Origin of the sequence: Micromonospora sp. NPDC005194, assembly GCF_040608335.1 — a bacterium.
Lineage (GTDB): Bacteria > Actinomycetota > Actinomycetes > Mycobacteriales > Micromonosporaceae > Micromonospora.
The window spans coordinates 1-51,356 of the sequence record NZ_JBEXIA010000042.1; the positions used below are offsets into that span (position 1 = coordinate 1).

The window sequence follows — 51,356 nt, forward strand, 5'->3', positions numbered from 1 at the left end:
ACCGGATTCCGGTCGAGCGCCCGCTGGCATGTCGTGCAGGCGGGTGGGCGTCAGGCGGCCGAGGCGGTCGCCGTCGACAGCGACCCGGTCGCACGGGTCTGCCGCGGAGCCGAAGCCCGCTCCGGGGACCGGCCGGTCGACGTGGCGGCGTCGGGTCGCTGCGGGGCGGCTGTGGGCGGTGTGTCGTCCGCCCGACGGGCCAGCCGGAGCGACTGTTCAGCGCTGCTGCGCGCCGCACACGGCCAGGGTTGGCCGGCGCAGAGCAGGTTGCGGCACGCGCCCTCTCCGTCCGACTCGTGTGCGGCCAGCACGTCGAGCGCGAGCTGCCAGAGCAGCGGATCGGTCACGTCGCGCGGACGCTCGGCACGCCGGCTCGCACGGTTGCTCATGTCGTCGGACATGGTGGTCCCCCCTGTCAGGCTGATTCCGCGAAACGTCTCCACTCGCACCGCCGGCAAAACCCCCACCTGCTGTGATCTGCGTGGCAGCGCCGATGCGACCGGCGGGCGAGGCCGCCCCGCCGCGCGACCCCGGCCGCATCGGATATGTCGGCCGTCATCTGAGCAACACCGCGACCTCGCGGTCCTGACGACATCCGGGCGGGCAGTGCGTCGTCCCGTCAGTCCGGCAACAGCGGCATCTCGACGCCCGGGTCCCGGCCCAGCAGCACCGCCCGGGTGAGCGCCGAGGAGCCGAACCGGTCGCGGACCGCGTCCACCGCGGCGTCCAGGTCGGCCCCGGTGTCGGCCTGGAACGGCAGTTCCGGCTGCACCGGGTTGTCGTCGAGGTTGCCCACTGAGACGCCGACCAGGGTGACGCCCCGCCTGCCGATCTCCGGTAGCGCGGCTCGCAGCAACGCCCGCGCGGCGGCGAGCAGCGGCACGGTGTCCGCGGTCGCCTTGCGGACGGTGTGCGAGCGGGTGGCCCGGGTGTAGTCGCCGAAGCGCAGCCGCAGCACCACCGTGCGCCCGGACCGCCCGGCCGCCCGCATCCGCCGGGTGACCCGGTCGACCAGGCCCGCCAGGATGGCGTCCAGCTCCGCCGGGGCATGCGGGGTACGTCCCAACGCGTGCTGCGCGCCCATCGAGCCCCGGCGGCGGCCGACCTGCACCGACCGGGGGTCGCGGTTGTGGGCCAGGGCGTGCAGGTGCCGGCCGGCGCCCGCTCCGAGCAGGGACACCAGCGCGGCCTCGCCGAGCCGGGCCACCTCCCCGACGGTACGGATCCGGCGCTCCCGCAGCTTGGCCGCGGTGACCGGGCCGACGCCCCACAGCCGCTCCACCGGCAGCGGGTGCAGGAACTCCACCTCGGCGTCGGGGGCGACGACCAGCAGCCCGTCCGGCTTCGCCACCCCGCTGGCCACCTTGGCCAGGAACTTCGTCCGGGCCACGCCCACCGTGATCGGCAGGCGGACCCGGTCGCGGACCTCCCGGCGCAGCCGCTCGGCGATGTCGGCCGGTGCGCCGACCAGCCGCCGCAGGCCGCCCACGTCGAGGAACGCCTCGTCGATGGAGAGCCCCTCGACCAGCGGCGTGGTCTGCCGGAAGATCTCGAACACGGCCCGGCTGGCCTGCGTGTACGCCGCCATCCGGGGCGGCACCACGATGGCGTCCGGGCACAGCCTGCGCGCCTGTTGGCCACCCATCGCGCTGCGGACGCCCCGCGCCTTCGCCTCGTAGCTGGCGGCGAGCACCACACCACCGCCGACGATCACCGGCCGCCCCCGCAGGCGCGGGTCGTCGCGCTGCTCGACGGACGCGTAGAAGGCGTCCAGGTCGGCGTGCAGGATGTGGGCGCCGGTCGACACGTACACATGTTCGCACGACGCCCGACCATCGCGGCAGTGAGCTGGGCGAACGCCCGATCAGTCGAGGCAGAACTCGTTGCCCTCGGGGTCGGCGAGCACGAGGTGACCGGCGCCGAGCGGGGGAGCGGGCTCGTGCCGTGCGAGGCGGGTGGCGCCGCGGGCGACGAGCCGTTCGGCCTCCGCCTCCAGGACCGCCATCCGGTCGTCACCCGTGAGCCCGGGGGCGGCCCGCACGTCGATGTGCACGCGATTCTTGGCCTGCTTGCCCTCCGGCACGCGCTGGAAGAACAGGCGCGGCCCCGCACCCTTGGGGTCGACCACCGCGGACGCGTCGTTGCGGCGCTCCGGCGGCACACCCATCGCGTCCAGTGCGGCGTCCCACGAGTCGAAGTCCCCGGGCGGCCCCTGCAACTCGTAGTCGAGGGCCTCGGCCCAGAACGCCGCCAGGCTGGCCGGGTCGGCGGCGTCGAACGTTATCTGCACCTCGCGGGCCATGACAGCTCCCTCTTTCCTGGTCTGGCTGGTCATGCCGCCACCCTCTCGTGCCTGGCGGACAGGATCGTTCCGCTATTCGTGCAACGATCGGCGGGTGACGGTGGAGGCGACGACGGAGCGGGTGCTGCGGATGCTGGCCCTGTTGCAGCGGCGGTCGTCGTGGACGGCCGCCGAACTCGCCGCCGAGCTGGGTGTCACCGACCGCTGTGTCCGCCGTGACGTGCAACGGCTGCGCGCACTCGGATATCCCGTCCAGGCGTCGGTTGGCGTTGGCGGCGGCTACCGACTCGGCGCGGGCACCCGGCTGCCGCCGCTGCTTCTCGACGACGAGGAGGCGATCGCCACGGCGGTTTCCCTGCGACTGGCGTCGGGAGGCACGGTCGCCGGGGCAGCCGAGGCGGCCCTGCGGGCACTCACGAAACTCGACCAGGTGATGCCGGCGCGGCTGCGCGCCGAGGTGCGAGCGGTGCACGGCTGGACGGAGACGCTCATCGGCCCGGTGGTCGAGATCGACGCGGAGCTGCTGGTGACACTCGCCCGTGCCTGTCGTGACGCGGTGCGGGTGCGGTTCCACTACGCCGGCCGCGACAGCGGTGAGCGGGAGCGGACGGTCGAGCCGGTCCGGATGGTCACCACCGGCCGTCGCTGGTATCTGATGGCCTGGGACGTCGATCGCGACGACTGGCGTACGTTCCGCCTGGACCGGATGCGGGCCACGGTGGCGACGACCTGGCGCTTCCCGGCGCGTGACCATCCGGATCCGATCGCCTTCGTGCAGCGGTCGGTGACCGACGCGCCCTACCGGTATCTCGCCCGGGTGCGGGTGCACGCCCCGCCCGAGCGCGTGCGCGAGGCGGTCCCACCACAGGTGGGACGCGTCGAGGCCGGTCGCGACGGCTGGTGCGTGCTCGTCGTCGGCGGCGACAGCCTGGACGGGCTCGCCGCGCACATCGCCCGCCTGCGCTACGAGGTGGAGGTGGTGGAGCCCGCGGAGCTGCGCGAGGCCGCCGCCCTGCTCGCCCGCCGGCTCGTGGCGATGGCCGGGTCGGCGTCGGAGCGCACGGTGTAACGCCGCAGCGACACCGGGCTGCCGTCCGGGGCGGTCCACGATGCCGTGCTGCTGCCCGTGTACCGCCATCCGGTGCGCTCGTACAGGGCGACGGCCGCGGCGCCGTCGGCGACCACCTCGAGCACCAGACGCACCCCGCGCGCGTCCGCCCAGTGCCGTGCCCGGGCCAGCAGAGTGCTGCCCAGCGCCAGCCCGCGGGCGGCCGGCGCCACGAAGAGCCGAGCCACCTCGGCCGTCGGATCGGCGCGCGGCTCGTCCGCCGGGTCGGGCAGGCGGTGCACCGCGACGTGTCCGACGATCGTTCCAGCGGGGTCGACGGCGACCCAGGCGCGCGCCGGGTGCGGCTCGCGCAGCCAGCGGTGCGGGTCGGCCGGCCAGTTCAGCGGATAGCGGTCCACCCGGTGGACGTCGGCGAGCGCCGCGATGCAGCCGTCGAGGTCGGCGGCACGCCGGCGGCGGACGCGCGGTGGGTTCACAGGTCGTCGAAGGGGCGCGCGTAGCGGAACTCGCCCCGGATCGACTCGCGCCATGCGTTCAGCGGCCGGGCCATGAAGTACCGCGGACCCCACGGCTGCGGCGGGGTGACGCCCAACTCGACGGCGGGCCGAAACCCGAAGCGCGGGTAGTACCCGGGATGCCCGAGCAACACCACGAGGGGTTCGTCGCGGGCGTCGGCCGCGCCGAGCACCGCGTGCATCATCGCCGTGCCGACACCGCGACGCTGCCACGCGGGAAGCACGCCGAGCGGCCCCAGGCCCAACGCCACCGGCTCACCGCCCACCCGGCCGCGGGTGGCCACCACGTGCCCCACCACCTGGCCGTCCGAATCGGTCGCCACCAGGGAGTACGCGGGCAGCCAGCCCTCGTCGGCCCGCAGCGCGTCGACAAGCGTCGCCTCGACCGGCGTCGCCTCGACTTGCGGTGTGTCCACTTGCGGTGCGTCGACTGGCGTCGCCTCGACTTGCGGTGTGTCGACCGGCGTCGCCTCGACCGGCGCGGCGTCGTCCGTGGTCTTGGCGAAGGCGGCGGCGTGCACCGCGCGGATGGCGTCGACGTCGGCGGGGGTCTCGCGTCTGATCAGCACCGCGCCACGATACGGGTGTCGCCGGCAGCAGCTCCACGCGTTTACCGGTCGGCGATCGCCGATGACGAATGCCCCGGCCCGTCGATCCGGATGCTGCCCAACGCGACCTTCGTGCCGGGCGAAGCGACATCGACCCCGTTCCGCCGCGCTCCGGAGGCGTCGCGCGTGACCTGCGCGGCCCCGCTCCGCCGCGCTCCGGAGGCGCCGCGCGTGACCTACGCGGCCCCGCTCCGCCGCGCTCCGGAGGCGCCGCGCGCGATCTGCGCGACCCCGCTCCGCCGCGCTCCGGAGGCGCCGCGCGCGACCCGCGCGGTCCAGCAGCGCGACCGGTGGGCATGATGCGGCAGAGCCATATACCTGTGAGTCATAAATATGACCCATAGGTATACCGCTCGTCGGAGTCATGGCCGCCCCGAGCGGTGGGCCGCGTCTGATTCCGCCGCCCTCAGCCGCCGCCCTCAGCCGCCGCCCTCAGCCGCCGCCCTCAGCCGCGGCCCTCAGCCGACGGCGGTCGCCGACGGAGGGGCGCTGCCACCCCGGGGCGACTCCGGGGCCATCAGCCGGATGATCTCCTTCTGGTCGGCCGGCGAGGGCAGGCCCCAGTGCGGTCGGTAGCCGTACACCTCGTGCAGTGGGGTGGAGCCGGTGCGGCCGTCCAGGATCTCCACGGCGTCCGTGCCGATCAGGCCGGGGTGTTCGACGCCGCACGCCTCGGCGACCTTGGTCAGGTCCCGGCGCAGCGTCCGCAGGTAGTTGGCCGCCCGGACGGACTTGAGCGTCGGGTCGAGGCCCCGGGCCAGCCAGGCGTTCTGCGTCGCCACCCCGGTGGGGCAGGTGTCGGTGTGGCACTTCTGCGCCTGGATGCAGCCGATCGACAGCATCGCCTCCCGACCGACGTTGACCATGTCGCAGCCGAGCGCGAACGCCACGACGGCGTTGTCCGGCAGGCCGAGCTTGCCGCTGCCGACGAACACCACTTGCTCGTGCAGGTCGTGTTCGGCGAAGACCTTGTAGACCCGGGAGAAGCCCTGCTGGAACGGGAGCGACACCGAGTCGGTGAAGATCAGCGGCGCGGCGCCGGTGCCGCCCTCGCCGCCGTCGACCGTGATGAAGTCGACGCCCCGGCCCGTGTCCCGCATCAGGCTGGCCAGCTCCTGCCAGAAGCTGAGGTCGCCGACCGCCGACTTGATGCCGACCGGCAGGCCCGTCTCGGCGGCCAGCAGCTCCACCCAGTCGAGCAGGCTGTCACAGTCGGAGAACTCGGCGTGCCGCGACGGGCTCACACAGTCCTGCCCGGCCGGGATGCCCCGGGTGGCGGCGATCTCGGCGGACACCTTCGCCCCGGGCAGCAGCCCGCCGAGGCTCGGTTTGGCGCCCTGGCTCAGCTTGATCTCCAAGGCCCGGACGGGGGCGCCGGCGACCAGGTCCTTCAGCCGGTCGAGACTGAACCGGCCGTGCTCGTCGCGGCAGCCGAAGTACGCAGTGCCGAGCTGGAAGACCAGCTCACCACCGTTGCGGTGGTACGGCGACAGGCCACCCTCGCCGGTGTTCTGCAGGCACCCGGCGAGCGCGGCCCCCTTGTTCAGGGCGGTGATGGCGTTGCCGGAGAGCGAGCCGAAGCTCATCCCGGAGATGTTGACCACCGACTCCGGTCGGAACGCGCGTGCCCGATCCCGCGCCGCGCCCAGCACCTTCGCGCACGGCAGCCGTACGTCGTGCCCGGCCGTCGGGGACGACGGCGGCACGGCCCGGCCGAACGTGCGGTGCTTGATGATCGGGTAGCCGGGCGTGTGCTCGATGTCGTTGTCCGTGCCGAAGCCGAAGTAGTTGTTCTCCTGCTTCGCCGACGCGTACACCCAGCGACGCTGGTCGCGGGTGAACGGGCGTTCCTCGTCGTTGCCGGCCACGATGTACTGCCGAAGCTCCGGCCCGATGGCCTCCAGCAGGTACCGGGCGCGGCCGAGCACCGGGAAGTTGCGCAGCAGCGCGTGGTCGCGCTGGATCAGATCCCGCGCGGCGAGTGCCGCGACGGCGGCGGCGACGGCGGGTACGGCTCGACGGGCCCATGTCATGCTCGGCAACCTTTCCGCCCGCGCCGTCGGCCAAACCGACGCGCCGGCGACATTGCGCTGCTCAGGCCCCGGGTGCGTACTGCTGACCAGCGTCCGCCCGCGGCGGAGGCGGCACGGGATCACCCCCGCGCCGCCTCCGGCGGAGGGTCAGTGGTGCGTGAACGACTGGCGGACCGTGCCGCCGACGATCGCGCACCACGTGCTCGTGCTGAGCTTGCCGTTGCGGGGCAGCCCGTGCAGCGCCTGCAGGTCCTGCACGGCCCCGCGGGTGGCGTGGTCGTACGCGCCGGTGACGGTGACCGCGTACCCCTTGGTCGCGAGGATCTCCTGGACGGCCGTGACCGGCGCGCCGGCGGCGTGCTGGTCGAGCTCGGGCGCCAGGGTCTCCCAGGTCGGCGTGGTGAGCGTGGCGTCCACGTCCACGGCGATGCCGTTGCGGGCCTGCCAGTCCTGCACGGCGGCCACGGTCGCGGCGTCGAACGTGCCGCTGACCGTCACGGCGTAGCCCCGGTAGGCCAGCAGGTGCTGCACCACCCGGACCGACGGCGAGTTGACGAACCGCCACAGATCCGGCCAGCGGCGGGCCGGCACGTCACCCAGCTTGGTGCCGAGGGCCGCGTGGACCCGCCGCCGCAGCTGCGGGAACTGCCGGTAGAACGCCGCGCCCGGGCAGTCGGTGGTGCGGAAGTCCCAGTGGCCGAAGATGTCGAAAGCGTGCAGCCCGTACTGCCGGCAGATGGCCACGCAGAGCTTGACCAGCGAGTCGGTCAGCGCCTCCGGCGGGGTCTCGGTGACGTACGTGCCCTCGTTCTCGATGCCGATGGCCCGGCCGTTCTCGCCCGGGCAGTGCGCCGAGATCATCTGGCGGTCGCCCGCTTCGAGGCGTTCCAGGCTGCCCCGGCGGCCCTCCAGCACGTAGCCGCCGCGGCTCACCGTGAAGTGCTGGCCGGTGTCCGACCAGCCGTTGCCGTCGATGTGCAGGTCCTGGCAGTCGTGGGCCAGCTTGACCGCCTGCTCGCGGGAGTAGTCGGTGACGTTCGGGAACGCCATGTGATGCACGATGATCTTGTTGGTGGGGATGGCGCTGACCGACAGCGGGTCCTTCGGCGGGCGGGCGGCCCACTCGTCGCAGCTGATGATCCAGTCCAGGTCGGTGCCGGGAGCGGCCTGCGCCGCGCCCGAGAAGGTGAGTTCGCTTCCGACGACGGCGACCGTGGCCGCGCCGAGACCGGCCCGCAGCAGCGTTCGGCGGTCCACTTCGGAATGGTCGACGTGCATGACATCTCCTCCTGCGGCCGACGGCGGGGGGATGAAAAGTAGCTCCAGTGGCCGCACGTACTCCGGAGAATATTGCCAAGACTCGTCCGCGCGCTAGACCCTCCGAGCGGGAGCGGCGTTTCCCCGTCCGCTGGTGGGGGTAGGTCGGTGGCCTACCATCCCGGCTGCTCCGCATGGAGGAACGACCCTATGAGTGACAACGTCAGCGACGCGGTGGGCGACGCCCTTCGCTCGGTGATGCTCTTCCTGCCCAAGGCCGTCGCCTTCCTGGCGATCCTGGTGGCCGGTTGGCTGATCGCCAAGGCCGTACTGAAGATCGTGGAGAAGGTCCTCGAACGCGTGGGCTTCGACCGCGCCGTCGAGCGCGGCGGCATCCGCCGGGCCCTGAACCGCTCCCGGTACGACGCCAGCGACATCGTCGCGAAGCTCGTCTACTACGCGGTGCTGCTGCTCACCCTGCAACTCGCCTTCGGCATCTGGGGGCCCAACCCGATCTCCGACCTGATCACGGCCGTGGTCGCGTGGTTGCCCCGCGCCTTCGTCGCGATCGTCATCGTCGTGGTCGCCGCCGCCATCGCCAACGCCGTGAAGGACATCATCAGCGGCGCGCTCGGCGGGCTGTCGTACGGTCGGGTGCTGGCCGGTATCGCCTCGGTGTTCATCCTCGGCCTGGGCGTCATCGCGGCGCTGAACCAGATCGGCGTGGCCACCGCGGTCACCACCCCGGTGCTGATCGCGGTGCTGGCCACTGTGGGCGGCATCCTCGTCGTCGGGGTCGGTGGCGGCCTCATCCGTCCGATGCAGAGTCGCTGGGAGGCGTGGCTGACCCGCGCCGAGCAGGAGTCGCAGCTGATCGCCACGCACGCCCGCGCCTACCGGGCCGGTCGCCGCGACGCCGAAGCCGAACTGGCCCGCTCGACGGCCGCCCGCGCCGACGCGGACGCCACCCCGGTGACGACCCGGCCGTCCGACCCGGAGGCCACGCAGGTGGTGACCCGTCCCGCCGAGGCGGACGCGACGCAGGTGACGACCCGGCCGTCCGACCCGGAGGCCACCCAGGTGGTGACCCGTCCCGCCGACAGCGTCGACGACACCACGCAGGTGGTGGCCCGTTCGACCGACCCGGACACCACGCAGGTGGTGGATCCCCACCGTGACGCCGACACGACCCAGGTGATCAGCGGCGGGGTTCCGGGCCAGCGCAGCAGCAGCGACGACAGCGAGACCACGACGGTCATCCCGCCGGTGGATCCCCACCGGCGTTGAACCTCGGCGCGACGGCGGGGCGGGATCCACGCGGATCCCGCCCCGCTCCCGTCGGGCCGGCACGCCGAAAGCGCTGGCCGGCACCCTGACGCCGGTCTACCATCGCCGACATGACCTGGCGACATTGATCCAACGCCGTAGGCCGCACCCGTGGACCGCCACGGGCACCGCACGTCCGGTGTCCGTCTCCACTCCCACGGGAAGGCCCCATGACCCACCTCGCCTCGCGCGTGCCCGACCCGGCGGTCCGCCGGCTGTCGGTGACCCTCTACGGGTACGCGTTCCTCAGTGACCTCGTCCTGCTCTACCCGCTGTACGTGGTGCTCTTCGCCGACACCGGCCTGTCGGTGGGGCAGATCTCATCGCTGTTCGTCATCTGGTCGGCCGCCGGCATCCTGTTCGAGGTGCCGTCCGGCGCGTGGGCCGACGCGGTGTCGCGCCGGCTGCTGCTGCGCCTCGCCCCGCTGGTGACCGCCGCCGGCTACGCGCTGTGGGTGCTGATCCCGTCGTACCCGGCCTTCGCGGTCGGGTTCCTGTTGTGGGGCGCCGGCGGGGCGCTGGTGTCCGGCGCTCTGGAGGCGCTGGTCTGGACCGAACTGGACCGGCTCGGCGCCGCCGGCCGGTACGCCCGGGTGCTCGGTCGGGCACGGACGGCGGGTGTGCTGGGCGTGGTGGTCACCGGGGTGCTCGCCGGCCCGGTGCTCGCCATCGGCGGGTACCCGGCGGTCGGCGCGGCCAGCGTGCTCGCCTGCCTGCTCGCCGCCGCCGTCGCGGCCCGGTTCCCCGAGCACCGCCCGCCGCCCGGCGCGTCACCGTCACCGCCCGCGCACGACCCGCCGCCACCGGCGTACGACCCGGCGGTTGCCGTGCCGCCCGTCGCCGCGTTGCGCGGCGATCACCCGCCCGAGTCGGCGACACCGGACGACGACGGCGACCTGACCTGGTGGGACACGCTGCGGGCCGGTGTGACGCAGGTCCGCTCCCGGCCCCCTGTGCGGGCGGCCGTCCTGCTGGTCGCTGTGGTGGCCGCCGACTGGGGCGCGCTGGACGAGTACACGCCGCTGCTGGCCGTGGACACCGGCGTCGGCGCGCAGGCCGTGCCGCTGCTGCTCCTGCTGCTGTGGGCCGGCGTCACCGTTGGTGGGCTGCTCGCCCCGGCGGGGGAGCGGCTGGGCCACCGGGGGTACGCCGTGCTGCTCGGCCTGGTCGCCGTCGCGCTGGCCGGGGGCGCTCTGGTCCGGCACCCGGCGGGTTTCGTGCTGCTCGCGGTGGCGTTCGGCGCCGCGCAACTGGCCACCGTGCTGGCCGACGCGCGGTTGCAGGCCCGGATCACCGGCACCAGTCGGGCCACCGTCACCTCGCTGGCCGGGATGGCCACCGACCTGCTGATCATCGGGACGTACGCCGGTTACGGTCTCGTCGCCACGGCGGCCGGCAACGCGGTGGCGTTCGCGGCGGCGGCCGGGGCGTACCTCGTGGTGGCGCTGGCGCTGCTGGCCCGCCGGCAACACTCCGGACCGACACCGTGACGGCTGGGTCCCCGCGATGACCTCCCGGCTCAGGAGTCAGGGCTGGTCGCCGTCGAGGTAGACCCAGTGGCCGGCCTCGCGGACGAACCGGCTGTGCTCGGTCAGCGTGCCCGGCCGACCCGCCTCGCGGTAGTGGGCGTGGAACGTCACCGTGCCGGTGGCGTCGAGCAGACCGCCGCGCCCGGTCTCGACGATCTCCAGCCGGGTCCACCGCTGCCCCGGGGTCAGCTCCAGTCGAGCGGGTCGGGTCGACGAGTGCCAACTGCGCAGCAGGTAGTCGGCGTCGCCGAGGGCGAAGGCGCTGAACCGGGAGCGCATCAGCGCCTCGGCCGTCGGCGCCTGCGCGGTACCGCCGTGGACCGGGGAGCAGCAGTCGGCGTACGCCTGGCCGGAGCCGCACGGGCAGACCCGTCCGGTCGTCGCGTTCGCCCGCCGGCCACCCGTACCCCTGCCCATCCCGCCATCCTGCCGCACCGCCGGGCGCCCCGAGCGGCCGGCCGTCAGCCGTCCAGCGCCACCGGCAGGGGGACCGGCCGTTTCGCGACCCGGTCGTCCCCGGACGACCGGCCGCGCAGGTGCCGAGCCACCCAGGGCAGCAGGTGCCGGCGGGCCCAGGCCAGCTCGGCGCCGAGCACCTCGGCGCGGCGTCGCAGCGGCGCCGGCGGCAGCGGCGCCGTCCAGGAGTCGTCGAACCCGGGCAGACCGGCGGTGTACGCCAGCGCGGCGGCGATCCGCGCGTGCCCGGCGCTGTTGGCGTGCAGCCGGTCGTCGCTCCACAGCCGTGGATCGGAGGAGACCGGATGCGCTCCCAGGTCGAGCAGCGTGGCCCCGGTCTGCGCGGTGGCCGCGCGCAGGGCCTCGTTGAGTGCCAGCATCCGGCCCCGCAGCGGCCGGGCCAGCGGCATCACCGGCGCCGGGTCCGGCATGGTGAAGGTCAGGACGGTGGCGCCCTGCCCGACGAGCGCCCGCTGCATCGCCGCGACGTCCTCGGCGACCTGGTCCGCGTCGAAGGAGGGGCGCAGCACGTCGTTCATGCCGGCGACCACGGTGGCCAGGTCGGGGGCGAGATCGAGGGCCGGCTGGAGCTGCTCGGCGCGGATTCGCGCGGTGGTCCGGCCACGGATGGCCAGGTTCGCGTACTCCAGGCCGCCCTGGGCGCGCGCCACCGCCAGGGCGAACCGGTCGGCCCAGCCCCGGTAGCCGCCGGCGCCGTCCGGATCGTCGAGCCCTTCGGTGGTGCTGTCGCCGATCGCCACGTACCGCTGCCACATCACCCGGGCGAGGTTAGTCCCCGCCCGGACGGTGGCGGGCCGGTGGTCGACGGGCAGTGATGGTTGACGATTCTCCCTAGACTCGCGCCATGACGCGTTCCCCCGCGATATCGCTCGCCCCGAACGTCTGGCGCATCCCCACCGTGGGGCGTTCGGCCGTCAACTCGTACGCCTTCGTCGACGACGACGGCAGTGTCACGCTCGTCGACTGCGGGCTGGCCAAAGCGCCGGCCCGGATCGTGCGCGGGTTGGCCGCGATGGGCAAGGTGCCGGCCGACGTCACCCGGATCGTGCTGACGCACGCGCACCCGGACCACGCGGGTGGCGCGGCCGAACTGGCCCGCCGCACCGGCGCCCCGGTGGCCGCGCACGCCGACGACATCCCGTACGCCGAGGCCGGCCACAACCCGCCCGCAGACCCGGCGGTGACCGGCGGCCGGTTCTTCACCCGGGTGGCCGGCGGCCGGTTTCCCGCCGTGCGGGTGGCGCAGCCGCTCGCCGACGGCGACGTGCTCGACGTCGGCGGCGGCCTGCGGGTGGTGCACACCCCCGGGCACTCGCCCGGTCACGTGTCGCTGCTGCACGAACCGACCCGACTGCTGATCACCGGGGACGCGCTGTTCAACGTGCTCGGCGTCCGCTGGTCACCGAAGTTGCTGTGCAGCGATTTCCGGATGACCCGGCAGACCTCCCACGTGCTCGGGGAGCTGGAGTACGACATCGCCGCGTTCACCCACGGCCCGGAGCTGACCGACCGCCCGCGGGAGCGGATCCGCGCCTTCCTGAGCCGCCCGCGCTGACCCGCCCGCGCTGACCGCTCGCGGCCGCGATGCCCACCATCGCGCCGCGGCTCAGAGCCAGCCGGAGCGGCGGAACAGGCGGTACAGGGCGAGGGCCGCCGCCGCCATCAGGGCCAGGGCCCCGGCGTAGCCGTAGCGCCACGCCAGCTCGGGCATGTGGTCGAAGTTCATGCCGTAGACGCCGGCGATGCCGGTCTGGGTGGCCGCGATGGCCGCCCACGCGGCGATCTTGCGCATGTCGTTGTTCTGCTCGACGGCGAGCTGCGCCAACCGGGACTGCACGATCGAGGTGAGCAGGTCGTCGTACGCCGCCACCCGGTCCACCGCCCGGGCCAACCGGCCGTCCACGTCCACGAACCAGCGGTGCAGGGCACGCGGCGGCCCGTCGGCGCCCGGGTCGAGCAGCATCCGCATGGGCGTCTGCAGGGGCAGCACCGCCCGCTTGAACTCCACCACCTCCCGCTTGAGCTGGTAGATGTGCTGGATGTCGGCCGAACGGTCGCGGGCGAACACCGCCTCCTCGACCCGCTCCAGGTCCCGCTCCACGTGCCCGGCCACCTCCAGGTACGTGTCGACCATCCGGGCGCAGACCGCGTACGCCACCGCCCAGGGTCCGGCGGCCAGCAGCGCGGGGCGGCGCTCGATGTCGGCGCGGACGTCGCGCAGCGCACCGGCGGCGCCGTGCCGCACGGTGACGGCGAACCGGTCGCCGAGCAGCACCATCACGTCGCCGGTGTCGATCACCTCGGAGGTGTCGGTCAGCTCGGCGTGCTCCACGTACCCGGCGGTGCGCAGCACCAGCAGGGTGACCGGCCCGTGCCGCTGCACGGTGGGCCGGTGCCCGTCGGCGAGCGCCTGCTCGACGGTCAGCTCGTCGAGGCCGAAGGTGCGCCCCACGGCGGCGAGCACGGCCGGCCCCGGCTCGTGCAACCCCAGCCAGACGAAGGCGCCGCGGCCCCGGCGGGCACGGGCGTACGCGTCGGCGTAGTGCGGCCGGCCCGGCTCCCGTCGGCCGTTGACGTAGACGGCACAGTCGACCACGGCGTCCGGATTGGATCGGCGGGGCGTGGGAGAGTCGCCGTCGGGGCGGCCGAGCAGTCGACGGGCCAGGGCACGCACGCCTCGACCGGCCCGGTCCCGTACCGCTCGCTGATCCACGACGCGCCCCCTCCCGCGCACCGACGCGGCCACGGTGCTCGCAGGGCATGGTGCCACCGGATTCTGCCCAGCGGCGTCCGGCTCCCGACAGCGGGGGCCGTCGGCTCAGGCGGTGCGGGTGGCGAAGACGACGATGTTGTCCACGTAGTTGCCGGTCGTGTCGTCGAACCGGCCGCCGCAGGTGATCAGGCGCAGTCCGGCGGTGTCCGCCGGGCCGTAGACCAGGCCGCTGGGGAAGCGGTCCTTGGGGTACGCGTGGACGCCGTCCACTGTGAACGTGGTGACCCGCGCGTCGGCGCGGGTGACCTGGATCTCCTGGCCGGCGCGCAGTCGACCCAGGTCGAAGAAGACCGCCGGGCCGGCCGGGGAGTCGACGTGTCCCACCAGGACGGCGTTGCCGGTCTCTCCGGGGCTGACGCCGTGTTTGTACCAGCCGGCGAGGGTCGGCTTGTCCAGCGGGGGGACTTCCAGCACCCCGGCGGCGTCCACGCCGACGGCGACGATCTCCGCGCGTACACCGATGGCCGGAATCTGGACCCGGACGGGCGCGGCGCGGGGCAGCGGGGCCAGGTCCGGCGCGGGCCGGGTGTGTGTCGGCGCGTCGACCGGCGGGCGTGGGGGACGCGCCGGCTCGGCGGTGAGGCCGACGGTGATCAGCCCCAGCCCGGACACGCCGAGCAGGGCGACCACCGCCGGCAGGGTCCGTCGCCTCCACACGTGCTGACCTCCGTAGGGATCGTCGGGTGCCCGTGCCGGTGTCACCGGCACGGGCACCCGTCCTCAGGGATGGAGCGCGTCGCCGGTCAGGTGACGGTGGACACCGGACGACGCCGGCGGAACAGGAGCACCGCGCCCGCGGCGGCGGTGCCGAGCAGGGTGCCTCCGGCGGCGAGGGCGCCCGCGTCGCGACCGTCGCGGTTGTCGCCGCCCGAGCCGGCCGGGGCGCCACCGATCGGGGTGACGGTGAACGTGGCGCTGCCCGCCGAGCTGCCGTCGCCGCAGGTCGCGGCCACCGTGTACGCGCCGAGGGTGAACCCGGCGGTGAACAGTTCGGCGCTGAGGCCGCCGCCGGCGGCGGCCGTGGTGGATCGGACGTTCTCGTCGCGGTTGGGTCCGGTGACCCGGAAGATGACGTCACCCGACTTCGGGTTGCAGGTCGTCGCGGTGAGCACGACGGTTCCTCCGACCGGCGTGGTGGCCGGTGACACGACGGTGTCGGCCAGTGCGGCGCCCGGCAGCAGGAGCGTGCCGAGGCCCACGCCGAGCGCCGCAGAGCAGAGTGCTGTTGAGACCTTCATACGCGTCTTCCCTCACTTTTCGTCCGCTGACTGCGTGGGACGTCGTTCGGGTGGCCAACTCCGTGACTAGCACCGGTGTGCCCAACACTAGGTCGGTTGGGACCCCGATCAGGTGAAAATGAGAAACCTTCGTTGCCGTCACGTGTCCACCCGAAGGCGGGGGAGAGCAGCGCTTGGACCCGGACGGCCCGAGGGGTGCCGGTGCTCCGATCGATGTCCGCTCGGGTCGGGCTGTCGCGGCTGGGCCGATGGCGAGGTATGGCCCAACCACGGCGGGAATGCCCGCCGGCCCGCTCAGCCGGCCCGCTCGGCCGGTGCCGGTTCGGGCATCGGCTCGCCGGTCTCCAGGAGGGTCTTGAGGCTGGCCAGCAGCTCCGGCCAGCCGCCGCTGCCGTCGAGTTGACCGCTGATCGCCCGGTGCATCTCGCTGTCCGGGGAGAAATCGTGGTGGATGACGGTCAACCGGACGGCCGAGGGCCCGTGCGGCTCGATCTCGAAGGTCACCGTCGACCGGCGCTCGCCGAGCCGAGCGGCCAGCTCCTCGGTGGACCAGCCGAAGTGCTCGGCGTGCTCGGGTTGGAAGCCGTGCCAGCTGTAGGAGAGGCGACGGTATGGCTCGGCGACCAGCACCCGCTGGCCGAGATCGCGAGGCTCGCCCTCCGGCGCGTCCTGCCACAGCACCGGTGATCCGACCTGCCAGTCGGACACCAGCGCGACCCCACCCCAGTAGCGGCGGGTGAACGCGGGCTCCGTCAGCGCGGCCCACAGTCGCTGCGGGGTGGTGGTGACGTATGTCGTGTAGACGAACGTGGGGCTTGCCATGGGCTGTTCCTCCAATGCGGTGCTCAGGTCGGCGAGCGCGGCCGCCCGCTGCCGGTCGTAGCGGCTCAGCCACCGGTCGGCGATGGCGTTGATCGGGGCGGCGTTGAGGAAGTGCACCTTCTCCCGGCCGCGCCGGACGGTCGTCACCAGGCCGGCTGCCTCCAGCACCGACAGGTGCTTGCTGACCGCCTGCCGGGTCGTCGGCAACCCGTCGCAGAGTTCTCGCAGGGTCTGGCCGTTGCGTGCGTTGAGCCGGTCGAGCAGCCGCCGTCGGCTGGGATCGGCCAGTGCCCGGAACGCCTCGTCCATCCGCCGCCCCCCTGAAAAGCAACCATTCGGTTGCCGATAGCTTAGGCAACCGAATGGTTGCGTGTCAACCTCGCGCGGGGTCGAGTGGCCGGAGCGGCGTGTGCGGCCGCCGGGGCGGTGTGGCAGCGTGGTGCGGTGACCGATTCCGCCCCGCTCGACGTCGATCTCGCGCTGCTCGGCGGCGGGGGCGCCGCCTCGCTGCTGCTCGCCGCGCTGGACCGGCACGGTGTCCGCGACCTGCGGATCGCCGTCGTCGACCCGGTGCGACGGCGCGGCCAGGACCGCACCTGGGCGTTCTGGGGCGACCCGAGCGCCGACCTCGACCCGCTGCTGAGCGCGAGCTGGCGGCAGGTCGAGGTGGCGACGCCCGCGCGGCGCCGCGTCCTCGACCTGACCCCGCTGCGGTACGCCATGCTGCGCTCCGGCCCGGTCTACGACCGGGCTGCCGAGGCCGAGCGTCGGCTGGACGCCGTCCGGATCGTCGCCCCGGCCGAGACGGTGACCGACGACGGCACCCGGGTGGTCGTCCGCACCGGCGACGGGCGTGTCGTACGGGCCGGCTGGGTGCTCGACTCCCGCCCCCGCCCACCCGCGCGAGCGGGGCGGACGACCTGGTTGCAACACTTCCGCGGCTGGTGGCTGGAGTCCGACCGCCCGGCGTTCGACCCGCGGCGGGCGGTGCTCATGGACTTCCGCACCCCGCAGCCCGCCCGGGGCGTCTCCTTCGGCTACGTGCTGCCGGTCAGCGACCGGTACGCCCTGGTCGAGTACACCGAGTTCTCACCCGGCCTGCTCACCGACGCCGGGTACGACAGGGCGCTGGCCGGCTACCGCGACCTGCTCGGGCTCGACCCGGCGGGGCTGCGGGTCCGCGAGGTGGAGAACGGGGTGATCCCGATGACCGACGCGCCGTTCTCGGCCCGGCCCTCGCCGCGCGTCGTCCGCCTCGGCACGGCCGGGGGCGCGACCCGCCCCTCCACCGGCTTCACCTTCTCCGCCATGTACCGCCAGGCCGACCAGGTGGCCCGCGCGCTCGCCGCCAACCAGCCGCCAGTGCCGAAGGCCGCGTACCCGGCCCGGCACCGCTGGATGGACGCGGTGGCGCTGCGCGCGCTGGACCGGGGCGGCGTCGGCGGTCCCGAGTTCTTCGATCGGCTCTTCGACCGCAACCCGCCCGAGCGGGTCCTGCGCTTCCTCGACGGCGTCACCACCCCCGCCGAGGAGATCGCGATCATGAACTCCACTCGACTGCTGCCGATGATCGCCGCCACGGCCGGCGACGCGGCGCACCGCGTGCGCGACCGGCTGCGGCCCGCCCGGCCCGCGCCGGCCATCCCGGCGGCCGTGGTGGGCCGGCCGCTCCGGCCCGTCGCCGACTCGGAAACCTGACCCGGGCCGGTCAGCGCCGGGCGGTCACCCGGTCGCGGATCAGCACGCGCAGGTCCTCCATCGGGTCACCGTCACCGGCCCCGAGCAGCGTCTTCGTCGCCGCGATAGTCAACCCCAGCTCCGGGTACGCGTACGCGAGGCTGCCGCCGCTGCCGGCCGCGCCGAACGAACCGTCGTCGTCCACCGCGTACCCGAGGCCCCAGGTCGCCTCCTGCCCGAACACCCACTCCGGTCCGGGCGGCCCGTCCAGCGTCGTCGCCTCCCGCAGCCGGGCCGGCGAGATCAGCCGGACACCGTCCACCTCGCCGATCAGCGCCGCGAGCATCCGTGCCGCCGCCCGCGCGGTCACGGTGCCGGTGGCCGGCACATCGGCGGCCAGGACGTCGGCGCGGCTGCCGACCTGCGCACCCGGTCGGACGCCCGCCGGGGCGACCCGGTCGAAGTTCGGCAGGTTGGCACTCGCGTAGTCGAACAGCGCCGCCATGTTGCGGTCCTCGACACGGGCCAGCCGGCCCAGCTCGGCCGCCGGAACACCGAGGTACAGCTCGTCGGCCACACCGAGTGGCCCGGCCACGTCCTCAGCGAGCACCGCCGAGACGCGCCGGCCGGTCACCCGGCGGACCACCTCACCGACCAGCCAGCCGAAGGTCCACGCGTGGTACGCCTTCACCTCGCCGGGTGGGGCGATCGGCTCCGCGTCGGCCACGACGGCGCACATCCGGTCCCAGTCGGTGAAGTCCTCCGGCGTCACGTCGGCGGGCAGGACGGGCACGCCGGCGGTGTGGGTGAGCGCGTGCCGGAGGGTGATCCGCTCCTTGCCGTGCCGGGCGAACTCCGGCCACACGTCGGCGATCCGCAGGTCGTAGTCCAGCTCGCCGCGCTCGGCCAGCACGTGTACCACGGTCGAGGTGACGGCCTTACCGGTGGACGCGCTCCAGACCGGGGTGTCCGCCCCCAGCGCCCGGCCGGTGGCCCGGTCGGCGATCCCGGCCTGCACAGTCAGGATCGGCTCGCCGTCGAGGTACGCGGCGACCTGCACCCCGGATTCCCGGCCGCTGGCGATCAGCTCGTCGATCGTCTGCCGTACGTCGGCCCGCAGGCCGTCCCAGTTCCCGTCCACGGTCGTCGACTCTGACAGAGCAGGCAGCGATCGCGCGCATGATTATCGGCCACCGGCGCGACCTGCGCGGTGCCCTCAGTCGGTGAGCAGCCGCCCCCGCAGCCGAGTGGTCAACGACTCGTCCACGCCGAGACGGTCGGTGGCGTAGCCGACCACCGACCCGTACGCGGTGGTCAGGTCGGCCAGGAAGTGCCGGATGACGGCTTCGGGGGCGCGACCGTACCCGGGCCAGCGCAGCTCACGCTCGGGGTTCAGGGCCCGCCAGTCGGCGATGAGGCGCTCGGTGGCCAGCTCGGTGCGCGTGAAGTCGGCGACGATCTGCTCCTCGTCGACGCCCAGCAGGGCCAGCAGCAGCGCGGCCAGCAGGCCGGTGCGGTCCTTGCCGGACGCGCAGTGGAAGACGAGCGGCGCTTCGGTGGCGGCGATCACCTCCAACGCCTGGCGCAGCTCGGCGACCCCGTCTTCGGCGACCTCGGCGTACCGGTCGGCGAGGTAGCGCCACGGGTCGACCGTCTCCTCGATCGTCGCCTGATCGTAGGGGCGGTGCTCGATGCTGAGGTTGTGCCAGGCCAGCCCGTCGATCTGTGGTGCTCGACGCCGTGCGGCGATCTCCCACGGATACCGCAGGTCGATCACCGTACCGACGCCGAGGGCGTGGAACCGGTCCAGGTCGGCGCCCGCCAGCTTGCCCAGCGAGTCCGAGCGGTAGAGCAGGCGCCAGCGGACCGTACGCCCGTCGTCGGTGCGGTGACCACCGAGGTCGCGGAAGTTGTGCAGACGGTCGAACGCGACGTGCCGGTCCATCCGGCAGACCCTAGTGCCTCCGGCCCCGGCGTGGCGGCCCCCGACGGGCCAGCGCGAGGTCACCGCCCGGTAGGTTGCCTGCCATGGTGGACGCGGCGGCCGGCAGGGGCGTGCAGATCTGGACCGACGGGGCGTGCAGCGGCAACCCCGGACCGGGCGGCTGGGGCGCCCTGCTGCGCTACGGCGACCACGAGCGGGAGCTGTGCGGTGGCGAGGCGACCCCGACGACCAACAACCGGATGGAGCTGATGGCGGCCATCCAGGCCCTGGAGAGCCTGAACCGGCCCGTCACGGTCGAGCTGCACACCGACAGCACCTATGTGCGTAACGGCATCACGAGCTGGCTGGCGTCGTGGAAGCGAAACGGCTGGCGGACGGCCGCGAAGCAGCCGGTCAAGAACGCCGACCTGTGGCAGCGGCTGGAGGCGGCCTGCGAGCGGCACGAGGTCACCTGGCTGTGGGTGAAGGGGCACAACGGTCACCCGGAGAACGAGCGCGCCGACGGTCTGGCCAACAAGGGCATGACCGAGGCGCGGGCGGCGCTGGCGAGCCGCTAGGTCGTCCGCTCGGTTCGGCGGGTCGCGTCGGGGTGCCCCGGCATGCTCGACCCGCCGCCGCTGCTGCCGGAGGAGCCGCCGGTCATGCCCGAGCTGTTGTCCTCGGTGACGATGTCCGGTGGCACGTCGGTGTCGGCCGGCGGCGGGACCTCGGTGTCCGCCTCGACCTGCACCAACGGCACCTGGCCGGCCTCGTCCTCGCTGTGCTGCGGGTCGCCCGGCAGCTCACCGTCGCGCTTTCGGTAGCCCACGCCGTGCCCCCCGTCGATGCCGGTCCGCGTCGGCCGTGGCTACCCGGCGTCGTCACCCACGAAACCTCGCGCGGCGGCAGCAGCCGTCTGGGTGAGCGGGGCCGGCTCCGGCGCGGCGCTCGGCAGGCGCAGGGACCGCCGACGGGTGTGGGGCCGGCCGGAGCCGCCGTGCCCGCGTACCGCGCGGCTCGTCGCACCGCCGTCAGCGGCGGCGGCCCCGGCGGGTCGGGGCGGCGGCCCGCGCGGGGCGGCGTACCGGTGTGAGCGCCAGCGCCCTCCAGTGTGCCGGCCGGGTCAGCGTCGCCGGCAGCCCGGTGCGGACGTCCCCCCGGGCGGCGTCCACCTGAGCCTGGTGCAGGAACAGGGTGGCTCGTAGGTCCGCGCCGCGCAGGTCGGCCCCGCGCAGGTCGGCGCCCGTGACGTCGGCCAGACCCAGGTCGACGCCGCGCAGGTCGGCGCCGACCAGCAGCGCGCCGCGCAGGTTGGCCCGGCGCAGGTCCACCCGGCGCAGGTCCGCCCCGAGGAGCTGCGCGCCCCGCCGGTCGATCCCGCCGGGAAAGCGGGCCGCGTCACTGACCTGCGACAGGAGCGGGTTGACGCGGGCCCGGTGCGCGTCGACATCCACGGCGCGCAGCCGCGCCGGATCGCTCTCGGCGAGCGCGGCGATCTCGGCGCGGGCATGCTCCAGCTCGGCGCGCAGCGCGGCCGGTGGGCGCAGCGACACCGCCTCGCCGAGATACCAGAGCAGTTCGTGCAGCGGACGCAGCACCGTGAACGCCTCGGCCATCGCGGGCAGTGTCTCCGGGGCGTCCCGCCAGTCCCGGCCACCGAAGGTGACCTGGGCGACCTGCTGCCCGGCCCCGAAGCAGTCGAAGACCGTGCACCCGGCGAACCCCCGCTCCCGCAGCTCCGTGTGGATGCCGCAGCGGTGGTCCGGGCGCAGGTTCGGGCAGGCCCGTCCGGCCGGCTTGTCGATGGCAAAGTCGGCCGACGCGGCGAAGGCGGGAACCACACAGCACAACCCGAAACAGCGCGCGCAGTCGGCGCGCAGACGCGACGACTGCGACGGCGGCGCGGGATGGGTCGACACGGGGAAACGGTCCTCCTGGCGATCGACGACGACCCCCATTGTCCCGCGCCTCATCCCGACCCGGTGGGTCGGGGGTCACCGTCCGTGCGCGTCGCCGGCCGTCGCGGAGCGAGGAGCGGGGGTACGCGAACCGTCCGGCGGCGGCACCAGCCGGCGGATCTCTCGCTGCCCGTCGCCGCCGCCGTACTTCTGGTCGAAGTGCCTGCGTACGGTGGCGGCCGGCGTGCGGTCCCCGTCGACCGGCTCGGCCAGGGCGAACACCTTCGGGGCGCCGCCCGGCGCGCGCGGTGGCAGCACGGCCCGCACGGTCAGCGGCCCGGTCACCTTGAACACACCGCAGTCGACGTAGTGCTGCCCCTCCACACTCACGTAGGGCACCTGCACCTCGACCACGTCGGAGTCGTCGTGGCGCAGCGTGACGGCGACCGACCAGTACCGCTCCAGGTTGACCGTCGCCTGCTCGTGCTCCCACAGCTCCTCGAAACGGGCGTGCACGAACCCGCCCCAGGGGCTGTCCATGTCGACCTCGAGCTGGGGCACGTTGAACGACAGCTTCCCGATCGGGAAGAACGAGATTAGCGCCCGGCTGTCCCACTGGTAGAGCTGGATCGACGGGGACGCGTCGTAGAGCCGAACCTGCAACCGGTGCCGCAGTCGGGCGTCGAGCGAGTCCTGGAACAGCGCCAGGTGCCGCAGGTTGGTGCGGATCTGGCGCGGTACGTCCACCCGCTGCCGCTCCAACTCCTCCGAGCGCTGCTGCGCGGCCGTGCAGTCCGGGTCCAGCAGGAGCAACTGCACCTGCGCGCCGTTGGCGAGCGCCGCCCGCACCCCCCGCAGCGCCTCCTCGCGTTGCGTGTCCTCCAGCAGGATCGTCCAGGTGTCGAGGATCCGCACCCGGCGTCCGGAGCGGTGCAGCCGGGTCACGAAGGCGTGCTGGTCGAAGCTCAGGTGCTCCTGCACCCGCGCCCTGCGGGCCTCCTCGAACAGCGGGTCGAAGATGACGTACGAGATGGCCGCGAGGACCACGCTGGAGCCGATGTTGAGCAGCAGGTCGCTGAGGAAGCCGCTGCTGCGCCAGGCGGCCAGCAGCAGCACGAGGGCGATCCCGAGCAGCGCCCCACCGACGCCGAAGGCACGTCGTTGTCGGCCGCCACGGTCGCCCCGACCAGCCCAGTCGGGCATCCGGTCCCCTTCCGTCCTGGCCTCGCCGATCATCGAGATGCGGAGGATACGTGCCGGCTTTGCCGCTCGCTGTCCCGTTCGCGACCGACGGGTTCGCCGACCGGACCGTCTCGACCGCTTCTTACGTGACGGTAACGGGGCAGGGCGACTGCGGAGGGTAGGGGTGGATGGACGACGACGAACGCGAGAAGGCCCTGGTCGCCGCCCTGACTGAGCCGACGACCCTCAGACCCGTCGCCAGTCGTCGGTGGTCAACGCGGCGGCCTGCGGGCCCATCAGCAGCATGCCGCCGTCGACGGGCCAGGACGCCCCGGTGACGTAGCTGGCGGCGGGGGAGGCGAGCAGCGCGACCACGGCCGCCACCTCCCGGGCGTCGCCGGGCCGTCCCACCGGCACGCCGGGCCGCTCCTGGGTGAACGGGTCGACGTCCTCCTGACCGGTCATCGGCGTGGCGATCTCGCCCGGAGCGACGGCGTTGACGGTGATCCCGTCGGCGGCCAACTCCTGGGCCATCACCCGGGTCAGCAGCCCCAGGCCGCCCTTCGCGGCGCAGTACGCGGCCGAGCCCACCCGGGGCGCGTGCTCGTGCACGCTGGTGATGTTGATGATCCGTCCGCCCGCGCCGGCGGCCCGCATCCGCCGCGCGGCCCGTTGCGCGCACAGAAAGGGCGCGTCGAGGTCCACGGCGAGCACCTCGCGCCACTGCTCCCAGCCGGTGTCGACGAACGGGGTCGAGCCGCCGATGCCGGCGTTGTTGACCAGCACCCCGATGCCGCCGAGTCGGTCGGCCAGCTCGTCGATCACCGCGGTCGCGTCCGGCAGCCGGGTGAAGTCCGCCTCGGCGATTTCGCACCGCCGTCCGGTGGAGCGGACCTCGGTCGCCGTCCGCTCGGCGCCGTCGGGGTCGCCGTACCAGGTGATGCCGATGTCGAAGCCGGCCTCGGCCAGGGCGACCGCGCTGGCCTTGCCGATACCGGAGTCCGCGCCGGTCACGACGGCGATGCGGGGGTACGTGTCGTATCGATGGGGCATGGACGGGCAGTACCCCGGTCACGCCCGGCGTACCGTCGCCGGATGCGGATCACCCGATTCACGCACTCCTGCGTCCGCGTCGAGCACGACGGTGGGGTGCTTGTCGTCGACCCGGGGACCTGGAGCGAACCACGGGCGCTGGTCGGCGCGGACGCCGTCCTGGTCACCCACGAACACACCGACCACGTGGACGTGCTGCGCCTGGCCGGGCTGGGCGTCCCGGTGTATGCCCCGGAGGGCGCCCGGCTGCCCGACCTCGCCCCGCTGCCGAGCGGTGGACGCCGCCGCCGCGTACCCGATCCACGACGCGCAGCTCAACGAGCGCGGCCTGGCCAGCGTCGCCGGCTGGTTCGCCGAGACCATCCCCGGCTACCGCCACCTCGCCCCCGGCGACACCGCCTGAGCGACCGCGCCCTCGGACCGCGTCTGTGGGTGGTCGGAGCACACAACGACATCGACGAGCGTGTCGGTCGGGCTCATGTCGGGTGTGGCCTGCGTCACGGTAGCTTCGGCGCACGCCGACGCCCCCGCCGGCGCTGCCAAGGAGAACGTTCATGACCACACCGCGCCGAACCGCCACCGCCCTGACCGCCGTCCTGCTGCTGATCCTGACCATCGCGGCCCCCGCCCAGGCCGCCACCCCCGCCACCAGGCCGCCCGTCTCCGGGTCGTTGGGCACCTACAACATCTCCGGGGTGTACGTCGCCGGTGTGTCCTCCGGTGGCTACATGGCGACCCAGCTGCACGTCGCCTACTCGTCCCGGATCCGGGGCGCTGCCGTCTTCGCGGCGGGCCCGTACTACTGCTCGCAGAACACCGTTGCCCAGGCGCTCTACGGCTGCGGTGACAACCTGTACCCGACGAACGTGTCCGCCCTGCAGACGTACACCCGGACCTGGGCGACGTACGGCTGGGTCGACCCGGTCGGCAACCTCTCCGGCGACCCGGTGTACGTGTTCCACGGCGCCAACGACACCTCCGTCAAGAAGTCCGTCACCGACGACCTGGTCCGCTACTACCAGCACTTCGGGGCCAGCGTGCAGTACGACAGCGGCTCGGCGGCCGGTCACTCGTGGGTCACGCCGTACGGCACGTCGGGGTGTACGGCCACCGCGTCGCCGTTCCTCAACGACTGCGGCACCGACCCGCAGAACGCCCTGCTGCGCAAGCTGCTCGGCGGGGTGAACGCGCCCAATACCGCGGCTCTCGGTGGCACGCTCGTGCGCTTCGACCAGAACACCTTCGCGGTCAACGGCTGGGCCAACGGGCTGAGCATGGACGCCAACGGCTTCGCCTACGTCCCGTCGGCCTGCGCCGCCGGGCAGTCGTGTCGGCTGCTGGTCGCCCTGCACGGCTGCGCCCAGGGGTACGGGTCGGTGGGCACGGCGTTCGTCGACCGGGCAAACCTCAACCAGTACGCGGACACCAACAACCTGGTCGTGCTCTACCCGCAGGCGGGCACGGCCCTGAGCAACCCGAACGGCTGCTGGGACTGGTGGGGCTACCTGGGCGCGACCAACTTCCCGATCAAGGGCGGCGCGCAGGTGGAGTCCATCATGAACATGGTCCGCCGGCTGGACGGCTGAGGGTGGTGGCTCACCGCCGCTGTCACCGAATGCCCGGCACCGCCGCCTGACGGTTGCCGTCACCGGCCGCCGGGGTGCGGAAGCGGGGCGCGGCGGCGGTGAGCACCGCGGCTGTCGCCGGGACGGACCACCCGTCGGTCAACTCCGCCACCAGGGTGTCGACCAGCCGGGTCACGGCCGGCTCGGCACCCTGGTGCAACGCCTCGGCGGCGATCAGCACCGACGAGGTGCCCGCCCGTACGGCGGACCACGCGCTCTGCCGGTTCGTCCACCGCCGGGCGTGCGCCCGCCCGACGGAGTCGACGAAGGTGACCTCGCCCGGGTCGGGGTGCTCGGTGTCGCCGGCGAAACTCAGGTACGTCTCGTCGCCGTGCGCCGGCCGGACCACCAGGTCGCCGTCGACCCGGTCCAGGTCGAGAACGGCGATGGGGATGGCGTAGGCCGCCGAGACGGCGTTGCAGAGATCGACCAGCGGGTGCACGCGGGGCAGTTCGCCGTCCAGACGTAGCCGGCGCAGCAGGGCTTCGGCCGCGCACCGGTACTTGGTGGGTCGTAATCCCATGGCCGCGTACGCCCGCCGCCACGCCTGGATCTCCCCGAAGGTGCTCTCGGCGCCGTCGGCCAACCGCTTCCGGGCGAGGGCGAGGTAGCCGGCCGTGCGCTGCGCCACGTCGGCCGTGGCGGTGATCCCGGTCGCGTGCACCACGCCGGCGACCAGGTCGGGATGTGCGGCGCGAAGCTGCGCCGAGTGCTCGAACTGCATCAGGCTCCCTATCGTTCGGTGAGGGCGAGCGTCACGCCGAGCGCGACGAACGTGCCGGCGACGGACCGGCGCAGCCAGTCGGTGACGCGGGGGCGGGTCAGCACCCGGTCCCGCAGGCGGGCGGCGAAGACGCCGTAGCCGCTGAACACCACGAAGGTGAGCAGCATGAACACCACGCCGCAGGCGAGCATCGCCCGGGCCGAGCCCGGGGCGGTGGTGTCCACGAACTGCGGGAGGAACGCGACGAAGAACAGCGTCGGCTTCGGGTTGAGCAGGTTGACCAGCACACCGGAGACGATCACCCGGGCCGCCGAGCGGGGTGGGCGTTTGCTCGTCGCCGCGAAGGCGCTGCGGTCGCGGATCGTCGACCAGCCCAGATAGAGCAGGTAGCCGACGCCCAGGTACCGGACGGCCTCGAACGCCGTGGCGCTCGCCTGCAACAGCGCCGCCAGCCCGGTCAACGCCGCCAGCAGATGCGGCACCACGCCCAGCGTGCAGGCGAACGCGGCCAGCACGCCCGCCCGGGCGCCCCGGGACAGTCCGGCGGAGACGGTGAAGAACACCCCGGTGCCGGGGGTGATCACCACGATCAGGGCGGTGATCAGAAAGGGGATGCTCACGGTCGTCCTCCGGCGGAGTCGGGCGGGGTGTCTACGGCCCACTCTGCTGCCAAGATGGTCCGGTGAGCAGGGCCAAAGCGAACGACTCCGCGAGGTCCATAACGGCCGGGTCGGATTTTCTGCACCTCACCGTCGCCGACGCGCCCCCCGGCGGGCGTGCCGACTGGCTCGCCGGCCGGCTACGCCAGGCGATCGCCGAGGGGCGGGTGCCGATCGGCGCTCGACTCCCCGCCACCCGGGTGCTCGCCGCCGACCTCGGCGTCTCCCGGGGCGTGGTCACCGAGGCGTACCAGCGGCTCACCGAGGAGGGGCATCTCACCGGCCGGGGCCGGGCCGGAACGGTGGTCGTCGGCGCCCCGGGGGCGCCGCCCGCGCCGCCGCCCGCCCCGGCCGCGCCGGCGGAACCGGCCGCGCTCTTCCCACCGACGCCCGGCAGCGACATCTTCGACGCGGTACGCGCGGCCCGCGCGACGATCGACCTGACTCCCGGCGTACCCGACCTGACCGCCTTTCCCCGCGCGGACTGGCTGCGGTCGGAACGGGCCGTGCTCCGCCGTGTCGCCGCGGCGGACCTCGGTTACGGCGACCCGTGCGGCGCGCCCGCGCTGCGCGGGGCCGTCGCCGCCTGGCTGGCCCGCAACCGGGGCATCACCGTCGACCCGGTCGACGTGATCATCGTGGCCGGGGTGTCCCAGGCGGTCGGGCTCCTCACCCAGGCGCTCCGCCCGGCCGGCATCGATCGCATCGCGGTCGAGGAGCCGGGCTCGCTCGGCGTACGGCAGCACCTGAACAACTGGCAGGTCGTCACCCCGCCGATCAGCGTGGACGACGCCGGGCTGCGCGTCGACGAACTGGTCGCCAGCGGCCTGCGCGCGGTGTTGCTCACGCCCGCGCACCAGTTCCCGACCGGCGTGGTGCTCGACGGTGACCGGCGCCGCCAACTCCTCGACTGGGCGCGGGCCGGCGGTCTGATCATCGAGGACGACTACGACGCCGAGCACCGCTACGACCGGCCCCCGGTGCCGGCGCTGCGGGGCCTGCTGCCCGAGCAGGTCTGCTACGCCGGAAGCGTGTCCAAACTGCTCGCCCCGGCGCTGCGGGTCGGCTGGCTGCTCGTGCCGAGGCGACTGCGGGCGGCGGTGGTGGCCGCCAAACGCAACGCCGATCTGGGCAACGCGGTGCTGCCGCAGCTGGTCCTGGCGGAGCTGATGACCTCCGGCGCGCTGGAGCGGCACCTGCGGCTGCTGCGCCGCCGGCACACCCGCCGCCGGGACGCGATGATCGCCGCCCTGGCCCGGCACCTGCCGACCGCCACGGTGCACGGCGCCGCGGCCGGGCTGCACCTGACGATCACCCTGGACGACGCCGCCGTGGCGGACACGGAGGTGGCGGCGGCGACGCTGGCGCGCGGGGTGAAGGTGCAGCCCCTGTCCTGGCACTGCCAGCGGCCACACCGGCCCGGCCTGGTGCTCGGCTACGCGGCCCGGACGGCGACGGAGATCGACGAGGGCGTCGCCGCCATCGCCGCCGCGCTGCGGCCGACCGGTCGGCCGGCTCGCTCAGCCCAGGAAGAGCTGGACGAGCACGAGCACGGCCAGCAGCGCCGGCCCGCGTGAGCCCTGGCGCAGCAGGTCGACCGGGACCATCCCGAACGGCGTGTTGACCGTCGCGCCGCCGTAGTTGATCGGCGGGCGGGTGCCGGCCCGCCAGGCGGCGGCCACCACCCCGACCGCCAGCGTCGGCGCGAGCCAGGTCGGTCCGGCGTCGAGGGTCGGCAGACTCGGCAGGGTCAGCAGCCACCACACGCCCGCGCCGACCGCCGGCACCACCACGTGGATTCCGCGCAGCGCCGCGTCGCTGCCACCGAGCGCCCGGCGCAGCCCGGGTGACCGACTGACCGCGCGCAGGCCACCGGTGAGCCGGTCGGTGGCGAAGTAGGCGAACACCACCTGAGTGGCCCCGGCGAGCCCCGGCAGGGCGAGCGCGGCGGCGTACTGGACGCCGATCAGCCCGGCCCAGATCAGCAGAGCGCTGGGGTGGCGGCGCAGGCGGCGTACGTCGGCCTGCAGCAGCGCCCACCACGCCGGGCCGGGCAGGAAGCGGCGGCTGCGGACCCGGCCGATGCGCCGCCACCGCCGGCTCTCCACCAGGCTGGTGAGCATGCTCGGGTCGAGCAGGATCGTGGCCGTCGCGGCGGCGTTGGCGAACTGCGCGCCGGTCGTCAGCGTGGCCCGGTCCACCCGGGGCAGCGCGCGCACGGCGAGAACCGTGCCGAGGACCGCGAGGGGCACCCCGACCGCGATCAGCGCGCCGGTCGGCAGCGCCGCCGGCCGGGGCAGTTCGTCGCCGAGGCGACCGGCGATCACCACCACTGTCGCGACGACGGCGGCCGTCACCATCGGCGCCGCCCCGACCACCGTCGGCCAGCGGCGGCCCGCCCGGCTGCTCTGGGCGACGACGCTCAGGGCGAGCGCGGCGGCGCCCCACCCGGCGCCGGCCGCCGCGGCCCAGCCCACGGCGCCCAGCTGGGTGACGCCGCCCAGCACGGCCACGGCGACCGCGAGCAGCGCCGTGCCGGCCGCCGCGCCCGCCAGCAGGACGCCGAGGCGCGGCGCCAGCCAGGCCCGCCGGTCGACCGGGGCGCTGGTCACCCAGCTCTGGGTGGCCGGGGTCACCAGCAGCGGGCCGAGCGCGCGCAGACCCCGCCAGGCGAGCCCCGCGCCAGCCAGCAGCGCGGCGACCGCCAGCCACCAGCGCACCCCCTCGTCGGCGCGGCCGACGGTGGGGGAGACCAGCACGTCGCGGCTGGCGCTGACCGCGAACCAGCCGTACATGCCCACGAAGAGCACGATGACGTACGCGTCGCCCAGCACGTCGCCGAGGGAATGCTCGTGGTGGCGGCGGCGGGCCCGGCGCAGGTGCGTACGCACCTGCCGGGCGGTGGGCAGCCCGGCGGGTGTCTCGGCGATCGTGGCCGGCGGGGCGCTCACCGACCGATCTCGATCCGCTCGTCGACCACCGCGTCGATCAGCTCCGGGTCGTGCGAGGCCAGCAGCACGGCGGTGCCGGCGTCCCGTTCCCGGCGCAGCCGGTCGGCCAGCCACTGCCGGCCGCGTACGTCCAACCGCTGCTCCGGCTCGTCCAGGATCAGCACCCGTCGTGGGCGTACGAAGCACGACGCCAGCGCCAGCCGACGGCGCTGCCCACTGGACAGGGTCACCGGCAGCTGGTCGCGGGCCGGCTCCAGGCCCAGCTCGGCGAGCACCTCCTCGACCGGCTCGGCGTCGCCCCCGTGGGCGTACGCGACCAGCTCCAGGTGCTCGACCACCGACAGGTCGGGGAAGAAGTCGATGTCGTCCAGGGCGGCCGCGACCAGCGCCCGCACCTGCGGATCGGTCTCGTCGGCCCGGCGGCCCTGCACCAGCACCTCACCGGCGTCCGGACGGTCGGCGCCGACCACGCACCGCAGCAGGGTGGTCTTGCCGCTGCCGTTGGGGCCCAGCAGCACCGCGATCCGACCCGCCGCCAGCGTGAAGCTCACGTCGTCGAGCACGACCAGGTTGCCGAAGTTGCGGCTGAGTCCCCGCACCGAGAGAGCGTCCACGGTCACACACTCTCCCAGACCCGTGCCACCGGCCAACGCGAGCGATGGACATCACGCCGGCCCGGCGGGCCACGCGGTTCAGAGGCCGGCCGGCGGCGCGTCGGCGTCCTGCTCCAGGCGGTCGTCCGCGGCGGCCAGGGCCCGGTCGTCGGCGACCTCCTCGGCCACCGTCGCCGCGTCCGCCCAGAGCCGCCGCGCCTCGGCCCCGTCGCCCAGCGCGGCGGCGGCGTCGCCCAGGTACAGCAGGGTGCGGCCCAGCCCCGCCGTGGGCCGGGCCTCCGCCCGCAGCCGCCGGCTCTCGGCCAGCAGCTCGTACGCCGCCCGCGCCTGCCCCGGCGTGCTGGTCAGCAGCGTCGCGCCGGCGTTGAGCAGCGCCGCGGCGCGGCTGGTCGGGTCGTTGACCGACTCGTACTCGCGCAGGGCGGCCCGCCACGCCTGCGCCGCGTCCAGGTGCTCGCCGAGGGTCGCGTGCACCAGCACCAGGTTGGTCAGCGCCGCGGCGTAGCCGCGCGCGTCACCCACCGACCGGAACGTGTTCGCCGCCCGCACCAGGTGGTGGTGCGCGCTGTCCAGCTCACCCCGGGCCAGTTGCGCCGCGCCCAGGCCCAGGTCGGTGAGGGCATGCCCGGCGCGGTCCGCCGACGAGCGGTGCCGGCGGGACAGCTCCAGGTGCTCCACCGCGTCGTCGAGCTGCCCGAGATCGAGCAGGGCCAGGCCGAGGTTCATCCGTGCCTGGGCGGTGCCCCGCCGGCCGCGCTCGGCCACCGCGAGGGTGAGCGCCGCCGCCGCGCCCTGCGGGTCGTGCCGGCGTCGGCGCAGCACACCCAGCTCGTTGTGCGCCCACCCGGCGATCTCCGGCCGGTCGTCGGCGGTCGGGGTGGCCAGGACCGTGCGGCAGACCTGCTCCCACTCGTCGAGCCGCTCGACGTGCGCGAGCCACCCGCACAGCGCCACGGCCAACCGGAACCACCACCGGCGGACCCGACGGGGCAGCGTCTCGGCCGCTCCGGCCGGCACCCGGACCACCGCCAGCAGCAGCTCCTGGTGCAGGTCGAACCAGCCGTACGGGTCGTCGTCGAGCGGCAGCGACCACTCCCGGTCCGGCGGGGAGCCGAGCACGGCCAGGTTGGCCGCGTGTCTCTCGGCCCGGCGGGCCAGGTGCCGGGTGAGCCGGGCCTGCGCGGCGACCCGGGAGCGGGCCGGCTCGGCGTCGCGCAGGTGCAGCCGGGCGTTCGCGGCGAGCAGCGGGCGGACCTCGTACCGGTCGCCGCTCGCGCCGACCACGAACGCGGCGGCGGCCAACTCATCGAGAAGCGCGCTCACCCGCTCGGGATGGCGGCGGGCCAGCGCGGCGATGGTCGGCCGGTCCACCGGGGCGGGGGTCAGCGACATCAGCCGGTACAGCCGACGCGCCTCGCGGGTCAGCGCCCGGTACGCGGTGTCCCGTTCGGTGACGAGCTGGGCCGCCGGCGAGACGGCGACGCGCTGGTGCGGCGGGGTGCGCACCGCACGCCGCAGCGCGTCCAGCACGTCGGAGTGCCGCCAGCCGTGCTGGGCGGTGCGGTAACCGAGCGCCCGCACGGTGCGGGGCTGCCGCCCGCACAGGTCGACGATCTCGCGTACCGCCGGGTCGGTGCGCGGGTCGGCGCGGCGGATCCGGGCGGCGGGCGCGGCCCCACCGGCCGCCGCGAACAGCTCGACCGCCTCGTCCGGACCGGGCTCGGCGATCCAGTGCTCCACCACGCCGCCCAGGCCGCTGAGCGCGGGGCCGCAGGCCAGCAGCAGCCGGCAGGTGCGGGCGGTCGGCGGCAGCAACGCGCGGACCTGCTCGGGACGGTCGACGTTGTCCAGCACCAGCAGGATCTTGCGACCGTCGAGCTTGCGGCGCAGCGCGGCGGCGGCGGCCGCGAGGGCGTCCGGGCGGCCCGACGTCGGTGGCGCGGTGCCCAGGACGCCCGCCAGCGCGGTGAGCACCTGCCGCGCGGAGCGGGGACGACCACCGCGGCGCAGGTCGAAATGGTACTGCCCGTCCGGGAAGTCCTCCCGGCACAGGTTCGCCGCCTGGACGGCGCAGGCGGACGTGCCCACCGCCCGCCGGCCCAGCACCGCCACCGCGTGTTCGCGAGCGAGCAGGTCGAGCACCGCCTGGACGTGCTCCTCGCGGCCGGCGAACCCGGCCGTGTACGGCAGGGTGGGCACGTCGGTCAGCGGTGTGGTGACGACGTCGGTGGGTTCAGGGCCGGTCTGGCGGACGGCACGTCGTCGGCGCAGCTCGAACACCACGAAACCGACGCCGCCGAGGACCGCCACCACGATGCTTGCCGGGCCGAGCACACTTGCCGCGAACTCGGACAGCAGGTTGCTGGCCAGGTTGCCGAAGACGCCGCTGAGCAGCGTGCCGATCGTCACGAGCACCGGCCAGCGCGGCGTCCGGCCGGGACCGGTGGGGCCGGTCACCGCACGCCCCCGGAGACCAGCCCGGCGACGAGCTGCCGTCGGGCGAGCACCATCAGCACCACCGGAAGCACCGAGGCGAGCACCGACCCGGCGGCCAGGACGCCACTGTTGGACACGAAACCGCGGCTCTGCCCGGCCAGGAACAGCCCGAGCGGGGTGGCCTCCGGCCCGCTGAACAGCAGGCCCACGGCGAGGTCGTTCCAGACCTGGACGAATTCCAGCACCGAGACGGCGATCACGGCCGGCAGGTTGTGCCGGGCCAGCCGGTGCAGGGTGCCCCACCAGCGCCGACCGCCCAGCCGGGCGCCCCGCACCTGCTCGGCCGGCAGGTCGGCGAACGCGTTGCGCAGCACCAGCACCGCGAACGGCACCCCCAGCGCCACGTGCACCAGGGCCAGCCCGCGGGCGGTGCCGGAGGAGAGCACCACGCCGAGCACCTCGTTGACCGGCCCGGCGATCACCTGCACCGGGACGACGGTGGCGGCCATCAGCAGCAGCCCGGTCGCCTGCGCGGCCGGCCCGGTCAGCCACGCCAGCGGGTACGCGGCCAGCAGCGCGACGACCAGCACCGAGGCGGTGACGACTGTCGCCAACAGCAGCGTGAAGCCCAGCGCCCGCCACAGCTCGCCGCCACCGAGCAGCGCCGCGTAGGAGCCCGTCCCGGGCGGGGCCGACCACCAGCCACGTGCGGCGGCGTCCACCTGCCCGTGCGCGGAGGTCGCCACGAGCACCACGAGCGGGATCAGCCAGGCCACCGCGCCGCCCGCGGCGAGCAGCCGGAACAGTCGTCGCGGCGGTGTCGTCGTCGGGGCGGGCCCGGGTGTCGCCTCGACGCGGGGTGGCGGCCACGCCTGGCGGACGAAGAACGCCGCCACCAGCATCCCGGCGACCACCGCCACCAGCCAGACGACGCCGAGCGCGGCGCCCTGCCCGGTGGTGGTGCCGCCCGAGGTCTGCCAGACCCGCAACGCGAGCACCGCCGCGTCGTCGCGGACCGACCCGGGCGTCATGACGAGGATCAGGTCGAAGGTCCGGCTGGTGCCGAGCGCCACCAGCGCGAAGACCACCGCGACGGTGCGCAGCAGCAGCGGTCGCCACTGCGCGTCCCACAGGACGTGCCGTCGGCCGCCGCCATAGGCGCGGACCGCGTCGGCGAGGCTCGGCGGCAGCCGGTCCAGTGCGGCCCGGAAGACCAGCACGGCCAGACCCACCCACGCCCAGACGAACGCCGACATCAGCGCCACCGTGACCAGGCCCGGCCCGAGCAGTTGCGGCGCGTTGTCGTCCGACCGGCCGGTCAGCCGTGCCGCGAGCAGGGTGGCCAGGCCCCGGGTCGGGTCGGGGTCGTACATGAGGCGGAAGGTCACCCCGGTGACGACCAGCGGCAACGCCACCGGCACCAGCAGGATCAGGCGGACCAGCCCGCCCTCCTGGGAACGGCGGGACGCCACGGCGAACAGGTAGCCCAGCGCCGTCACCACCGCCGGCACCAGCACCGCCCACAGCACCGTCCGGCCGACCACCGCGCCGGTGCCGGGCGCGGCGAGCGCCGCGCGGAAGTGCTCCGCGCCGACCCAGCGACCGTCGGTGGTGACGCTGGCGTGCAGCGTGCGCAGCACCGGCCACAGCACCAGCGCGCCGAGCAGCAACGCGGCCGGCAGCAGCAGCGCGGAGGTCGCCCCGGCCGCCGGGTAGGCCCGGCCGCGCCGGGGCGGGCCCACGTCGTCCAGCACCGCCAGCTCGCCGAGCACCTTGACCTGGCTCATCGGCCACCGCCCGCGTCGCGGGCCGCCGCCGCGAGCTGCCCGGTGGCCCGGCGAACCGCCTCACCGGCGGAGACACCGTCGGTGACGTCGGCGAAGAAGTCCTGCATGATCCGCCAGATGCCCACCCCGTCGGAGCCGGTGAACGCCCCGGGCAGTTGGTCGGAGAGGTCGAAGTGCAGGGTGTCGGGGCCGCGCATCTCGCGGGCCAGCTGGCGACGGACCGGGTCGGCGTAGTCGGTGAGCGCGATGGTGGTGTTCGGCGACAGGTAGCCGCCGGCGCGCAGCCAGGGCTGGAACGAGTCGGCGCGGGTCAGCCACTCGACCAGCTCCACCCCGCCCCGGGCGTCGGCGAACACCACCGCCACGTCCCCGCCCACGATCAGCGCGCCGCCGCCCGTACCGGCGCTCGGGAACCGGAAGGTGACCGGCTCCTCCGGGCCGCGCCGGAACCGGCCGACCACCTCGGCGGTGAAGTCGGCCTCGAAGACCATCACCGCCCGTCGGGAGCGCACCACCTGGATCACCGACTCCTCGTACTGGGTGAGCAGGGCGCGCCGGCCGCCGCCGGGGAAGGCGCCGTCGATGCTCCACAGCTCGGCGAGCCGGTCCAGGGTGTCGCGCACCGGCCGGCCCTGCCAGTCGGCGTCCGGCCCGGCGAGGGCGTCGTAGGCGGTCGGCGCGAGGTCGGCCAGCACGTTCTCGAACCAGTCGGTGAGCACCCAGCCGTCCGCCGCGCCGATCGCCAGCGGCGCCGGGCCGGCGCCGCGCCGGGCGAGCGCGCCGAGGCGGCGGGTCAACGAGACCAGCTCGTCCCAGCTGGTCGGCTGCTCGGGCAGCATCGAGGGCAGGTGCCAGACCAGTGACTTGTGCGCGGCCTTCACCCAGACGCCGTAGCGCTGCCCGTCGGTCATCAGCAGGTCGCTGAGCCCGATGGGCACCGCGTACTCGGTCGAGGGGCGCACCGGGCGCAGCCAACCCCGCTCCGCGTACTCCGTCACCAGGCCGGGGCGCGACAGGATCGCCACGTCCGGCGAGGTGCCCGCGAGGTGTCGGGCGCGCAGGAACGCGTCGATGTCGTTGCCGGCGCTGACCACGCGCACCGGGTGGGGGGAGGTGGCCACGACCTCTCGGAAGCGGTCCAGCTCGCTGCCGCTCCACACCACCGCCACCTGCACCGAGCGGCCGCCGCTGGTACACCCGGCCGCGGTCGCCGCCGCGCCGGCCGCGGCGGCGCGCAGCAGCGTACGCCGGGTGACCCGGCCGGCCGGCGTCACCGCAGCGCCTCGTCGGGCTCGGTGACCAGATCGTGGTGGCGGGGGATCTCGGCGAGCGTGGCCGGGTCGGCGGTGCAGACGAGCACGGCCACCCCCGGCGCGTCCGGGGGCGCCAGTCGGGGCAGCAGGTCGGCGAGGCGACTGCCGCCGGACGGGTCGACGGGCAGGTCGACCACGAGCACCTCGGGCAGGCAGACCGCCGCCCGGGCCAGCGCCACCCGGAAGCGCTGGGCGTCGGAGAGCAGGTGCGGCAGCAGATCCAGCGTCGGCGCCAGCTCCAGCCGGTCCACCACGGTCGCCGTCCAGTCGTCGGCCACCTCGTGCACCCGCTCGCGTTTGCGCTGGCCGTACTCGATGTTGCGGCGCACGGTGAGCTGCGGCAGCAGCGCGCCGCCGGCGGGCACGTACCCGATCTGCCGGCGCGGCGGCGCGAGCGCCGTGACGTCCCGGTCACCGACCATGATCCGCCCGGTGACCGGGGCGGCGAGCCCGGCCAGCACCCGGGCCACGGCCGTGCCGACCCGCGGTGGCGCGACCAGGGCGACCGTCGCGCCGGACGGGACGTCGAGCGTCACCGGCCCGGTGCCGGGGACGGCGACCAGTGCGCGTAGTCGTAGCGTGGCCCTCACCTCCGGTGACCGCTGGTGCCCGTCCCAGGGTGGCACACCCTGCCGACAGTCGATGTCCCGCCGATCTTCCACTGTGGAAGGGGCGGCGGCTACCGGGTCGGCGGGCCGGAGGGGGCGTAGAGGGCGGCCAGCCCGGCGGCGGTGGCGGCCAGGCGGTCGCGGAGCGCGACCGGGGTGAGCACCTCCACGTCGGCGCCGAGGCGCAGCAGGTCACCGTGAGCGTGGGTGAGCGACTCGATCGGCAGGACGGCGGTCACCCAGCCGTGCGCGTCGGGTGGCCCTGCGCTGGCGTCCACCGCGGACACCACCGGGTCGCTGCCGATCTCCCGCAGCCGTTCCCGGCCGGCGGGCGACAGCCGTACGGTGGCCTCGTCGCGGTGCAGCCGGGCCCGGAACCGCAGCACGTGCTCCCGCCACCAGGCCGGCAGGTCGAAGTCGGCCGGTCGGTCGAACTCCTGCGCCAACGGGGTCAGCGCGAGGATCTGGTTGACCCGGTAGGTCGCCGGCTCGGCGCGGCCCGGTCGCGTGGCCACCACGTACCACCGGCCGCCCTTGAGCACCAGGCCGTACGGCTCCAGCACCCGGGTCACCTCGCCGCGCCAGCCGCGGTAGCGGACCTCGACGCGCTGCTGCCGCCAGACGGCCTCGGCCGTGCGGGCCAGCTCGGGGGAGGCGTCGCCGTCGGCGTACCAACCGGGTGTGTCCAGGTGGAAGCGTTGCCGCAGCTGCGTGGCCCGGTCGCGCAGGGGTGCCGGCAGGGCGGCGTGCAGCTTGAGTTGCAGGGCGGCCACCACGTCGCCGTAGCCGAGCTCGTCGGCGGGGCCGGGCAGCCCGGCCAGGAACAGCCGGTCGGCCTCCTCGGCGGTCAGGCCGGTCAGCCGGGTCCGCCAGCCGTCGACCAGCTGGTAGCCGCCGGCGTGCCCGGCCTCGCCGTAGAGCGGGATGCCGGCGGCGTGCAGCGACTCCACATCCCGGTAGATGGTGCGCGGGGAGACCGACAGCCGCTCGGCGAGCTGCGCGGCGGTCAGCCGACCGTGCGACTGGAGCAGCAGCAGGACGGAGAGAAGTCGACTGGCCCGCACTTCACTGACACTAGCTGTCAGGGGAACGGCTTTACCGTCCCGGCATGGCTTTTCGCGACAAGGATCTACGAACGCTGGCGCCGGTCCTGGTGGACGGTCGGCAGCTCAAGCGCTACCACATCGACCAGCCGGAGCGGCCGATCGAGCCGGAGGTGCAGAAGGCGGCGTACGACCTGCTGCCCGCGCTGCTGGCCGACGTCCCGTCCGACGGCACACCGGCTGCCGGCTGGGTGGTGCTGCACCGGGGCGCGGACACCGGCGCCTACCTGCTGGCGTACACCTGGGTGTGGGACAACGTGGTGGAGGCCCGCATCGCCGTGGCCGGCCAGCCCGCGCTGGACTGCCCGGACGACGACCCGACCCACTTCGTCGACCTGCGCCGGCCCGGGGTGGGCTGCGTGTGGGAGCTGGCGGTGCTGGAGCACGAGCGGGCCGCCTGGGTCCGGCACATGCTGGTGCCGGAGGCTCCCGACCTGACCGGCTATCTGGATGACACGCGAGCGGAAGGGCCGGTGGGCCGCTGATGGGCGACTTCGACTTCTACGTGGGCACCTGGAACGTGGTCAACCGAAGGCTGCGCGAGCGGCTGACCGGCTGCGACGAGTGGGACGAGTTTCCCGGGGTGTCGGTCGCCCACAGCTTCTTCGGCGGCGGCGGCAACTTCGACGAGATCACCTTTCCGACCAAGGGTTTCTCCGGCGCCACGATCAGGATCTTCGACCCGGCGAGCGAGCAGTGGTCGATCTACTGGATGAACAGCGGTCGCGGGGAGCTGGAGCAGCCGCCGATGGTGGGGCGTTTCGTCGACGGGGTGGGCCGCTTCTACGCCGACGACCAGGACGAGGGTCGGCCGGTCCGGTGCCGGTTCATCTGGTCGGGGATCACCGCGACCACGGCCCGCTGGGAGCAGGCGTTCTCGGTCGACGGCGAACGCACGTGGGAGACGAACTGGATCATGGAATCCACGCGAGCGTCCACGGACTAGCCTGCGGGCCATGCGCAGATGGCGGCGGGTGGATCCGTGGGGCGCCCGGCAGGTGGTCACCGGATTCATGGTGCTGGTCGGGTCGACGATGACGGTGTTCGTGGTGGTCACCGTCGGACGCGGGTTGGCCGAGGGCAGGGTCGACGCAAACGCTGCCCTCGGTCTGACTGGCGCGTTGCTGTTCCTCGGACTGTGGCTGACCTTCGTTCTCCGGCTGCACCTGGCCGGGATCTACGTCAATGACCGGGGCGTACGGCTGCGGCACGTGTTCCGCACGCGGACGGTGCGGTGGTCGGAGGTGACCGGCTTCGAGGCGCGTCCCGCGCTGCTTTTCGGCGGGCCCACCGGGCGCGACGCCTGCTGGGTGCTGACGACCGACGGGGCGTTCGAGTCGGCGGTGCAGCGGCGTTCCAGGACGGCGAGCCTGCGCAAGAACAACGGCCCGGTGCTCTCCGCCGACGACTTCGCGCGGATGCTCGCCCGGCTCGACGCCGAGCGGGCCGCCCACCGCTACGGTCAGCGCGGCGGCTCGGCGTCGGTCTCGCGTTAGGTGCCAGGTGTCCGGGACGGTGTTAGTGTCCGTCCACCGCCCCGGACGGGAGGAACGCGATGCCCTCCGACCACGTCGACGTGCTCATCATCGGCGCCGGCCTGTCCGGCATCGGCGCCGCCTGCCATCTGCGCCGCGACTGCCCCGACAAGACGTACGCGGTGCTGGAGGCACGGGACGCGGTCGGTGGCACCTGGGACCTGTTCCGCTACCCCGGCATCCGGTCGGACTCGGACATGTTCACCCTCGGCTACTCGTTCCGGCCGTGGACCGACGCCACGGCCATCGCCGACGGCGCGGCCATCCGGGAGTACGTGCGGGAGACCGCTCGGGAGTACGACGTGCAGCGCCACATCCGCTTCTCCCACCGGGTGACGCGCGCCGAGTGGGACAGCGGCACCGCCCGCTGGACGGTGCACGCCCAGCGCACCGACACCGCCGAGACCGTGGTCCTGACCTGCTCGTTCCTGTTCGCCTGCACCGGCTACTACCGCTACGACGAGGGCTACACGCCCACCCTGCCCGGCGTGGACGCGTACGCCGGGCGGCTGGTGCACCCGCAGCACTGGCCCGACGACCTGGATCACACCGGCCAGCGGGTGGTGGTGATCGGCAGCGGCGCGACCGCCGTGACCCTGGTGCCGGCCCTGGCGCAGCAGGCCGCGCACGTGACGATGCTGCAACGCTCACCCACGTACGTCATCGCCCTGCCCTCGCGCGACCGGCTGGCCGGCGCGTTGCGGCGCTGGCTGCCGGCGAACGCCGCGTATTCCGTGGTGCGGTGGAAGAACGTGCTGCTGTCCACTGTCAACTTCCAGCTCAGCCGACGCGCGCCCGGCCTGGTCAAGCGGCTGCTCCGGCGCGGCGCGAAGCGGCAGCTGCCGGTCGGGTACGACGTCGACAGGCACTTCTCGCCCCGCTACGACCCGTGGGACCAGCGGCTCTGCGTGGTGCCCGACGGTGACCTGTTCACCGCCGTGCAGCAGGGGCGGGCGTCGGTGGTGACCGACACGATCGACACGTTCACCGCGCACGGCGTCCGACTGGCCTCCGGCGATGAGCTGACCGCCGACATCGTGGTGACCGCGACCGGGCTCAACCTGCTCGCCCTCGGTGGCCTGACGCTGCGCGTGGACGGCGTTGACGTCGACCTGCCGAAGACCGTCGCCTACAAGGGCATGATGCTCTCCGGCGTGCCGAACTTCGCGCTGACCATCGGCTACACCAACGCGTCGTGGACCCTCAAGGCCGACCTGGTCGCCGGCTACGTCTGCCGGCTGCTGCGCCACCTGGACCGCACCGGCCAGCAGGTCGTCACCCCGCTTCCACCGCCCGACGCGCAGCGGGTGCCGCTCATCGACCTGCGCTCGGGCTACGTGCTGCGCAGCGTCGACGCGCTGCCCAAGCAGGGCGCGCGGGCACCCTGGCGGCTGTACCAGAACTACGCCCGCGACGTGCTGCTGATGCGGCACGGCCGGCTCAGCGACGAGGGAGTGCGCTTCTCCCGCGGCACCCGTCAGGGAAGGAGCACCGATCGTGCGGAGGTTTGAGTTCGCCGGCGCGACGGCCGTCGTGACCGGCGCGGCCAGTGGCATCGGCGCCGCGTTGGCGCACGGCCTGGCCGCTCGGGGCAGTGACCTGGTGCTGCTGGACCGCGACGCCGAGCGGCTGGACGCCGTCGTCGCCGCCATCCACGCCGCGCACCCGGACCGGCAGGTGCACACGTTCCGGGTGGACCTCGCCGACGCGGCGGCCACCGCCCGGGTCGCGGTCGAGATCGGCCAGCGGCACCCGCGCGTCCGGCTGCTGGTGAACAACGCCGGCGTCGGCCTCGGCGGCCGGTTCGACCAGGTGACGTTCGACGAGTTCAGCTGGGTGATCGACATCAACTTCCGGGCCGTGGCGCAGCTGACCCACGCGCTGCTGCCCGCCCTCAAGGCCGAGCCGGGCGCGCACCTGGTCAACATCTCCAGCCTGTTCGGGTTGATCGCGCCGGCCGGGCAGACCGCGTACGCGGCGAGCAAGTTCGCCGTCCGCGGCCTCACCGAGGCGCTGCGCCACGAACTCGTCGACGACGGCATCGGTGTGACCTCGGTGCATCCCGGCGGGATTCGCACCCGGATCACCGAGAACGCCCGGGTCGGCAGCGGCGTGTCGATCGAGGAGTACACCGCCGGCCGGGCCCAGTTCGAGAAGCTGCTCACCATCGCGCCGGAGCGGGCCGCCGAGGTGATCCTGCGAGGCGTCGAGCGGCGCCGGGGCCGGGTGCTGATCGGCTGGTCGGCGAAGCTGCCCGACCTGCTGGCCCGGATCATGCCGGCCTCGTACAACCGGCTGCTGGTCGTCGGCCTCAACCGGGGCGTCGCCCGCCCCGTGCCGGCCCCGCCGCCGGTCGCGGACGTCACCTGATCACGGAGGGCTGCTGCCCCGCTTCTCCTCCTGCGCCAGCACCGCATCGCGGTGCTCCGGCTCGTCGCGGCGGGCCAGTTCCGCGGCGAGCCGCGGGTCGGCCACCAGCCGGTCCCGGTTGCGGTGCAGGAAGCTCTCGAAACCCCCGGTGTACGGGCAGGCCAGCTCGCCGAGCGCCCGCTCCGGGGTGTAACGGCAGCCGGTGCAGTAGTCGCTGATCTCGTCGATGTCGGTGCCGTCCACCGCGTACGGGCGGGTGTCCACCCTGGCCAGGTCGGCGTACTGGCTCATGCCGATGACCGTCGCGTTCATCACCCAGTCGGTGCCGTCGACGAAGCAGCGCTGGAACCAGTCCGCCACCTCGGTGGGACGCCAGCCGCGCTGCAACGCGTAGTTGCCGAGCACCAGCAGCCGGGGGCTGTGGTGCGTCCACGCCCGGTCCCGGACGGCGGCGAGCACGTCGGCCAGACAGCGCGCCTCCACCGCGTCAGCGTCCAGCTCGGCGAACCACTGCGGCATCGGCTCGGTCGCGGCCAGCCAGTTCGCGCCCCGAAACCGTGGCTCGTAGTACCAGTACAACTGCCAGAGGAACTCCCGCCAACCGAGCAGCCCGCGGATGAACGGCTCCACAGCCGTGCGCGGCGCGGCGCCGGACCGCCACGCCTGCTCGGCGGCGCGGACGGCCGGCTCGGGGTGCAGTAGCCCCAGGTTGAACGACGACGAGAGCGCCGAGTGCGCGAACAGCGGGTCGTCGGCGCTCATCACGTCGGCGTAGCGGCCGAACCCGGGCAGCCGGTACGTCAGGAAGTGCGCCAGCCGGGCCTGCGCCTCGGCGTGCGTGGCGGGGTGCTGCCGGGGGCCGTCGCGGCCGACGAACCGCACCCCGTCGGCCGCCCACCGGTCCAGATCGTGGCGGACCTGCGCGTCGATGTCGTCCTCGACGATCGGCGGTGGAGGCGGCGGCGTCGCCGGCACGGTCGGGGCCTCCCCCCGGGGCCGACGCGGCGCCGGGGTGCCACCGGACCCGCCGGTTCCCCGGGCCGGGCCGCTCAGCACCTCGTGCCAGCGACGGGCCTGCCGGTAGAAGTCGGCCATCCGCAGCGGGCCCCGGCGGGTGCGGTCCGCCCACGCTGCGAAGTCGGCCTGGCTGGTGATGAAGCCGCGCGGCGGCAGCACGGTCAACCCGGGCACCGAGCGGGCGAACTCCAGCGCGGCCCGGGAGTGCGGATGGCACACCTCCACCGGTTCGGTGACCTGGGCCAGGGCCTCGCGGAACGTGCCGGTACGCAGCAGCAGCGCCCGGTCGCCCAACTCGGCGGCGCGGTGGCGCACTGCGGAGAGGATCAGGTGCGCCTTCTGCCGGTGCATCGGCCGACGACGAAACAGCTCCCGGACCTCCACCAGCAGGACCGGTTGATCGGGGTCGTCGAGGAAATGTGGCCCGAGTTGGTCGGCCAGCAACCATCGGCGGTGAAGCATGCCGCAATTCTGCCCACTTCCGGGCCGTCCCGCGCGCCGGCAGGCCGGGTGGTCGATGCCTGATCCAGATCGGGATCAGGCCGTGCGCGTCGCGGCCGGCCCGGCGTCGCGTCCGCGCAGCAGCGCCGTCAGCGTCACGAGGGCGACCAGCAACACCGCCAGCACCTGCACCGGGGCCGGACCCAGGGGCGCGAGCAGCGCCAACAGGGCGACGACCGGATAGGCGACGACCACAGCGCCGTGCTGCTGGCGGCGAACGAGCAGCACCCAGACGGTCAGCAGGAAGACGGCTATCGGCACCGCCACCGCGTACGCGGCGGTCGTGCCGGAGATGTGCGCGAGGTGCCGCTCGTGGTCCACCGCCACGGGCAGGCCGGCCCCGACCGCGGCGATCGCCCCGAAGATCAGATAGTGGCCGTAACCCCAGATGAGCGAGTACGGCAACCGGGCCGGCGCCTCGACCGGACGGTCGAAGTAGAGCCACCAGAGCGCGAACACGATGAGCGCGCCGGCCGCCGCGAGCGCCCAGAGACCGTGGTCGCCCGCGTCGAGCCCGGTCTGGATCGCCACCGAGATCGCCAGCACCGCCTCGCCGAGCACGATCAGCGTGAACAGTCCGTACCGCTCGCCGATGTGCCCGGGGTGCCACGGCGTCATCCCGGGACGCTCGGCCACCGCCGGCACCAGCAGATCAGCGAGCGCCAGCAGCACGAACGCCGCGATGCCCCAGCCGTCGGGCAGCGCCAGCCGCAGCAGCCAGCCGAGCTGCACCACTGTCACGCCGATCGCGTAGCGGCGTGCCGCCGCGCGGTGCGCCGGATCGCCGGCGGCCGCCCGGATCCACTGCGTGACGGCGGCCAGCCGCATCACCACGTACCCGTAGGTGATGACGCTGAAGTCGCCGTCGGCGAAGGCCCGCGGCACCCCGGCCGCCAGGATCAACGCCCCGGTGATCTGCACCAGCGTGGTGATCCGGTAGACGTCGTCGTCGGTGTCGTACGCCGAGGCGAACCAGGTGAAGTTCATCCACGACCACCAGATCGCGAAGAACACCATCAGGTAGCTGGTCAGCGCGTGGGCGAGGTGGTCCTCGGCGACGTCGTGGTGCAGGCTGGTCGCCGCCTGCGCCACGGCCACCACGAAACACAGGTCGAAGAAGAGCTCCAGCGGGGTGGCCGCGCGGTGCGGCTCGTCGCGGCGGCGGGGCCTCATCGGCCGGTAGAAGGGCCGCACCGAACGACTGTGGGTCACCGCAGCTCCTCAGGCCGACCGCCGGGTCGCCCACACGATAACGGGCCGCGGCGACACGACCCGCCCAGGTCAACCGCGCCGACGGCCGTGGGTCAACCCCTCCAGCACCAGGGTCAGGCCGGCGCCGACCAACCAGACGTCCTTGGCCAGCCCGACGCCCTGCTGGGTCGGCCGTATGCTGCCCGGCTCGCGCATCCCGGGCGTCTTCAGGTACAGCTGCACGAGGCCCGCGCCGAACGCGGTCAGGCCGAGCCCCACCAGGGGCGCCGGGACGAACGGCGCGAGCAGCGCGGCCCCCAGGGCGATCTCGGAGTACGACAGCAGCTTGGCGAACCGCGGCGGCTCCAACTGACCGAGCTGCGGCATGGCCGCCACCGCCATCCCGTGCATGGCCTGCGCGGCCTCGCCTTCCAGGTTCCGCTTGCCCAGACCCGAGTTGAGAATGTACGCGCCGATGGTGACCCGCAGCGGCAGGTGCGCGAATTTCATGATCACTCCCGGTGGTCGTGGTCCGAATTGTGGCCCGCGTACCCCGCGTGACCCCTGATAACCCGCCCGCCCGTCCGACTGGGCCGACCGTGGTGATCGCGGTAGGTTCGGCAGGGGCCCACCGGCGAGCCCGGTTCATCCGCCTGCCCGGCGTCCGGCCCCGCCGCAGACCACCAGCAGGAGGCGAAGTGAGCCAGGAAGTCCGGGGAGTCATCTCCCGCAGCAAGGGCGCACCGGTCGAGGTCACCACCATCGTGGTGCCCGACCCCGGCCCCGGTGAGGCGATCGTCCGGATCCAGTCCTGCGGGGTCTGCCACACCGATCTGCACTACCGCGAGGGTGGCATCAACGACGACTACCCGTTCCTGCTCGGGCACGAGGCGGCGGGCGTCGTCGAGCAGGTGGGGGAGGGCGTCACCGACGTCGCCCCGGGCGATTTCGTGGTGCTCAACTGGCGGGCGGTCTGTGGCGTCTGCCGGGCCTGCCGCCGGGGTCGGCCCTGGTACTGCTTCAACACCCACAACGCCGCGCAGCGGATGACGCTCACCGACGGCACCGAACTCACCCCGGCGCTGGGCATCGGCGCGTTCGCCGAGAAGACGCTGGTGCACGCCGGTCAGTGCACGAAGGTGAACCCGGCCGCGCGGCCGGCCGCGGTGGGCCTGCTCGGCTGCGGCGTGATGGCCGGGCTCGGCGCGGCGATGAACACCGGCAACGTGACCCGCGGCGACTCGGTAGCGGTGATCGGCTGCGGCGGCGTCGGGGACGCGGCCGTCGCCGGCGCGGCCCTCGCCGGCGCCACCACGATCGTCGCGGTGGACACCGACAGCCGCAAGCTGGACTGGGCCCGACAGTTCGGCGCGACGCACACCGTGAACGCCTCCGAGACCGACCCGGTCGAGGCCATCCGTGCCGCCACCGGCGGTTTCGGGGCCGACGTGGTGATCGACGCGGTGGGGCGACCGGAGACCTGGAAGCACGCCTTCTACGCCCGGGACCTGGCCGGCACGGTCGTGCTGGTCGGCGTTCCGACCCCGCAGATGCGGATCGAGCTGCCGCTGCTGGACGTCTTCGGGCGCGGCGGCGCCCTCAAGTCCAGCTGGTACGGCGACTGCCTGCCCAGCCGGGACTTCCCGATGCTCACCGAGCTGTACCTGCAGGGCCGTCTCGACCTGGACGCCTTCGTCACCGAGGAGATCGCTCTGGACCAGGTCGAGAACGCGTTCGACCGGATGCACCACGGCGACGTGCTCCGCTCGGTTGTGGTGTTCTGATGGCCGTCCGGGTCGACCACGCGGTCACCTCCGGCACGTTCTCGCTCGACGGGCAGACGTTCGAGGTGGACAACAACGTCTGGGTGATCGGCGACGACGACGAGTGCGTCATCCTCGACGCGCCGCACGACGTGGCCGCGATCCTCGCGCTGGTGGGCGGTCGCCGGGTCCGGACGATCCTGGCCACCCACGGGCACGACGACCACGTACGGGTGGCGCCCGAACTGGCCGAGGCCACCGGCGCTCCGGTACTGCTGCACGCCGCCGACCGGGTGCTCTGGGACCTGGTCCACCCCCACCTGCCGCCGCACGGTGAGCTGCGGGACGGGCAGAGCATCGAGGTGGCCGGCACCGCGCTGTGGGTGCTGCACACCCCCGGGCACAGTCCCGGCGCGTGCAGCTTCTACGCCCCGGACCTGGGGGCGGTGTTCACCGGCGACACCCTGTTCCAGGGAGGGCCGGGCGCGACCGGGCGCTCGTACAGCGACTTCGGCACCATCGTCGAGTCGATCCGCACCCGGCTGCTGACCCTGCCCGCGGAGACGGTCGTGCACACCGGGCACGGCGACGACACCACCATCGGCGCGGAGGCCCCGCACCTGCCGGAGTGGCTGGCGCGCGGGCACTGACGGCGGCCGGCCGCTGCCCTGCGCTGCGGCCGGGCTGCGTGTCGCGGCCGGGCTGGCGCCCGGCGCGGCGGCTCAGCGTTCGTCGGCGGGGCCGAGCACCGGCTTGACGTCCAGGACGGGGGTGCCGTCGAGGGCCTCCAGGTCGGCCACCTCGACGCGCAGCCCGTCCACCGCCCGCACCCGCACCCGGTGCAGGCCGATCGGGTTGGGTCGGTGCGGGGAGCGGGTGCTGAACACGCCGGTGTGCGGGCGGGTCTCGTCGCCGCGCGGGTGCACGGCCAGCACGTCGCGCCGGGCGCGGTCCAACCAGGTCAGCACCAGCAGCTCCGCGCCGGCCGACAGGTCGGTCAGGGCCCGCTCGACCTGCCAGTCGAAGATCAGCCACGCCGTTGGCGCGCCCTCATCGCCCTGCCGGGGCGCGCTCGCCGCGTCGGTCAGCGGCGAGGCGACCCAACCGACCGGACGCAACAGGTACGTGTCGTCGCCATACGTCTCGACCATCGTCGCTCCCTTCCGGACGGTGTCAGCCTAGGGCGTTGTTAGGATCCGGCGCATGGCCGCCGAGCAGCACCCCGCACCCGTCGTCCGTCAGCTGCGCCTCGTGGTGGAGGCGGCCGACCACGAGGCCGCGGTGGCGTTCTACCGGGACGCCCTCGGCCTGCCCGAGGAGGCGGCGTTCACCGGTGACGGCGATGCCCGGGTGGTGATCCTGGACGCCGGTCGGGCCACCCTGGAGATCGCCAACCCGGTGCAGAAGCGCATGATCGACGACGTCGAGGTGGGCCGGCAGGTCGCGCCGCGCATCCGGGTGGCCTTCGAGGTGGACGACGCGCGGGCGACCACGGCTCGGCTGGTCGCCGCCGGGGCGAGCGAGATCGCCCCACCGACGCGTACGCCCTGGCAGTCGCTGAACTCCCGCCTGGACGCCCCGGCGGACCTGCAGATCACCGTCTTCGAGGAGCTGGGCGCACCGCAGGAGCGCGCCGTGGACCCCGGACATGACGGCGACGTCTGAGCGACGGCTCCGCGCCGCACTCACCCCGGCACAGGCGGCTGCCCTCGCGTACGTGCGGTCGTCGGCGGTGGTCGATCGTCCGGCGGCGCTCGCCGCGATCGAACGGCACCTCGTCGCCGCCGACCTCGGCCACCGGCCGCAACGGCTGCTCGCCGCGGCAGCCCAGCGTGGCCGGCTCACCGTCAACTTCCACCCCGACCGCCGGTGCGCGGACGGGCGTGACGTCGCGTCCGCGCTGGCCGAGGACGGGGTGTACCGCAGTCAGTTCGTCACCGGCATCTCCAACGGCGGGCTCACCGCGTACCCCGGTGGCGACCGCGACCGGTGGGAGCACCGGATGTTCGGCGGCGCGTACCAGGCGCCCGGGGTGGCGCCGGCGGACCGACCCACGTACGGCGGGATGAACCTGCTCGACCACGCGGACGGCGCCTGTCCCCGCTTCGGCTCCTGTCACCTGCGGCTGCGTCCGGCGGTGCTGGGCCGGGCGACCTTCTGCCTCGGCGACAGCCACCTCGGTCCGGGCGTGGTGGGCACGGCCGACGCCTTCGAGGCGGTGCTCGCCGGGCTGCTGGCCGGCGTGGCCGGCACGGGCGCGTGCCTCGGGCGGGCCGGGATGGACGTCGCCACCCTGGCCCGGACGCTGCTGGAGGCGCCGAGCACGCAGGCCATGGTCGGGCGCGCGCTCGACGACTACGTGGAGGCCCAGATCCACGGCCCTCTCGACCTCGCGCACGACGTCGAGGAACTGGTGGTGGACCCGTCCTTCGCCGGCACCCCGACCGGGGCGACGCTGGAATCGATCGCCCGGCGGTACGGTTTTCCGCTGCGGTGGCACCCCGGCTTCGCGCTGGCCGTCGACGAGGTCGACGCCGAGTTCCGGGGCCCCGCGATTCCGGTGCTGGCGGCACGCCTGCACCGGGAGTTCGCCCGTCCGGGCACACCGGTGGACGCGGAGCTGATCGGTCGGGGCGCCGTCTCGGTGGTCACCGAACCCCAGCGGTGGGCGGACCGGGGCCCGGTCGCCGACACCCTGCAGCACCTCAAGCAGCTCTGGCACGTTCTCGTTCGGTTCGGCACGACCCACCCCGGCTGATCCGGTCCGGGCGGGCCGCGTCAATCGTCCCGTTTCGCCGCCCGGTGTGCCCGCCATCCGATTGTCGGGGTGACCGGGACCGCAGGCCGCCGCGGCTCGGGCATTTCCGGAATGACCGACACGTCAACCCGGTTGTGTCCCCCGTACCGCCGGAGCCCAAGCCTTTCCGCGGTCATCTCTCCCGAGGAGCGTTCACCCCGGAGCGCTCCGCACGATCGAAAGGAACCATCGTGAAGGTCGACTTCACTCGATGGCTCCCCGCCATCGCTAAGGACTCGTACCGCAAGACCGCGCTGAGCGTGGTGGGTGTGGCTGCCCTCGGTGGTCTGGCGCTCGCGCCGACCGCGGCCGCCGCCCCGGTCACCACCGGGCCGCACCAGGGCGCTGTCGCCGCCATCGACCTCGCCACCGGCAAGGCCGCCACCGCGGCCCACCAGGATCAGCCAGTCGAGTCCGGGCTGACCACCGGTTCCACCACCGGCAAGCCGCCGGCCGGCAAGCCGAGCCGCGACGAGTTGATCCCGCACGGCATCGAGGGCGCCCAGTCGCGCATCCCGCTCGACGACGCGCAGCTCGACAACGCCCGGGCGATCGTGGACGCCGCCAAGAAGACCGGCGTCGGCGACCGTGGCGCGGTGATCGGCGTCGCCACCTCGTTGCAGGAGTCGAAGCTCTACAACCTCGGCCACCTCGGCGCGTACAACGACCACGACTCGCAGGGCCTGTTCCAGCAGCGCCCGTCGTCCGGTTGGGGCACGCCCGAGCAGATCACCGACCCGGAGTACGCCGCCACGGCGTTCTTCAGCGCGCTGAAGAACGTGGGCGGCTGGCAGGACCTGCCGCTGACCGCCGCCGCGCAGACCGTGCAGGTCTCCGCCTTCCCGTACGCGTACGCGCAGTGGGAAGAGCAGGCGGCGGACGTCGTCCAGCAGCTCTGGTGACACGACACGCACGCACACGCCGGCCGGCTCCCCTCTCGGGAGCCGGCCGGCGCCGTCGTGTCCGGCTACCTCAGCAGGCCGCGTACAGGCGACGGGTGCCGACCCCGGCGGCGTACGCGGCCCGGTCGCTGAACCGGCAGCCGTAGTCGGGTCGGGCCACCACCGCCGGGTCGGTCACCGTGTCGCCGGCCGGGCGCTTGCCGGTGCGTACCCAGGACACCAGGTCGTCCCAGGCGGCGCCGGCCTCGGCCGGGCTGAACTCGCAGTGCTGCGCGGCCCGGATGGCCCGCTGCACCACCAGCCGGCTGCGACCGTGCCGCGCCACGTCGGTGGCGTACGCCTGCTCCATGCTGAACGGCACGAACATGTCGCCCAGGTCGTGCAGGCTGACCACGGGCGCGCTCGGCCGCCCGGCGATCTTCGGCACCTCGGTAAGCGTCGGCAGGAGTCGCTGCACGATGTTCTCCGGCGCCACCCGCTGCACCGACGAGTTGACGTCGACGGGGCTGTTCGGGCTGTAGCGGGTCAGCAGGTTGGTGGAGATCTGGCTGGGCCGCTGGGCGGGGGAGTCGCCGCCGTCGGTCACCGCGATGGAGAAGAGGAAGTCCTTCCAGACCGCGAAGGCCGCCTCCGCGCCGGGCCGTGGTCCGCCCGTACGGTTCACGGTGATGGCCCGCAACTGCTTGCCCCGGTCGGTGGTGGTGTCCGGCCCGGTGGGCGTGAGCCCCGCCAGCCCGAGCGCCACCTGGATGCGGGGCACCGCGTTGCTCAGGTAGTCGGCCGGCGTCGGGTAGGCCGGCACTCCGGCGAGGGCCTGCGCGACCAGGTTGTAGTCGAGATAGAAGTCCAGCAGCGTCTGGTCACCGAGCACGCCGCACATGGGCAGCGCCCCGTCGTAGTAGCCGGGGTACTGCTCCAGCGAGCGCCCGATGACGTACCCGCCCATCGACACCCCCGCCAGGTAGGTGCGGTGGGGTCTGCGCACGGTCCGTCCGAAGTGGTCGGCGAGGTCCCGCGTGCTCAGCACGCCGGAGCGGATGTCGAAGCCGTTGCGGTCGTACGACGACGACGCCCACGCGTACCCCTGGGCCAGCAGCCGCTGGCGCAACTCGAAGGCCGGCGGCTCCGGCGAGAGCACCGTGCCCTGGCCGCGGTAGCCGTGCGCCCACACCACCAGGTCGCCGTTCCACCGGGCGGGAACCTCGATGATGTACGCGGCGTGCCGGTGCACGCCCTGGCGTACCGTCGTCGGCTTGCCGGCCACCACCAGCGGCGCCAGCGGCGGATTCTGGAAGGTGTAGCCGGGCAGCGGCTGGTCGCCGGAGGGGTCGTGGCCGCCGGTGGAAGCGCCTGCGGTGCTGGGTGCGGCGGCGGTGGGTGCGGCGGCGGTGGGTGCGGCGTCGAACAGTCCGACGGCCAGGGTCAGTGTCGCGGTGGCGGCGATCAGGCGGCGCAGCCTACGAACGGGTACGGACAGCATCGATGCTCCCCATCGGACGGATGTCGCCTGCGGGGGCGACCAGGCGGGACGGTTGCCTACCGGCCGGTAGCGCCCTGAACCTAGGACTGCCGTCGACCGGAGTCAATGGCTGAGCTGACCGACCAGTCAGACGGTCGGTGCGGCCTGCCCGGACTGGCGCCCTGGCCGTGCGGTGCGTGTTCTGGCCGTGCGGTGCGTGTTCTGGCCGTGCGGTGCGTGTTCTGGCCGTGCGGTGCGTGTTCTGGCCGTGCGGTGCGTGTTCTGGCCGTGCGGTGCGTGTTCTGGCCGTGCGGTGCG

General features: G+C 74.1%; 52 protein-coding genes and 1 pseudogene. 20 read left to right on the forward strand and 33 right to left on the reverse strand.

The annotated features are described in order from the left end of the window. Positions 1 to 50: 50 nt before the first annotated feature. The 3 genes from ABZU53_RS27065 to ABZU53_RS27075 all read right to left on the reverse strand — a co-directional run bounded on the left by ABZU53_RS27065 (position 51) and on the right by ABZU53_RS27075 (position 2,302). A complete protein-coding gene (locus ABZU53_RS27065; RefSeq protein WP_355068259.1) occupies positions 51 to 389 on the reverse strand; it encodes a hypothetical protein in 339 nt (112 codons plus the stop codon). Positions 390 to 619: 230 nt separating this feature from the next. Beyond that, on the reverse strand, positions 620 to 1,807 hold the full coding sequence (gene dinB / locus ABZU53_RS27070) for a DNA polymerase IV (RefSeq protein ID WP_355068261.1): 1,188 nt from the start codon (positions 1,805 to 1,807) through the stop codon (positions 620 to 622). A 57-nt stretch (positions 1,808 to 1,864) separates the two neighbouring features. Next, on the reverse strand, positions 1,865 to 2,302 hold the full coding sequence (locus tag ABZU53_RS27075) for a VOC family protein (RefSeq protein WP_355068329.1): 438 nt from the start codon (positions 2,300 to 2,302) through the stop codon (positions 1,865 to 1,867). A 94-nt stretch (positions 2,303 to 2,396) separates the two neighbouring features. Between ABZU53_RS27075 and ABZU53_RS27080 the strand changes: the two genes are divergently transcribed. Continuing rightward, complete coding sequence (locus ABZU53_RS27080; protein WP_355068263.1) at positions 2,397 to 3,371, forward strand: YafY family protein; 975 nt, start codon at positions 2,397 to 2,399, stop codon at positions 3,369 to 3,371. On the opposite strand, the gene ABZU53_RS27085 is transcribed toward ABZU53_RS27080, so the two are convergent. The 4 genes from ABZU53_RS27085 to ABZU53_RS27100 form a co-directional block, all read right to left on the reverse strand. Next, complete coding sequence (locus tag ABZU53_RS27085) at positions 3,266 to 3,847, reverse strand: GNAT family N-acetyltransferase (protein WP_355068265.1); 582 nt, start codon at positions 3,845 to 3,847, stop codon at positions 3,266 to 3,268. The genes ABZU53_RS27080 and ABZU53_RS27085 overlap by 106 nt on opposite strands. Then, a complete protein-coding gene (locus ABZU53_RS27090; protein ID WP_355068266.1) occupies positions 3,844 to 4,455 on the reverse strand; it encodes an N-acetyltransferase in 612 nt (203 codons plus the stop codon). The genes ABZU53_RS27085 and ABZU53_RS27090 overlap by 4 nt, the downstream gene beginning before the upstream one ends. Positions 4,456 to 4,952: 497 nt before the next feature. Beyond that, positions 4,953 to 6,527 carry an FMN-binding glutamate synthase family protein gene (locus tag ABZU53_RS27095; protein WP_355068267.1) on the reverse strand — a complete coding sequence of 525 codons (1,575 nt, stop codon included), beginning with the start codon at positions 6,525 to 6,527 and terminating at the stop codon, positions 4,953 to 4,955. 147 nt (positions 6,528 to 6,674) lie between these two features. After that, entirely contained in the window at positions 6,675 to 7,805 is a 1,131-nt protein-coding gene (locus ABZU53_RS27100; protein ID WP_355068269.1) for an N-acetylmuramoyl-L-alanine amidase, read from the reverse strand. A gap of 189 nt (positions 7,806 to 7,994) precedes the next feature. Between ABZU53_RS27100 and ABZU53_RS27105 the strand changes: the two genes are divergently transcribed. Then, positions 7,995 to 9,071: a hypothetical protein gene (locus ABZU53_RS27105; RefSeq protein WP_354861264.1), complete on the forward strand. Its 1,077-nt coding sequence runs from the start codon at positions 7,995 to 7,997 to the stop codon at positions 9,069 to 9,071. Positions 9,072 to 9,280: 209 nt separating this feature from the next. Next, complete coding sequence (locus tag ABZU53_RS27110; protein ID WP_355068270.1) at positions 9,281 to 10,600, forward strand: MFS transporter; 1,320 nt, start codon at positions 9,281 to 9,283, stop codon at positions 10,598 to 10,600. Between the two features lie 36 nt (positions 10,601 to 10,636). Here ABZU53_RS27110 and ABZU53_RS27115 read toward each other — a convergent pair whose 3' ends face one another. After that, entirely contained in the window at positions 10,637 to 11,056 is a 420-nt protein-coding gene (locus tag ABZU53_RS27115) for a YchJ family protein (protein ID WP_355068272.1), read from the reverse strand. Between the two features lie 44 nt (positions 11,057 to 11,100). Further along, positions 11,101 to 11,871, reverse strand: coding sequence for an SGNH/GDSL hydrolase family protein (locus ABZU53_RS27120; RefSeq protein WP_355068331.1), 771 nt, complete (start codon positions 11,869 to 11,871; stop codon positions 11,101 to 11,103). 89 nt (positions 11,872 to 11,960) lie between these two features. Between ABZU53_RS27120 and ABZU53_RS27125 the strand changes: the two genes are divergently transcribed. After that, positions 11,961 to 12,671, forward strand: a complete 711-nt coding sequence (locus ABZU53_RS27125) for an MBL fold metallo-hydrolase (RefSeq protein ID WP_354861271.1) — start codon at positions 11,961 to 11,963, stop codon at positions 12,669 to 12,671. 51 nt (positions 12,672 to 12,722) lie between these two features. Here the strand turns inward: ABZU53_RS27125 and ABZU53_RS27130 are convergent, their stop codons facing one another. The 4 genes from ABZU53_RS27130 to ABZU53_RS27145 all read right to left on the reverse strand — a co-directional run bounded on the left by ABZU53_RS27130 (position 12,723) and on the right by ABZU53_RS27145 (position 16,258). Next, complete coding sequence (locus ABZU53_RS27130) at positions 12,723 to 13,829, reverse strand: magnesium and cobalt transport protein CorA (protein ID WP_355068274.1); 1,107 nt, start codon at positions 13,827 to 13,829, stop codon at positions 12,723 to 12,725. 105 nt (positions 13,830 to 13,934) lie between these two features. Continuing rightward, the gene (locus ABZU53_RS27135; protein ID WP_355068276.1) at positions 13,935 to 14,546 is read right to left on the reverse strand and encodes a class F sortase; all 612 of its coding nucleotides are present in this window, start codon (positions 14,544 to 14,546) and stop codon (positions 13,935 to 13,937) included. A gap of 86 nt (positions 14,547 to 14,632) precedes the next feature. Next, positions 14,633 to 15,127, reverse strand: a complete 495-nt coding sequence (locus tag ABZU53_RS27140; RefSeq protein ID WP_355068278.1) for a hypothetical protein — start codon at positions 15,125 to 15,127, stop codon at positions 14,633 to 14,635. A gap of 294 nt (positions 15,128 to 15,421) precedes the next feature. Then, complete coding sequence (locus tag ABZU53_RS27145) at positions 15,422 to 16,258, reverse strand: metalloregulator ArsR/SmtB family transcription factor (protein WP_355068280.1); 837 nt, start codon at positions 16,256 to 16,258, stop codon at positions 15,422 to 15,424. 135 nt (positions 16,259 to 16,393) lie between these two features. Between ABZU53_RS27145 and ABZU53_RS27150 the strand changes: the two genes are divergently transcribed. Beyond that, positions 16,394 to 17,647, forward strand: coding sequence for a lycopene cyclase family protein (locus ABZU53_RS27150; RefSeq protein ID WP_354861280.1), 1,254 nt, complete (start codon positions 16,394 to 16,396; stop codon positions 17,645 to 17,647). Between the two features lie 10 nt (positions 17,648 to 17,657). Here ABZU53_RS27150 and ABZU53_RS27155 read toward each other — a convergent pair whose 3' ends face one another. After that, entirely contained in the window at positions 17,658 to 18,767 is a 1,110-nt protein-coding gene (locus tag ABZU53_RS27155; protein WP_354861282.1) for a serine hydrolase domain-containing protein, read from the reverse strand. 75 nt (positions 18,768 to 18,842) lie between these two features. Then, positions 18,843 to 19,571, reverse strand: a complete 729-nt coding sequence (locus ABZU53_RS27160) for a tyrosine-protein phosphatase (protein ID WP_355068281.1) — start codon at positions 19,569 to 19,571, stop codon at positions 18,843 to 18,845. A gap of 83 nt (positions 19,572 to 19,654) precedes the next feature. On the opposite strand from ABZU53_RS27160, the gene rnhA reads away from it, so the two are divergent. Then, positions 19,655 to 20,128, forward strand: a complete 474-nt coding sequence (rnhA, locus tag ABZU53_RS27165) for a ribonuclease HI (protein ID WP_007459445.1) — start codon at positions 19,655 to 19,657, stop codon at positions 20,126 to 20,128. On the opposite strand, the gene ABZU53_RS27170 is transcribed toward rnhA, so the two are convergent. The 4 genes from ABZU53_RS27170 to ABZU53_RS27185 all read right to left on the reverse strand — a co-directional run bounded on the left by ABZU53_RS27170 (position 20,125) and on the right by ABZU53_RS27185 (position 23,683). Next, positions 20,125 to 20,379: a preprotein translocase YidC gene (locus ABZU53_RS27170; RefSeq protein ID WP_355068283.1), complete on the reverse strand. Its 255-nt coding sequence runs from the start codon at positions 20,377 to 20,379 to the stop codon at positions 20,125 to 20,127. The two genes, rnhA and ABZU53_RS27170, sit on opposite strands and share 4 nt — an antisense overlap. 202 nt (positions 20,380 to 20,581) lie before the next feature. Further along, the gene (locus tag ABZU53_RS27175; RefSeq protein ID WP_355068285.1) at positions 20,582 to 21,469 is read right to left on the reverse strand and encodes a pentapeptide repeat-containing protein; all 888 of its coding nucleotides are present in this window, start codon (positions 21,467 to 21,469) and stop codon (positions 20,582 to 20,584) included. Positions 21,470 to 21,544: 75 nt separating this feature from the next. Next, the gene (locus ABZU53_RS27180; RefSeq protein WP_354863023.1) at positions 21,545 to 22,651 is read right to left on the reverse strand and encodes a DUF5919 domain-containing protein; all 1,107 of its coding nucleotides are present in this window, start codon (positions 22,649 to 22,651) and stop codon (positions 21,545 to 21,547) included. A 225-nt stretch (positions 22,652 to 22,876) separates the two neighbouring features. Then, entirely contained in the window at positions 22,877 to 23,683 is an 807-nt protein-coding gene (locus tag ABZU53_RS27185; protein WP_355068287.1) for an SDR family oxidoreductase, read from the reverse strand. Positions 23,684 to 23,725: 42 nt separating this feature from the next. Between ABZU53_RS27185 and ABZU53_RS27190 the strand changes: the two are divergent. The 3 genes and pseudogenes from ABZU53_RS27190 to ABZU53_RS27200 form a co-directional block, all read left to right on the forward strand. Beyond that, positions 23,726 to 23,932 (forward strand): annotated as a pseudogene (locus ABZU53_RS27190) (MBL fold metallo-hydrolase); the annotation flags it as partial. 25 nt (positions 23,933 to 23,957) lie between these two features. Continuing rightward, a complete protein-coding gene (locus tag ABZU53_RS27195; protein ID WP_354863036.1) occupies positions 23,958 to 24,086 on the forward strand; it encodes a hypothetical protein in 129 nt (42 codons plus the stop codon). A gap of 151 nt (positions 24,087 to 24,237) precedes the next feature. Beyond that, the gene (locus ABZU53_RS27200; protein ID WP_354863027.1) at positions 24,238 to 25,269 is read left to right on the forward strand and encodes a PHB depolymerase family esterase; all 1,032 of its coding nucleotides are present in this window, start codon (positions 24,238 to 24,240) and stop codon (positions 25,267 to 25,269) included. Positions 25,270 to 25,291: 22 nt separating this feature from the next. On the opposite strand, the gene ABZU53_RS27205 is transcribed toward ABZU53_RS27200, so the two are convergent. Together ABZU53_RS27205 and ABZU53_RS27210 are read right to left on the reverse strand one after the other, a co-directional pair. After that, the gene (locus ABZU53_RS27205; RefSeq protein ID WP_355068289.1) at positions 25,292 to 26,032 is read right to left on the reverse strand and encodes a phenylalanine--tRNA ligase beta subunit-related protein; all 741 of its coding nucleotides are present in this window, start codon (positions 26,030 to 26,032) and stop codon (positions 25,292 to 25,294) included. Between the two features lie 8 nt (positions 26,033 to 26,040). Continuing rightward, on the reverse strand, positions 26,041 to 26,652 hold the full coding sequence (locus tag ABZU53_RS27210) for a LysE family translocator (RefSeq protein WP_355068291.1): 612 nt from the start codon (positions 26,650 to 26,652) through the stop codon (positions 26,041 to 26,043). Positions 26,653 to 26,714: 62 nt separating this feature from the next. Here ABZU53_RS27210 and ABZU53_RS27215 point away from each other — a divergent pair, with 62 nt between their 5' ends. After that, a complete protein-coding gene (locus ABZU53_RS27215) occupies positions 26,715 to 28,268 on the forward strand; it encodes a PLP-dependent aminotransferase family protein (RefSeq protein ID WP_355068293.1) in 1,554 nt (517 codons plus the stop codon). Here ABZU53_RS27215 and ABZU53_RS27220 read toward each other — a convergent pair. The 7 genes from ABZU53_RS27220 to ABZU53_RS27250 all read right to left on the reverse strand — a co-directional run bounded on the left by ABZU53_RS27220 (position 28,212) and on the right by ABZU53_RS27250 (position 37,464). Next, positions 28,212 to 29,642: a DUF6297 family protein gene (locus tag ABZU53_RS27220; RefSeq protein ID WP_355068295.1), complete on the reverse strand. Its 1,431-nt coding sequence runs from the start codon at positions 29,640 to 29,642 to the stop codon at positions 28,212 to 28,214. The genes ABZU53_RS27215 and ABZU53_RS27220 overlap by 57 nt on opposite strands. Beyond that, a complete protein-coding gene (locus ABZU53_RS27225) occupies positions 29,639 to 30,262 on the reverse strand; it encodes an ABC transporter ATP-binding protein (RefSeq protein ID WP_355068297.1) in 624 nt (207 codons plus the stop codon). Before ABZU53_RS27225 ends, ABZU53_RS27220 begins: the two co-directional genes overlap by 4 nt. Before the next feature lie 72 nt (positions 30,263 to 30,334). Then, complete coding sequence (locus ABZU53_RS27230) at positions 30,335 to 32,713, reverse strand: tetratricopeptide repeat protein (RefSeq protein WP_355068299.1); 2,379 nt, start codon at positions 32,711 to 32,713, stop codon at positions 30,335 to 30,337. Continuing rightward, positions 32,710 to 34,479, reverse strand: a complete 1,770-nt coding sequence (locus ABZU53_RS27235; RefSeq protein ID WP_354861298.1) for a hypothetical protein — start codon at positions 34,477 to 34,479, stop codon at positions 32,710 to 32,712. The genes ABZU53_RS27230 and ABZU53_RS27235 overlap by 4 nt, the downstream gene beginning before the upstream one ends. Beyond that, on the reverse strand, positions 34,476 to 35,753 hold the full coding sequence (locus ABZU53_RS27240) for an extracellular solute-binding protein (protein ID WP_355068301.1): 1,278 nt from the start codon (positions 35,751 to 35,753) through the stop codon (positions 34,476 to 34,478). Before ABZU53_RS27240 ends, ABZU53_RS27235 begins: the two co-directional genes overlap by 4 nt. Continuing rightward, a complete protein-coding gene (locus ABZU53_RS27245) occupies positions 35,750 to 36,382 on the reverse strand; it encodes an ATP-binding cassette domain-containing protein (RefSeq protein WP_354861302.1) in 633 nt (210 codons plus the stop codon). Before ABZU53_RS27245 ends, ABZU53_RS27240 begins: the two co-directional genes overlap by 4 nt. A gap of 89 nt (positions 36,383 to 36,471) precedes the next feature. Further along, positions 36,472 to 37,464 (reverse strand): WYL domain-containing protein, encoded by a 993-nt coding sequence (locus tag ABZU53_RS27250; protein ID WP_355068303.1) that lies wholly within the window; start codon positions 37,462 to 37,464, stop codon positions 36,472 to 36,474. Between the two features lie 44 nt (positions 37,465 to 37,508). On the opposite strand from ABZU53_RS27250, the gene ABZU53_RS27255 reads away from it, so the two are divergent. Genes ABZU53_RS27255 through ABZU53_RS27275 form a run of 5 tightly spaced genes read left to right on the forward strand, consistent with a single transcriptional unit; the run spans position 37,509 to position 41,408 of the window. Then, positions 37,509 to 37,988 (forward strand): hypothetical protein, encoded by a 480-nt coding sequence (locus ABZU53_RS27255; protein ID WP_355068305.1) that lies wholly within the window; start codon positions 37,509 to 37,511, stop codon positions 37,986 to 37,988. Beyond that, complete coding sequence (locus ABZU53_RS27260) at positions 37,988 to 38,449, forward strand: hypothetical protein (protein ID WP_354861309.1); 462 nt, start codon at positions 37,988 to 37,990, stop codon at positions 38,447 to 38,449. Before ABZU53_RS27255 ends, ABZU53_RS27260 begins: the two co-directional genes overlap by 1 nt. A gap of 10 nt (positions 38,450 to 38,459) precedes the next feature. After that, the gene (locus ABZU53_RS27265) at positions 38,460 to 38,999 is read left to right on the forward strand and encodes a PH domain-containing protein (RefSeq protein ID WP_354861310.1); all 540 of its coding nucleotides are present in this window, start codon (positions 38,460 to 38,462) and stop codon (positions 38,997 to 38,999) included. Between the two features lie 59 nt (positions 39,000 to 39,058). Then, positions 39,059 to 40,549, forward strand: coding sequence for an NAD(P)/FAD-dependent oxidoreductase (locus ABZU53_RS27270; RefSeq protein ID WP_355068307.1), 1,491 nt, complete (start codon positions 39,059 to 39,061; stop codon positions 40,547 to 40,549). Then, positions 40,536 to 41,408 carry an SDR family oxidoreductase gene (locus ABZU53_RS27275; protein WP_355068309.1) on the forward strand — a complete coding sequence of 291 codons (873 nt, stop codon included), beginning with the start codon at positions 40,536 to 40,538 and terminating at the stop codon, positions 41,406 to 41,408. Before ABZU53_RS27270 ends, ABZU53_RS27275 begins: the two co-directional genes overlap by 14 nt. Here the strand turns inward: ABZU53_RS27275 and ABZU53_RS27280 are convergent, their stop codons facing one another. From ABZU53_RS27280 to ABZU53_RS27290, 3 genes are all read right to left on the reverse strand, one after another. Continuing rightward, complete coding sequence (locus ABZU53_RS27280) at positions 41,409 to 42,887, reverse strand: cryptochrome/photolyase family protein (protein ID WP_355068311.1); 1,479 nt, start codon at positions 42,885 to 42,887, stop codon at positions 41,409 to 41,411. It lies immediately after the preceding gene. Positions 42,888 to 42,962: 75 nt separating this feature from the next. Then, positions 42,963 to 44,138 (reverse strand): low temperature requirement protein A, encoded by a 1,176-nt coding sequence (locus ABZU53_RS27285; RefSeq protein WP_355068313.1) that lies wholly within the window; start codon positions 44,136 to 44,138, stop codon positions 42,963 to 42,965. A gap of 69 nt (positions 44,139 to 44,207) precedes the next feature. Then, entirely contained in the window at positions 44,208 to 44,627 is a 420-nt protein-coding gene (locus ABZU53_RS27290; protein ID WP_355068315.1) for a hypothetical protein, read from the reverse strand. Between the two features lie 188 nt (positions 44,628 to 44,815). Here ABZU53_RS27290 and ABZU53_RS27295 point away from each other — a divergent pair, with 188 nt between their 5' ends. Next, positions 44,816 to 45,901, forward strand: a complete 1,086-nt coding sequence (locus tag ABZU53_RS27295; RefSeq protein ID WP_355068317.1) for an S-(hydroxymethyl)mycothiol dehydrogenase — start codon at positions 44,816 to 44,818, stop codon at positions 45,899 to 45,901. Next, the gene (locus ABZU53_RS27300; protein WP_355068319.1) at positions 45,901 to 46,530 is read left to right on the forward strand and encodes an MBL fold metallo-hydrolase; all 630 of its coding nucleotides are present in this window, start codon (positions 45,901 to 45,903) and stop codon (positions 46,528 to 46,530) included. Before ABZU53_RS27295 ends, ABZU53_RS27300 begins: the two co-directional genes overlap by 1 nt. A gap of 72 nt (positions 46,531 to 46,602) precedes the next feature. On the opposite strand, the gene tsaA is transcribed toward ABZU53_RS27300, so the two are convergent. Then, positions 46,603 to 47,031 (reverse strand): tRNA (N6-threonylcarbamoyladenosine(37)-N6)-methyltransferase TrmO, encoded by a 429-nt coding sequence (tsaA, locus tag ABZU53_RS27305; RefSeq protein ID WP_355068321.1) that lies wholly within the window; start codon positions 47,029 to 47,031, stop codon positions 46,603 to 46,605. A gap of 52 nt (positions 47,032 to 47,083) precedes the next feature. Between tsaA and ABZU53_RS27310 the strand changes: the two genes are divergently transcribed. From ABZU53_RS27310 to ABZU53_RS27320, 3 genes are all read left to right on the forward strand, one after another. Beyond that, complete coding sequence (locus tag ABZU53_RS27310) at positions 47,084 to 47,545, forward strand: VOC family protein (RefSeq protein ID WP_355068323.1); 462 nt, start codon at positions 47,084 to 47,086, stop codon at positions 47,543 to 47,545. Further along, positions 47,529 to 48,638, forward strand: coding sequence for a DUF3626 domain-containing protein (locus ABZU53_RS27315; RefSeq protein ID WP_355068325.1), 1,110 nt, complete (start codon positions 47,529 to 47,531; stop codon positions 48,636 to 48,638). The genes ABZU53_RS27310 and ABZU53_RS27315 overlap by 17 nt, the downstream gene beginning before the upstream one ends. 230 nt (positions 48,639 to 48,868) lie before the next feature. Then, positions 48,869 to 49,579, forward strand: coding sequence for a hypothetical protein (locus tag ABZU53_RS27320; protein ID WP_355068327.1), 711 nt, complete (start codon positions 48,869 to 48,871; stop codon positions 49,577 to 49,579). A 70-nt stretch (positions 49,580 to 49,649) separates the two neighbouring features. On the opposite strand, the gene ABZU53_RS27325 is transcribed toward ABZU53_RS27320, so the two are convergent. Then, positions 49,650 to 51,059 (reverse strand): hypothetical protein, encoded by a 1,410-nt coding sequence (locus ABZU53_RS27325; RefSeq protein WP_354863356.1) that lies wholly within the window; start codon positions 51,057 to 51,059, stop codon positions 49,650 to 49,652. Between the last annotated feature and the right edge of the window lie 297 nt (positions 51,060 to 51,356).

Coding starts and splice junctions, on each gene's coding strand:
- ABZU53_RS27290 (WP_355068315.1), bottom strand. CDS start 44,627: ATGAAATTCGCGCACCTGCCGCTGCGGGTCACCATCGGCGCGTACATT.
- ABZU53_RS27125 (WP_354861271.1), top strand. CDS start 11,961: ATGACGCGTTCCCCCGCGATATCGCTCGCCCCGAACGTCTGGCGCATC.
- ABZU53_RS27200 (WP_354863027.1), top strand. CDS start 24,238: ATGACCACACCGCGCCGAACCGCCACCGCCCTGACCGCCGTCCTGCTG.
- ABZU53_RS27235 (WP_354861298.1), bottom strand. CDS start 34,479: ATGAGCCAGGTCAAGGTGCTCGGCGAGCTGGCGGTGCTGGACGACGTG.
- ABZU53_RS27065 (WP_355068259.1), bottom strand. CDS start 389: ATGAGCAACCGTGCGAGCCGGCGTGCCGAGCGTCCGCGCGACGTGACC.
- ABZU53_RS27315 (WP_355068325.1), top strand. CDS start 47,529: ATGACGGCGACGTCTGAGCGACGGCTCCGCGCCGCACTCACCCCGGCA.
- rnhA (WP_007459445.1), top strand. CDS start 19,655: ATGGTGGACGCGGCGGCCGGCAGGGGCGTGCAGATCTGGACCGACGGG.
- ABZU53_RS27120 (WP_355068331.1), bottom strand. CDS start 11,871: ATGTGGCAGCGGTACGTGGCGATCGGCGACAGCACCACCGAAGGGCTC.
- ABZU53_RS27105 (WP_354861264.1), top strand. CDS start 7,995: ATGAGTGACAACGTCAGCGACGCGGTGGGCGACGCCCTTCGCTCGGTG.
- ABZU53_RS27260 (WP_354861309.1), top strand. CDS start 37,988: ATGGGCGACTTCGACTTCTACGTGGGCACCTGGAACGTGGTCAACCGA.
- ABZU53_RS27255 (WP_355068305.1), top strand. CDS start 37,509: ATGGCTTTTCGCGACAAGGATCTACGAACGCTGGCGCCGGTCCTGGTG.
- ABZU53_RS27145 (WP_355068280.1), bottom strand. CDS start 16,258: ATGGACGAGGCGTTCCGGGCACTGGCCGATCCCAGCCGACGGCGGCTG.
- ABZU53_RS27185 (WP_355068287.1), bottom strand. CDS start 23,683: ATGCCCCATCGATACGACACGTACCCCCGCATCGCCGTCGTGACCGGC.
- ABZU53_RS27325 (WP_354863356.1), bottom strand. CDS start 51,059: ATGCTGTCCGTACCCGTTCGTAGGCTGCGCCGCCTGATCGCCGCCACC.
- tsaA (WP_355068321.1), bottom strand. CDS start 47,031: ATGGTCGAGACGTATGGCGACGACACGTACCTGTTGCGTCCGGTCGGT.
- ABZU53_RS27110 (WP_355068270.1), top strand. CDS start 9,281: ATGACCCACCTCGCCTCGCGCGTGCCCGACCCGGCGGTCCGCCGGCTG.
- ABZU53_RS27205 (WP_355068289.1), bottom strand. CDS start 26,032: ATGCAGTTCGAGCACTCGGCGCAGCTTCGCGCCGCACATCCCGACCTG.
- ABZU53_RS27075 (WP_355068329.1), bottom strand. CDS start 2,302: ATGGCCCGCGAGGTGCAGATAACGTTCGACGCCGCCGACCCGGCCAGC.
- ABZU53_RS27140 (WP_355068278.1), bottom strand. CDS start 15,127: ATGAAGGTCTCAACAGCACTCTGCTCTGCGGCGCTCGGCGTGGGCCTC.
- ABZU53_RS27270 (WP_355068307.1), top strand. CDS start 39,059: ATGCCCTCCGACCACGTCGACGTGCTCATCATCGGCGCCGGCCTGTCC.
- ABZU53_RS27100 (WP_355068269.1), bottom strand. CDS start 7,805: ATGCACGTCGACCATTCCGAAGTGGACCGCCGAACGCTGCTGCGGGCC.
- ABZU53_RS27095 (WP_355068267.1), bottom strand. CDS start 6,527: ATGACATGGGCCCGTCGAGCCGTACCCGCCGTCGCCGCCGCCGTCGCG.
- ABZU53_RS27300 (WP_355068319.1), top strand. CDS start 45,901: ATGGCCGTCCGGGTCGACCACGCGGTCACCTCCGGCACGTTCTCGCTC.
- ABZU53_RS27160 (WP_355068281.1), bottom strand. CDS start 19,571: ATGGACCGGCACGTCGCGTTCGACCGTCTGCACAACTTCCGCGACCTC.
- ABZU53_RS27180 (WP_354863023.1), bottom strand. CDS start 22,651: ATGCCCGACTGGGCTGGTCGGGGCGACCGTGGCGGCCGACAACGACGT.
- ABZU53_RS27115 (WP_355068272.1), bottom strand. CDS start 11,056: ATGGGCAGGGGTACGGGTGGCCGGCGGGCGAACGCGACGACCGGACGG.
- ABZU53_RS27310 (WP_355068323.1), top strand. CDS start 47,084: ATGGCCGCCGAGCAGCACCCCGCACCCGTCGTCCGTCAGCTGCGCCTC.
- ABZU53_RS27265 (WP_354861310.1), top strand. CDS start 38,460: ATGCGCAGATGGCGGCGGGTGGATCCGTGGGGCGCCCGGCAGGTGGTC.
- ABZU53_RS27280 (WP_355068311.1), bottom strand. CDS start 42,887: ATGCTTCACCGCCGATGGTTGCTGGCCGACCAACTCGGGCCACATTTC.